The 45,732-nt window shown below is 70.1% G+C and carries 57 protein-coding genes and 1 pseudogene; 43 read left to right on the top strand and 15 right to left on the bottom strand.

Annotation, left to right across the window (positions count from 1 at the left end; all coding sequences use genetic code 11):
* Positions 1-23: 23 nt before the first annotated feature.
* The gene (locus HUX53_RS25965; protein WP_303623181.1) at positions 24-833 is read left to right on the top strand and encodes a hypothetical protein; all 810 of its coding nucleotides are present in this window, start codon (positions 24-26) and stop codon (positions 831-833) included.
* Here the strand turns inward: HUX53_RS25965 and HUX53_RS40185 are convergent.
* Positions 830-967: a hypothetical protein gene (locus tag HUX53_RS40185; RefSeq protein WP_217919896.1), complete on the bottom strand. Its 138-nt coding sequence runs from the start codon at positions 965-967 to the stop codon at positions 830-832. The genes HUX53_RS25965 and HUX53_RS40185 overlap by 4 nt on opposite strands.
* On the opposite strand from HUX53_RS40185, the gene HUX53_RS25960 reads away from it, so the two are divergent.
* From HUX53_RS25960 to HUX53_RS25935, 6 genes are read left to right on the top strand one after another with little or no spacing between them, the layout of a single operon-like run.
* On the top strand, positions 936-2,588 hold the full coding sequence (locus HUX53_RS25960; protein WP_217919895.1) for an ATP-binding cassette domain-containing protein: 1,653 nt from the start codon (positions 936-938) through the stop codon (positions 2,586-2,588). The genes HUX53_RS40185 and HUX53_RS25960 overlap by 32 nt on opposite strands.
* 39 nt (positions 2,589-2,627) lie before the next feature.
* On the top strand, positions 2,628-3,203 hold the full coding sequence (locus tag HUX53_RS25955) for a 2Fe-2S iron-sulfur cluster-binding protein (RefSeq protein WP_176405842.1): 576 nt from the start codon (positions 2,628-2,630) through the stop codon (positions 3,201-3,203).
* Positions 3,200-4,174, top strand: coding sequence for a xanthine dehydrogenase family protein subunit M (locus tag HUX53_RS25950; RefSeq protein WP_176405836.1), 975 nt, complete (start codon positions 3,200-3,202; stop codon positions 4,172-4,174). The genes HUX53_RS25955 and HUX53_RS25950 overlap by 4 nt, the downstream gene beginning before the upstream one ends.
* The gene (locus tag HUX53_RS25945; RefSeq protein ID WP_176405835.1) at positions 4,171-6,228 is read left to right on the top strand and encodes a xanthine dehydrogenase family protein molybdopterin-binding subunit; all 2,058 of its coding nucleotides are present in this window, start codon (positions 4,171-4,173) and stop codon (positions 6,226-6,228) included. Before HUX53_RS25950 ends, HUX53_RS25945 begins: the two co-directional genes overlap by 4 nt.
* 44 nt (positions 6,229-6,272) lie before the next feature.
* Positions 6,273-7,481 (top strand): transposase, encoded by a 1,209-nt coding sequence (locus HUX53_RS25940; RefSeq protein WP_309237431.1) that lies wholly within the window; start codon positions 6,273-6,275, stop codon positions 7,479-7,481.
* A gap of 19 nt (positions 7,482-7,500) precedes the next feature.
* Positions 7,501-7,977: an L-lactate permease gene (locus tag HUX53_RS25935; RefSeq protein WP_217919905.1), complete on the top strand. Its 477-nt coding sequence runs from the start codon at positions 7,501-7,503 to the stop codon at positions 7,975-7,977.
* Positions 7,978-7,981: 4 nt separating this feature from the next.
* Here HUX53_RS25935 and HUX53_RS25930 read toward each other — a convergent pair whose 3' ends face one another.
* Positions 7,982-8,227 (bottom strand): DUF2630 family protein, encoded by a 246-nt coding sequence (locus HUX53_RS25930; protein WP_176405834.1) that lies wholly within the window; start codon positions 8,225-8,227, stop codon positions 7,982-7,984.
* 106 nt (positions 8,228-8,333) lie between these two features.
* Between HUX53_RS25930 and HUX53_RS25925 the strand changes: the two genes are divergently transcribed.
* The 6 genes and pseudogenes from HUX53_RS25925 (at position 8,334) to HUX53_RS41560 (ending at position 11,837) form a co-directional block, all read left to right on the top strand.
* The gene (locus HUX53_RS25925; RefSeq protein ID WP_176405833.1) at positions 8,334-8,747 is read left to right on the top strand and encodes an STAS domain-containing protein; all 414 of its coding nucleotides are present in this window, start codon (positions 8,334-8,336) and stop codon (positions 8,745-8,747) included.
* 162 nt (positions 8,748-8,909) lie between these two features.
* A complete protein-coding gene (locus HUX53_RS25920; RefSeq protein WP_176405832.1) occupies positions 8,910-9,734 on the top strand; it encodes an acetate uptake transporter family protein in 825 nt (274 codons plus the stop codon).
* A gap of 78 nt (positions 9,735-9,812) precedes the next feature.
* Entirely contained in the window at positions 9,813-10,025 is a 213-nt protein-coding gene (locus tag HUX53_RS25915; RefSeq protein ID WP_176405831.1) for a hypothetical protein, read from the top strand.
* A gap of 256 nt (positions 10,026-10,281) precedes the next feature.
* A pseudogene (locus HUX53_RS41565) lies at positions 10,282-10,419 on the top strand (FAD-dependent oxidoreductase); the annotation flags it as partial.
* A 124-nt stretch (positions 10,420-10,543) separates the two neighbouring features.
* Positions 10,544-11,695, top strand: coding sequence for an RNA-guided endonuclease TnpB family protein (locus HUX53_RS25905; RefSeq protein ID WP_176405830.1), 1,152 nt, complete (start codon positions 10,544-10,546; stop codon positions 11,693-11,695).
* 13 nt (positions 11,696-11,708) lie between these two features.
* On the top strand, positions 11,709-11,837 hold the full coding sequence (locus HUX53_RS41560) for a hypothetical protein (RefSeq protein WP_255205632.1): 129 nt from the start codon (positions 11,709-11,711) through the stop codon (positions 11,835-11,837).
* 2 nt (positions 11,838-11,839) lie between these two features.
* On the opposite strand, the gene HUX53_RS25900 is transcribed toward HUX53_RS41560, so the two are convergent.
* Positions 11,840-13,045 carry a helix-turn-helix domain-containing protein gene (locus HUX53_RS25900; protein WP_309237430.1) on the bottom strand — a complete coding sequence of 402 codons (1,206 nt, stop codon included), beginning with the start codon at positions 13,043-13,045 and terminating at the stop codon, positions 11,840-11,842.
* A gap of 96 nt (positions 13,046-13,141) precedes the next feature.
* Here HUX53_RS25900 and HUX53_RS25895 point away from each other — a divergent pair, with 96 nt between their 5' ends.
* The 3 genes from HUX53_RS25895 (at position 13,142) to HUX53_RS25885 (ending at position 15,756) form a co-directional block, all read left to right on the top strand.
* Positions 13,142-13,987 (top strand): SGNH/GDSL hydrolase family protein, encoded by an 846-nt coding sequence (locus HUX53_RS25895; protein WP_255205631.1) that lies wholly within the window; start codon positions 13,142-13,144, stop codon positions 13,985-13,987.
* A 9-nt stretch (positions 13,988-13,996) separates the two neighbouring features.
* Positions 13,997-14,794 carry a maleylpyruvate isomerase family mycothiol-dependent enzyme gene (locus HUX53_RS25890; protein WP_176405828.1) on the top strand — a complete coding sequence of 266 codons (798 nt, stop codon included), beginning with the start codon at positions 13,997-13,999 and terminating at the stop codon, positions 14,792-14,794.
* 107 nt (positions 14,795-14,901) lie between these two features.
* Positions 14,902-15,756, top strand: a complete 855-nt coding sequence (locus HUX53_RS25885) for an MHYT domain-containing protein (protein ID WP_176405827.1) — start codon at positions 14,902-14,904, stop codon at positions 15,754-15,756.
* Positions 15,757-15,778: 22 nt separating this feature from the next.
* Here the strand turns inward: HUX53_RS25885 and HUX53_RS25880 are convergent, their stop codons facing one another.
* Together HUX53_RS25880 and HUX53_RS25875 are read right to left on the bottom strand one after the other, a co-directional pair.
* A complete protein-coding gene (locus HUX53_RS25880; protein ID WP_176405826.1) occupies positions 15,779-16,270 on the bottom strand; it encodes a nuclear transport factor 2 family protein in 492 nt (163 codons plus the stop codon).
* Positions 16,267-17,142, bottom strand: coding sequence for a TIGR03619 family F420-dependent LLM class oxidoreductase (locus HUX53_RS25875; RefSeq protein ID WP_176405825.1), 876 nt, complete (start codon positions 17,140-17,142; stop codon positions 16,267-16,269). Before HUX53_RS25875 ends, HUX53_RS25880 begins: the two co-directional genes overlap by 4 nt.
* A gap of 178 nt (positions 17,143-17,320) precedes the next feature.
* Between HUX53_RS25875 and HUX53_RS25870 the strand changes: the two genes are divergently transcribed.
* Complete coding sequence (locus HUX53_RS25870) at positions 17,321-18,241, top strand: IclR family transcriptional regulator (protein WP_255205630.1); 921 nt, start codon at positions 17,321-17,323, stop codon at positions 18,239-18,241.
* A 26-nt stretch (positions 18,242-18,267) separates the two neighbouring features.
* Here HUX53_RS25870 and HUX53_RS25865 read toward each other — a convergent pair whose 3' ends face one another.
* Positions 18,268-18,867 carry a flavin reductase family protein gene (locus tag HUX53_RS25865; protein ID WP_176405824.1) on the bottom strand — a complete coding sequence of 200 codons (600 nt, stop codon included), beginning with the start codon at positions 18,865-18,867 and terminating at the stop codon, positions 18,268-18,270.
* Positions 18,868-19,193: 326 nt separating this feature from the next.
* Between HUX53_RS25865 and HUX53_RS25860 the strand changes: the two genes are divergently transcribed.
* From HUX53_RS25860 to HUX53_RS25845, 4 genes are read left to right on the top strand one after another with little or no spacing between them, the layout of a single operon-like run.
* Positions 19,194-20,063: an alpha/beta fold hydrolase gene (locus HUX53_RS25860; RefSeq protein WP_176405823.1), complete on the top strand. Its 870-nt coding sequence runs from the start codon at positions 19,194-19,196 to the stop codon at positions 20,061-20,063.
* Positions 20,060-21,733 (top strand): FAD-binding protein, encoded by a 1,674-nt coding sequence (locus HUX53_RS25855; protein WP_176405822.1) that lies wholly within the window; start codon positions 20,060-20,062, stop codon positions 21,731-21,733. Before HUX53_RS25860 ends, HUX53_RS25855 begins: the two co-directional genes overlap by 4 nt.
* Complete coding sequence (locus HUX53_RS25850) at positions 21,730-22,743, top strand: ferredoxin--NADP reductase (protein ID WP_176405821.1); 1,014 nt, start codon at positions 21,730-21,732, stop codon at positions 22,741-22,743. Before HUX53_RS25855 ends, HUX53_RS25850 begins: the two co-directional genes overlap by 4 nt.
* Positions 22,744-22,765: 22 nt before the next feature.
* Positions 22,766-23,950, top strand: a complete 1,185-nt coding sequence (locus HUX53_RS25845) for an acyl-CoA dehydrogenase family protein (RefSeq protein WP_176405820.1) — start codon at positions 22,766-22,768, stop codon at positions 23,948-23,950.
* 72 nt (positions 23,951-24,022) lie between these two features.
* Here HUX53_RS25845 and HUX53_RS25840 read toward each other — a convergent pair whose 3' ends face one another.
* Complete coding sequence (locus HUX53_RS25840; RefSeq protein ID WP_176405819.1) at positions 24,023-24,859, bottom strand: SDR family oxidoreductase; 837 nt, start codon at positions 24,857-24,859, stop codon at positions 24,023-24,025.
* Positions 24,860-25,002: 143 nt separating this feature from the next.
* Here HUX53_RS25840 and HUX53_RS25835 point away from each other — a divergent pair, with 143 nt between their 5' ends.
* Genes HUX53_RS25835 through HUX53_RS25815 form a run of 6 tightly spaced genes read left to right on the top strand, consistent with a single transcriptional unit; the run spans position 25,003 to position 31,123 of the window.
* On the top strand, positions 25,003-25,914 hold the full coding sequence (locus HUX53_RS25835) for a VOC family protein (protein ID WP_176405818.1): 912 nt from the start codon (positions 25,003-25,005) through the stop codon (positions 25,912-25,914).
* Positions 25,915-25,919: 5 nt separating this feature from the next.
* Positions 25,920-27,401, top strand: a complete 1,482-nt coding sequence (locus tag HUX53_RS25830; RefSeq protein ID WP_176405817.1) for an FAD-dependent oxidoreductase — start codon at positions 25,920-25,922, stop codon at positions 27,399-27,401.
* Entirely contained in the window at positions 27,398-28,279 is an 882-nt protein-coding gene (locus HUX53_RS25825; protein ID WP_176405816.1) for an LLM class F420-dependent oxidoreductase, read from the top strand. Before HUX53_RS25830 ends, HUX53_RS25825 begins: the two co-directional genes overlap by 4 nt.
* Positions 28,280-28,290: 11 nt before the next feature.
* The gene (locus tag HUX53_RS40180) at positions 28,291-28,740 is read left to right on the top strand and encodes a nuclear transport factor 2 family protein (RefSeq protein ID WP_217919894.1); all 450 of its coding nucleotides are present in this window, start codon (positions 28,291-28,293) and stop codon (positions 28,738-28,740) included.
* Positions 28,733-29,539 carry an SDR family NAD(P)-dependent oxidoreductase gene (locus HUX53_RS25820; protein WP_217919893.1) on the top strand — a complete coding sequence of 269 codons (807 nt, stop codon included), beginning with the start codon at positions 28,733-28,735 and terminating at the stop codon, positions 29,537-29,539. The genes HUX53_RS40180 and HUX53_RS25820 overlap by 8 nt, the downstream gene beginning before the upstream one ends.
* Before the next feature lie 9 nt (positions 29,540-29,548).
* Positions 29,549-31,123 carry an AMP-binding protein gene (locus tag HUX53_RS25815; RefSeq protein ID WP_176405814.1) on the top strand — a complete coding sequence of 525 codons (1,575 nt, stop codon included), beginning with the start codon at positions 29,549-29,551 and terminating at the stop codon, positions 31,121-31,123.
* A 75-nt stretch (positions 31,124-31,198) separates the two neighbouring features.
* Here HUX53_RS25815 and HUX53_RS25810 read toward each other — a convergent pair whose 3' ends face one another.
* The 3 genes from HUX53_RS25810 to HUX53_RS25800 are packed head-to-tail and all read right to left on the bottom strand — an operon-like array spanning position 31,199 to position 32,240.
* Entirely contained in the window at positions 31,199-31,573 is a 375-nt protein-coding gene (locus HUX53_RS25810; RefSeq protein ID WP_176405813.1) for a hypothetical protein, read from the bottom strand.
* Positions 31,570-31,980: an ATP-binding protein gene (locus HUX53_RS25805; RefSeq protein WP_176405812.1), complete on the bottom strand. Its 411-nt coding sequence runs from the start codon at positions 31,978-31,980 to the stop codon at positions 31,570-31,572. Before HUX53_RS25805 ends, HUX53_RS25810 begins: the two co-directional genes overlap by 4 nt.
* Positions 31,977-32,240, bottom strand: a complete 264-nt coding sequence (locus HUX53_RS25800; protein ID WP_176405811.1) for a hypothetical protein — start codon at positions 32,238-32,240, stop codon at positions 31,977-31,979. The genes HUX53_RS25805 and HUX53_RS25800 overlap by 4 nt, the downstream gene beginning before the upstream one ends.
* Before the next feature lie 252 nt (positions 32,241-32,492).
* On the opposite strand from HUX53_RS25800, the gene HUX53_RS25795 reads away from it, so the two are divergent.
* The 6 genes from HUX53_RS25795 to HUX53_RS25770 all read left to right on the top strand — a co-directional run bounded on the left by HUX53_RS25795 (position 32,493) and on the right by HUX53_RS25770 (position 34,906).
* On the top strand, positions 32,493-33,401 hold the full coding sequence (locus HUX53_RS25795) for a helix-turn-helix transcriptional regulator (RefSeq protein ID WP_176405810.1): 909 nt from the start codon (positions 32,493-32,495) through the stop codon (positions 33,399-33,401).
* Positions 33,402-33,407: 6 nt separating this feature from the next.
* Complete coding sequence (locus HUX53_RS25790; protein WP_309237429.1) at positions 33,408-33,620, top strand: DUF397 domain-containing protein; 213 nt, start codon at positions 33,408-33,410, stop codon at positions 33,618-33,620.
* Positions 33,621-33,640: 20 nt separating this feature from the next.
* Positions 33,641-33,853 carry a DUF397 domain-containing protein gene (locus HUX53_RS25785; protein WP_176405809.1) on the top strand — a complete coding sequence of 71 codons (213 nt, stop codon included), beginning with the start codon at positions 33,641-33,643 and terminating at the stop codon, positions 33,851-33,853.
* A 21-nt stretch (positions 33,854-33,874) separates the two neighbouring features.
* Positions 33,875-34,084 carry a DUF397 domain-containing protein gene (locus HUX53_RS25780; protein ID WP_176405838.1) on the top strand — a complete coding sequence of 70 codons (210 nt, stop codon included), beginning with the start codon at positions 33,875-33,877 and terminating at the stop codon, positions 34,082-34,084.
* Positions 34,085-34,105: 21 nt separating this feature from the next.
* Positions 34,106-34,222 (top strand): DUF397 domain-containing protein, encoded by a 117-nt coding sequence (locus tag HUX53_RS41555; RefSeq protein ID WP_255205629.1) that lies wholly within the window; start codon positions 34,106-34,108, stop codon positions 34,220-34,222.
* Between the two features lie 213 nt (positions 34,223-34,435).
* The gene (locus HUX53_RS25770) at positions 34,436-34,906 is read left to right on the top strand and encodes a hypothetical protein (protein ID WP_176405808.1); all 471 of its coding nucleotides are present in this window, start codon (positions 34,436-34,438) and stop codon (positions 34,904-34,906) included.
* Between the two features lie 16 nt (positions 34,907-34,922).
* On the opposite strand, the gene HUX53_RS25765 is transcribed toward HUX53_RS25770, so the two are convergent.
* Positions 34,923-35,465, bottom strand: a complete 543-nt coding sequence (locus tag HUX53_RS25765) for a hypothetical protein (protein WP_176405807.1) — start codon at positions 35,463-35,465, stop codon at positions 34,923-34,925.
* Positions 35,466-35,676: 211 nt separating this feature from the next.
* On the opposite strand from HUX53_RS25765, the gene HUX53_RS25760 reads away from it, so the two are divergent.
* The 3 genes from HUX53_RS25760 to HUX53_RS25750 all read left to right on the top strand — a co-directional run bounded on the left by HUX53_RS25760 (position 35,677) and on the right by HUX53_RS25750 (position 37,728).
* On the top strand, positions 35,677-35,832 hold the full coding sequence (locus HUX53_RS25760; protein WP_176405806.1) for a hypothetical protein: 156 nt from the start codon (positions 35,677-35,679) through the stop codon (positions 35,830-35,832).
* A gap of 12 nt (positions 35,833-35,844) precedes the next feature.
* A complete protein-coding gene (locus tag HUX53_RS25755; RefSeq protein ID WP_176405805.1) occupies positions 35,845-36,648 on the top strand; it encodes a phosphotransferase in 804 nt (267 codons plus the stop codon).
* 276 nt (positions 36,649-36,924) lie between these two features.
* Positions 36,925-37,728 carry a phosphotransferase gene (locus tag HUX53_RS25750; RefSeq protein ID WP_176405804.1) on the top strand — a complete coding sequence of 268 codons (804 nt, stop codon included), beginning with the start codon at positions 36,925-36,927 and terminating at the stop codon, positions 37,726-37,728.
* Positions 37,729-37,767: 39 nt separating this feature from the next.
* On the opposite strand, the gene HUX53_RS25745 is transcribed toward HUX53_RS25750, so the two are convergent.
* Positions 37,768-37,938, bottom strand: coding sequence for a hypothetical protein (locus HUX53_RS25745; protein WP_176405803.1), 171 nt, complete (start codon positions 37,936-37,938; stop codon positions 37,768-37,770).
* Positions 37,939-37,969: 31 nt separating this feature from the next.
* Between HUX53_RS25745 and HUX53_RS25740 the strand changes: the two genes are divergently transcribed.
* On the top strand, positions 37,970-38,518 hold the full coding sequence (locus HUX53_RS25740) for a GNAT family N-acetyltransferase (protein WP_176405802.1): 549 nt from the start codon (positions 37,970-37,972) through the stop codon (positions 38,516-38,518).
* Between the two features lie 8 nt (positions 38,519-38,526).
* Here HUX53_RS25740 and HUX53_RS25735 read toward each other — a convergent pair whose 3' ends face one another.
* The 3 genes from HUX53_RS25735 to HUX53_RS25725 form a co-directional block, all read right to left on the bottom strand.
* A complete protein-coding gene (locus tag HUX53_RS25735) occupies positions 38,527-39,168 on the bottom strand; it encodes a hypothetical protein (protein WP_176405801.1) in 642 nt (213 codons plus the stop codon).
* A 246-nt stretch (positions 39,169-39,414) separates the two neighbouring features.
* A complete protein-coding gene (locus tag HUX53_RS25730) occupies positions 39,415-40,581 on the bottom strand; it encodes a hypothetical protein (protein ID WP_176405800.1) in 1,167 nt (388 codons plus the stop codon).
* Positions 40,578-41,120, bottom strand: a complete 543-nt coding sequence (locus tag HUX53_RS25725) for a DUF4365 domain-containing protein (protein WP_176405799.1) — start codon at positions 41,118-41,120, stop codon at positions 40,578-40,580. The genes HUX53_RS25730 and HUX53_RS25725 overlap by 4 nt, the downstream gene beginning before the upstream one ends.
* Before the next feature lie 250 nt (positions 41,121-41,370).
* Between HUX53_RS25725 and HUX53_RS25720 the strand changes: the two genes are divergently transcribed.
* The 6 genes from HUX53_RS25720 to HUX53_RS25695 all read left to right on the top strand — a co-directional run bounded on the left by HUX53_RS25720 (position 41,371) and on the right by HUX53_RS25695 (position 45,602).
* Complete coding sequence (locus HUX53_RS25720) at positions 41,371-41,700, top strand: hypothetical protein (RefSeq protein WP_176405798.1); 330 nt, start codon at positions 41,371-41,373, stop codon at positions 41,698-41,700.
* A complete protein-coding gene (locus HUX53_RS25715) occupies positions 41,690-42,271 on the top strand; it encodes a carboxymuconolactone decarboxylase family protein (RefSeq protein WP_176405797.1) in 582 nt (193 codons plus the stop codon). Before HUX53_RS25720 ends, HUX53_RS25715 begins: the two co-directional genes overlap by 11 nt.
* Before the next feature lie 85 nt (positions 42,272-42,356).
* Positions 42,357-43,076, top strand: a complete 720-nt coding sequence (locus tag HUX53_RS25710; RefSeq protein WP_176405796.1) for an ABC transporter ATP-binding protein — start codon at positions 42,357-42,359, stop codon at positions 43,074-43,076.
* A complete protein-coding gene (locus HUX53_RS25705; RefSeq protein WP_176405795.1) occupies positions 43,073-43,792 on the top strand; it encodes an ABC transporter permease in 720 nt (239 codons plus the stop codon). The genes HUX53_RS25710 and HUX53_RS25705 overlap by 4 nt, the downstream gene beginning before the upstream one ends.
* Positions 43,793-43,797: 5 nt before the next feature.
* Positions 43,798-44,910, top strand: coding sequence for a sensor histidine kinase (locus HUX53_RS42650; protein WP_217919891.1), 1,113 nt, complete (start codon positions 43,798-43,800; stop codon positions 44,908-44,910).
* The gene (locus tag HUX53_RS25695; RefSeq protein WP_176405793.1) at positions 44,907-45,602 is read left to right on the top strand and encodes a response regulator transcription factor; all 696 of its coding nucleotides are present in this window, start codon (positions 44,907-44,909) and stop codon (positions 45,600-45,602) included. Before HUX53_RS42650 ends, HUX53_RS25695 begins: the two co-directional genes overlap by 4 nt.
* Positions 45,603-45,732: the final 130 nt, after the last annotated feature.

Raw genomic sequence — 45,732 nt, 5'->3', positions numbered from 1 at the left:
GACTCGTAGAGGTTTATAAGAGACTGGCCCCGGCGCGCACCCGCCGCGACGGCCCGCCCGGCGGGGGCGGCCGGCTGATGATCATCGCGGCGGACCATCCGGCGCGCGGTGCGCTCGGGGTGGGCGGCGATCCGGTCGCGATGGCCGATCGCGCCGGGCTGCTCGACCGGCTCTGCGCCGCGCTCGGACGCCCCGGCGTGGACGGCGTGCTCGGCACCCCCGACGTCCTCGAAGACCTGCTGCTGCTCGGCGTGCTGGACGACCGGCTCGCGATCGGGTCGATGAACCGCGGCGGCCTCGCCGGGACGTCGTTCGAGATCGACGACCGGTTCACCGCCTACGACGCCGGCGCGATCGCGGCGGCACGGCTGGACGGCGGCAAGATGCTGCTCCGCATCGACGACGCGGACCCGGCCACCGCAAGCACCCTCCAAGCCTGCGCGCAAGCGGTGACAGGCCTCGCCCGGCATGAGCTGATGGCGATGGTCGAGCCGTTCGTCGCGCACCGCATCGAGGGCCGCGTCCGGAACCTGCTGACGCCGGAGGCGATGATCCGCGCGGTGTCGGTCGCGTCCGGGCTGGGCGCCACGTCGGCGTACACGTGGCTGAAGCTGCCCGTCGTGCCGGAGATGGAGCGGGTCATGGCGGCGACCACGCTGCCTGCGCTGCTGCTCGGCGGCGAGGTCGCGGGCGAGACGGACGCGGTGCTGGACGGCTGGCGGCGCGCGCTGCGCATCCCGGGTGTGCAGGGTCTCGTCGCTGGCCGCGCACTCCTGTATCCACCGGACGGCGACGTGGGCGCCGCCGTGGACGCGGCAGTCGATCTCCTCTAGCCGAACCGGACGTTCCGCCCGCTCACGTGCAGCGAGACGCCGCCGGACGACACCGTCAGGCTGCGGAACGCCAGCCCCAGCGGCAGCCCCTTCACCGGGACGGTGAAGTCGAGCGCGCCGTCCAGTTCGGGCAAGGTCATCCTGGACGAGGTCGGCTTCCCCATCCCGGAACGGTCGCTCGTCGGCGTCATCGGCCCGTCCGGCGCCGGGAAATCGACGCTGCTCGGCGCCGTCACCGGAACCCGCCCGGCGACCGAGGGGACCGTCCGCTACGACGGCCGCGACCTGTACGCCGACTACGACGAGTTGCGGCACCGGATCGGGCTCGTCCCGCAGGAGGACATCCTGCACACGCAGCTCGCGACGCGGCAGGCGCTGCTGTTCGCGGCGGAGCTGCGCTTCCCCGGCGACACGCGGAAGAGCGAGCGCGAGGCGCGCGTCGACGAGGTCCTGGACGAGCTGGGCCTCACCCCGCACGCCCGCACCCGCATCGACCGCCTCTCCGGCGGGCAGCGCAAGCGGGTCAGCGTCGCGCTGGAACTGCTGACGAAACCGTCCCTCCTGTTCCTGGACGAGCCGACATCGGGCCTCGACCCCGGCCTGGACAAAACGGTCATGGAGATGCTCGGCGAGCTGGCCCACGACGGCCGGACGGTCATCGTCGTCACGCACAGCGTCGCGAACCTCGACACCTGCGACCGGCTGCTCGTCCTCGTCCCCGGCGGGCGGCTCGCCTACTACGGCCCGCCGGACGAGGGCTTCGCCCACTTCGGCAAGAAGACGTGGGCCGAGGTGTTCCAGGCGTTCGACCGCGAACCGGGCCGCGACTGGGCGGCCGAGTTCCGCGACTCGCCGCGCCACGCGCGCTATGTCGCGGGCGTCTCGAACGGGACGCCCCGCCCCGCCGCCGCCAAGGCGCCCGAGCCGCCGCCCCCAAGGCAGTCCCGGCTGGCGCAGCTCCGTACGCTGTGCCGGCGCTACCTCGCGGTGATCGCGTCCGACCGCAGCTACCTGGTGCTGCTCGGCGTGATGCCGCTGATCCTCGGCGGGCTGACCGCCGCGATCCCCGCCGCGAAGGGTTTCACCGGAGCGCCCGGCACCAACCCGGACGCCGCGTCCAAGCTGATGGTGATGGCGTTCGCCGCGTGCTTCGCCGGGACGGGCAACGCCGTCCGCGAGCTGGTCAAAGAGCGGACGATCTACAGCCGGGAGCGGGCAGCGGGACTGTCGGCGGGTGTCTACCTGATGTCGAAGCTGCTGGTCCTGGGCGTGATCACGGCGATGCAGGCGGTCGTCCTCGTGCTGATCGGCACGGTCGGTGTGAAGCTGCCGCCGCACGGCACGTTCACCGCCGTCCTGCCGGAGCTGATGCTCGCGATGGCGTTGCTCGGCGTCGCGTCGATGGCGCTGGGCCTGCTGGTGTCGGCGCTGGTCGGGACGTCGGAGAAGACGTTGCCGCTGCTGATCGTCCTCTCCATGGCGCAGCTGGTGCTGTCCGGCGCGCTGGTGCGGCTGAACGGCAAGCCCGGGCTGGAACAGCTCGCGTGGCTGTCGCCGTCCCGGTGGGGAATGGGCGCGGCGGGCGCGACCATCGACCTCGGCCGGATCACGCCGCCGGCCGGCGACCCCGACCCGCTGTGGAAGCCGACCGCGGCGACCTGGGGATTCGACATGGTGATCGCGGCCGTGCTGCTGGCCGTCTTCGTGGCCGCCGCCTGGTACCGCCTTTACCGGTTGCGTCCGCGCCGCCGCTGACTCACCCCGGCGATCCGGGGTAGGTGGCGCGGCATGGACATGCCTATCCACGCCGACATCACCCTGCACGTGAACGGCGAAGAGCACCGGCTGAACGTCGACACGCGGGCGTCCCTGCTGGACGTCCTGCGCGAGGATCTCGGCCTCACCGGATCGAAGAAGGGCTGCGACCACGGTCAGTGCGGTGCCTGCACGGTCGTGCTCAATGGGCGCCGCGCGAACGCGTGCCTCGCGCTGGCCGTCGCCCATGACGGCGCCACCGTCGTCACGGTCGAAGGGCTCGCGGACGACGGGCAGCTCAGCCCCGTCCAGCAGGCATTCATCGACAACGACGCCTTCCAGTGCGGGTACTGCACGCCCGGCCAGCTCTGCTCCGCCACCGCCGTCCTGGACGAGGCCGCACGCGGCTGGCCGAGTGCGGTCACCGCCGACATGGCGTCCGAACCCGCCCTGGACGACACCGAGATCCGCGAGCGGATGAGCGGCAACCTGTGCCGCTGCGGCGCCTACGTCGGCATCGTCGCCGCGCTGCGCGAGGCGGCCGGCGAGCCCAACGAGGCGGCGGCGGACCCGCGCGCGGCGGCGCGGCGGATCCAGGAAGGAGCGCGGGCATGAGGCCCTTCGCGTACGCGCGTGCGACGACGGCCGAGGACGCGATGGCCGAGCATCAGGACGGCGCCTACTACCTCGGCGGCGGCACGAACCTCGTGGATCTGATGCGGCTCGGGGTGGAAGAGCCCTCGAAGCTCGTCGACGTCACCCGCCTGCCCTACGACCACATAGAGCGAAACCCGGACGGGACGCTCCTCATCGGCGCCGCCGTCACCAACAGCGACCTCGCCGCCGACCGGACGGTCCGCGAGGAGTTCCCGATGCTGGCCAAGGCCGTCCTCTCGGCCGCGTCCGGCCAGCTCCGCAACCTCGCGACGACCGGCGGCAACCTGCTGCAGCGCACCCGCTGCCCCTACTTCCAGGACGCGTCCAAGCCCTGCAACAAGCGGAGCCCGGGAACCGGCTGCCCGGCGCGCGACGGCGAGCACACCAACCTCGCGATCCTCGGGCATTCGGACGCGTGCGTGGCGACCCACCCGTCCGACATGGCGGTGGCGCTCATGGCGCTCGGCGCCTCGGTCCGCGTGCTCGGCGCGGACGGGGAACGCACCATCCCGCTCGACGACTTCTACCGGCTGCCCGGCGACGAGCCGCAGCGCGACACCACGCTCGACCACGGCGACCTGATTACCGGCGTCGTGGTGCCGCCGCTGCGCATGCCGGCCACCTACCGCAAGGTGCGCGAGCGGGCGTCGTTCGCGTTCGCGCTCGTCTCGGTGGCGGCCGCGCTGGACGTGCGCGGCAGCACGATCCAGGACGTCCGGCTGGCGCTCGGCGGCGTCGCCCCCAAGCCGTGGCGGGCCCGGAACGCCGAAGACGTCCTGCGCGGCGCCGCAATGACCGGGGATGCGTTCGCCCGTGCCGCCGACGCCGAACTCGCGGCCGCCGAGCCGCTGCGCGACAACGGCTACAAGGTGCCGCTCGCGCGCAACCTCATCGTGCAGACGCTGACCGAGCTGGGGGAGAGGTCATGACGAACCGGCTGGAGAGCCGCGAAAAGGTCACCGGCGCGGCCCGGTACGCCTTCGAGTACCCGCTGCAGGACGCCGCCTACCTGTCGGCCGTCCAGGCGCACACCGGACGCGGCGAGATCGTGTCCGTCGACACCGAATCGGCGCGCCGGCTGCCGGGGGTGCTCGCCGTCCTGTCGTGCGAGAACGCGCCCCGGCTCGAAGAGCAGTCCAATGGGGAGCTGGCCGTCTTCCAGTCCCGGACGGTCTCCTACCGGGGCCAGGTCATCGCGGCCGTCGTCGCCGAGACGCTGGAGACGGCGCGGGAGGCGGCGCGGCTCGTCCACGTCGAGTACGCGCCCGAAGACCCGGACGTCCTGCTCCGCCGCGACCATCCCGGCCTCTACAAGCCCGAACAGGTCAACGCCGGGCTCGCCCCGGACACCGAGCTGGGGGACCCCGACCGCGCGTTCGACGGCGCGGCCGTGCGGGTGGACGTCACCTACACGACCCCGGCGGAGCACAACAACCCCATGGAGCCGCACACCACCACAGCCCACTGGAACGAGGACGGAACCCTCACGCTCTACGAATCCACCCAGGGGCCGTCCCCCCACCAGCAGGTGCTCGCCCAGATCTTCGGGCTGGACCGGGAGCAGGTGCGAGTCGTGTCGACGCACGTGGGCGGCGGGTTCGGGTCCAAGGGCACGCCCCGGCCGAACGCCGTCCTGGCGGCGATGGCCGCGCGGGAGGTGGGCCGGCCGGTCAAGTTCGCCGTGCCGCGCCGGCAGATGTTCGCGACCACCGGCTACCGGACGCCCACCATCCAGCGGATGCGGCTCGGCGCCGACCCCGACGGGCGGCTCACCGCGATCATGCACGACGTGGTCGAGCAGACCTCCACCGTCCAGGAGTTCGCCGAGCAGACCGCCGCGCCGACCCGGGTGATGTACCAGGCCGTGAACCGCCGCACGACGCACCGGGTCGTCCGGCTGGACGTCCCGACGCCGTCGTGGATGCGGGCGCCCGGCGAGACGCCCGGCATGTACGCGCTCGAATCGGCCATGGACGAGGTGGCCGTCGCCGCCGGCGTCGACCCCGTCGAGCTGCGCGTCCGCAACGACGCCGACCGGGAGCCCGAGAGCGGGCTGCCGTTCAGCTCCCGCAACCTCGTCGCGTGCCTGGAGGAGGGCGCCGACCGGTTCGGCTGGGAGGGCCGCGACCCGACGCCGGGCGTGCGGCGCGTCGGCCGCAAGCTGCTCGGGACGGGAGTCGCCGCCGCGACCTACCCGGCCCGCCGCAATCCCGGCCAGGCGACGGCGCGGGCGGAGCAGGACGGCACGTTCACGGTGCGGATCGCCGCGTCCGACATCGGCACCGGTGCCCGCACCGCGCTCGCGCTGATCGCCGCCGAGACGCTCAAGGCCGATCTCGGCCGGGTGCGGATGGAGGTCGGCGACAGCTCCTTCCCGACCGCGTCTGTCGCGGGCGGCTCCAGCGGGACGGCCAGCTGGGGCACCGCTGTCGTGCGGGCCTGCGAGACGCTGCTGGGCCGGCTGAACGGCGCCGTCCCGCCCGAGGGGATCGAGGCGTCGGCCGACACCACCGACGAGCTCAAGGCCGCGGAGGAGTACGCCAGGCACGGGTTCGGCGCCCACTTCGCCGAGGTCGAGGTCGACATGGACACCGGCGAGATCCGCGTCCCGCGCATGCTCGGCGTGTTCGCCGTCGGGCGGATCATCAACCCGGTCACGGCCCGCTCCCAGTTCATCGGCGGCATGACGATGGGCATCGGCATGGCGCTGATGGAGGAGAGCATCATGGACGCCGAGTTCGGCGACTACCTCAACCGCGACCTCGCCCAGTACCACGTCCCGTCCTGCGCCGACGTGCGCGACATCGACGCGATGTGGGTGGAGGAGTCCGACCCGCACCTGAACCCGATGGGCTCCAAGGGGATCGGCGAGATCGGCATCGTCGGCGCCGCCGCGGCCGTCGGCAACGCCGTCGCGCACGCGTGCGGGGTGCGCGTCCGCGACCTGCCCATCACCCCGGCCAAGCTCCTCCCGCACTTGTGATCTTGACCCGCACTGAGTGGCGAGTAATGATATGGTCACGGATTGTGAAGCTGGTGGTGCAGGTGAAGCTGCTGCCGAGGCCCGAGCAGGCGGCGGTGCTGACCGAAACCCTGCACGCCTGCAACCGTGTGGCCGCATGGGTATCGCAGGTGGCGTACGAGCGGAAGGTGTTCTCTCGCGCAGGCCTCCAGCGGCTTCTGTACACGCAGGTGAAGGCGCAAGGGCTGTCGGCGCAGCCAGCGCTGCATGTGATCCGCAAGGCGGCGGACGCCTACACCGCGCTGCGGGCGCAGATCGAGGCCGGGCGATCGGGGCGGGCGGGATCGGCCCTCCGCGCGAAGGCCGAGAGTAAACCGATCAGCTTTCGCCCCGACGCCGCACAGCCGTTTGATGATCGATCGCTTTCATGGCAGACGGACGCGCGCACCGTGTCGATCTGGACCACCCAGGGGCGTATGAAGAGCCTCGCCTTCACAGGCGAGCCGTCCCAGCTCAAAATGTTGGCCGAACACCGCAAGGGCGAGAGCGACTTAGTGCGCCGGAACGGCAAATGGTTTCTGGTCGCGACCTGCGAAGTGCTCGCGCAGCCGCTCAACACGCGCCCGCGCGACTGGATCGGGGTAGACCGCGGCCTCACGAACCTGGCCAGTACCTCTGATGGGGATAACCACCAGGGACGGGGCCTGCTGCGGTACCGGCGGCGCATGGCGCGGGTCCGCGCCGAATTGCAAACCAAGGGCACCAAATCCGCTAAGCGCAAGCTCAAGCGGCGAGCTCGACGCGAGCGTCGGCATGCCGCGCACATCAACCATAAGATCGCCAAGACAGTGGTGGCCGATGCCCAACGCACTGGACGCGGCATCGCCTTGGAGGAGCTCCAGGGCATCCGCGACCGGGTCCGGCTCAGGCGGCACCAGCGGGCCACACTGTCGTCATGGCCGTTCCACCAACTCGGTGAGCTCATCACCTACAAGGCACACCGTGCCGGCGTGCTTGTCCTGGAGGTGGATGCGGCCTACACCTCCCAGACATGTCCGCGCTGTGGGCATGTCTCTCGCAAGAACCGTCCCACCCGGGACGACTTCCGTTGTATGGTCTGCGGGCTCGCTGGCCCGGCCGACCATGTCGCCGCCGTGAACGTCGCGAGGCGTGCACGCACGGCGTGGGCGTTCGTCGGTACGCCTCATGCGGCCGTGTCACCGTCCCCTGGTCAGGGGCAGTCGCGAGCCGCAAACCCGCCTTCTGCTGGGTAGCCGACCTACCTGACCACCCCTGCGCGCCTACTGGACGACCCTCGTCCAGCTCAAGTGGGCGATCGTCACGGTCATGGCCGTCCTCGCCCTGGCGTTCGTGATGAACGCGTCCGGGCAGACGGTCACGCTCGGCACCTGGATGGCCGGGGCCGGCGGCGCGTTCGCCGTGCTGTCGCCGATCCTCGGCTGGCTCGGCACCGCCGTGACCGGGTCGGACACCTCGTCCAACTCGCTCTTCGGCGCGCTGCAGGTCACCGCCGCGAACAAGGCCGACCTCGACACCGTGCTGATGGCCGCCACGAACAGCTCCGGCGGCGTCCTCGGCAAGATGGTGTCGCCGCAGAACCTCGCCATCGCGGCCGCCGCAGTCGGCCTGGACGGCAAGGAGGGCGACATCTTCCGCCGGGTCGTCCTGTGGAGCCTGCTGTTCCTCGCCGGCATGTGCCTGCTGTCCGGGCTGCAGTCCACCGGAATCCTCGGGTGGATGGTGCCGTGAGCACCTACTGCCGGTAGTTCTCCACCTCGGCGGCGGGGCGGACCGCGGCCTCGTCCGGGTTCTGCCCCGCCGCCAGCCGCGCCCGGCGCTGGCGCAGCAGGTCCCAGCACTGGTCGAGCGCCACCTCCAGCCGGCGCAGCCGGTCCTGCGCCTCGGCGTCGCTCGTCTCGGCGCGCTCGTGCGCCTGCCGGAGGGTGTGCTCCTCCTCGATGAACTCGTTGATTCGGGCCAGAATCGCCTTCTCGTCCATGAAATCCGTCCGGTGGGGTCCATAGGATGTCGTCAGGTGAGAGCCTGGCACATACGGGTCCGTCCTGGACGGCGGCGCCCCGGCCGACGGCGAAGGTGCGCATGACATGACGATCTGGCGGATCAGCGGTGGAGAGGGCGCTCCCGGTTCCGGGGAGCGCGCGGCTCCCCGCTACGACATCGTCGAGCTCGACACCGCGCTGCTGCACATCGCCGCCGCGGCGGCCTCGCCGTGGCTCCGCATGTCCGGCGAGATCGACGTGTCCAACGCGCCGGCCGTCGCCGCAGCGCTGCACGCCGCGCAGGCCCGCCTCGCCGGGGACGTCCACGTCGACCTGGCCGCGCTCGCCTTCATGGACGTCGCCGGGCTGCGCGCCTTCTGCGTCGCGGCCCGCGAGATGCACGAGCACGGCCGCCTGATCGTGCTGCACACGGTCTCGCCGCACATCGACCGGCTCTTCCGGCTGATCGGCTGGCACACCACCCCCGGGCTGGCGATCCACTGCCGACCCCAGCGCTGACCTGGCCTTCCACCGTCATCGGAGCACCACGTGCGCGCCCCGGCGGGGCAAACGATCCCTCCGGAACCGGCTGTTCCCGCAGGATCCCGGTCATGACCTGTTTGACCCCCCAAACCACGGTTAGGAGGGATTTACAGCTCTCCGATTCCAGAGGGGGATCTCATGGCAAGGCGAAGAGAGCGTGCGGAATCGCCGATGTCCGGCGAGCGCGCCGCACCCGTGACGCCCGCCGAGGGCGCCGCCACCGCGGCGCCGGGCCGCGGCGCCAATGAGCCCGGCGAGCACGCGATATGGGAGGACCGGACGCGCGTCTTCCTGCAGCCCATCGCGGCACCGTCCATCCTCGGGCTGTTCGGATTCGCGGCCGCGACCATGATGGTCGGCGCCTGGCAGGCCGGCTGGTACGGCGACGCCACCACGCCGATGATCATCTGGCCCTTCGCGCTGTTCGCGGGCGGCCTCGCGCAGTTCCTGGCGGGCATGTGGGCCTACCGCGCCCGGGATGGCCTCGCCACCGCCATGCACGGCATCTGGGGCGCGTTCTGGCTCGCCTGGGGCCTGTTCTTCATGCTGATCAGCGTTGGGGCGGTGCCGCTCGCGTCGGCACCGGTCCTCGGCAGCGTACGGCAGGGCTTCGCGTTCTGGTTCGTGGCGCTGGCGGTGATCACCGGGATGGGCGCCCTCGCCGCGCTCGGCGAGAGCCTGATGCTGGCGCTGCTGCTGGGGTGCCTGGCCGTCGGCGCGGGGTTCACCTCCGCCGGCTTCTGGGCCGGGTCCACCTGGCCGCTGGACGTCGGCGGCTGGCTGTTCGTCGCGTCCGCGGTGCTCGCCCTCTACGTGGCCGGCGCGATGATGATGGAGAACAGCTTCGGACGGACCATCCTGCCCCTCTTCAAGACCCGCCGCGGCGGGAACGTCCCGGGCCGCCGGGCCGCCCGGCCGCTGGAGTACCCGCAGGGCCAGCCGGGGGTGAAGATCGGCCAGTGATCTCCGGCGTTTCGCCTTGACATTCCCGTTGCCTTATCCTGGGCCGGTCCACAGGGATCGGCCAGGAGGGGAGCGGGAATGTCATTGGCGGTTCGGGGGACGGCCCGGAAGACGTGGCGGCGCCTCGTCCAGACCTACACCGTGCTCTGCGCGCGGGACGACGGCGCGAAGCACGGCGTGAGCATTCCGGACGGGATCTGGGCGTGCGTGCGCTGCCACCAGCCGCACCTTGAGCTGTCCGCGCTCCACCACCACCTCCGCACCGAGCACCCCGGCGCGACCGCCGGCTGAGCCGGCCGCCCTACCGGGAGCCAGTGCGGAGTGACACCGGACGTGCGCGTCCGGTGTCTACTGCTGTTTCGGTTCGCACCAATGCCACCGTGGCCGGAGCCGGCGCGTCCCGGCTTATTGGCAGTGTGCTAATAGCGTGTTACAAGTAACTCACCACTTATTGGGTCGGGGGCCTGGCACCTGGAGGGTCGCCGTGACGACACGCAGAAGGTTCCTACGAGACGCGGGAGTGGTGGGCGCCGCCACCGCCGGGGCGATGGCCATGGGCTCGCTGCCCGCGCGGGCGGCGAGCGGCGGGCGGGTCGCCGTCCTCGGCGCCGGCGTGGCCGGCCTCACCGCCGCGCACGAGCTGATCGAGCGTGGCTTCGAGGTCGAGGTCTACGAGCGCACCGCCCTCGGCGGCAAGGCCCGCAGCATCTTCCCGCCGGGCACCGGGACGGGCGGCAGGCTCGACCTGCCGGGCGAGCACGAGTTAAACTCACCGTTACGTTCAGGACACGGAATGTTATTGTGTCGGGGTGAAGCTGGTGGTGCAGGTGAAGCTGCTCCCCGACGCCGCCGCACAGGTCGCGTTGTGGGAGACGCTGAAGCTGTGCAACCAGGCCGCCGGGCACGCCTCCCGCCGTGCCTTCGCCACCGGTACGAAGGGCAAGACCGCGCTGCAACGGCTGGTCTATGACGAGTTGAAGGCGATGGGCCTATCAGCCCAGCCAGCGATCCACTGCATCCGCAAAGCCGCTGGCGCCTACGCCGCCCTTGCCGAGAACCTGAGGGCGGGCAACTACGGGCCGGTCGGCTCGCGTCGCCGCGCCAGGGTGGAGGGTGCACCGGTCCGGTTCCGCAAGGACGCCGCGCAGCCGTTCGACGACCGGTCGCTGTCCTGGCAGATCCAGGAGCGCACCGTGAGCATCTGGACGGTCCACGGCAGGCTCAAGAGCATCCCTTTTGCCTGTTCCGCCGAGCAGGCGAAGCTGCTGGCCACGCACCGGCAGGGCGAGTCGGACCTGGTGTGGCGCGGCGGCTGCTTCTACCTCTACGCCACCTGCGACCTCCCCCCAGCCCCCGAATACGTCCCGGACGGGTTCATGGGGGTGGACCTGGGCATCGTCAACATCGCCACTACCTGCGACGGCACCGTCCACTCCGGCAAGCACATCAACCAGGTCCGCCACCGCAACCGCCGCCTCCGCAAACGTCTCCAGGCCAAGGGGACTAAGTCCGCCAAACGGCTACTGCGCCACCTGTCCGGCCGTGAGAGGCGTTTCGCGGCGGACACCAACCACCGCATCTCCAAGAGCATCGTGACCGAGGCTCAACGCACCACGCACGGCATCGCCCTGGAAGACCTGGGCGGCATCCGCGCGCGGGTCCGGCTACGCAAGCCCCAGCGGGTCACACTGCACACCTGGAGTTTCGCCCAGCTCGGCGCCTTCATCGCCTACAAGGCCGAACGCGCCGGTGTCCCGGTGGTCTTCGTGGACCCGCGCCACACCTCGCAGGAGTGCTCGGCGTGCGGCCACATCGACAAGAAGAACCGGCCCGACCAGGCCACCTTTAAATGCACGTCGTGCGGCTTCGCTGAGCACGCCGACGTCAACGCAGCCCGCAACATCGCCGCACGCGGCGCAGCCGGCTGGGCAGTGAGTCACGCTGCCGACGACGCGGCCTGACCCACCACATCCAGTGGCGGCCAAGAGCTGCAAGCTCGCCCCCTTCAGGGCCGAGAAGCTGACGGCCAACGACAAGCTCCGCTACGCGCTGCGGCTGCCGCACCAGTTCGACATCCTCGACACGCGCTGGCCGGGGAGGTGACGTCAGGGCAGGGCGCGGCGCGCGACCAGCGCCGCGTTGAGTAGCTGAAGGTCGCTCGGCCGGGCCGGATCGAGCCCGGTCAGCGCGCTGATGCGGCGGACGCGGTACGCCACCGTGTTCGGGTGGACGTGCAGTGCCGCGCCCGTCATCCGCCGATCCAGGTCACAGGCCATGTAGCGCTCCAGCGTGCGGAGCAGCTCGGGCTTGCGGTCGAGCGGCGCGAGCAGGGCCGCGAGCCCGGCGAGCGCGCCGCTCGGCCGGCTGAGCTGGTAGTCCAGCAGGACGTCCGCGAGCCGGTACAGGCCGGGCGGGCGGCCCGCCCGGCGGACCAGGTCCATGATCTCGGCGGTCTGCATGGCGGCGGCGGGGATCCCGGCGGGTCCGGTGATCTCCGCCGCCGCCGTGATCTGCGTGTCGGCGGCCTTCGCGGCCCGCGCCACCAGGTCGTGCAGGACCTCCCAGCCGGCGGAGAAGGGCAGCAGGGCCGTGCCGCCGGAGGCGTCCAGCACGGTGAGGGCGGGCTCGTCGGCCACCTCGTCCAGCACCGTCCGGACCCGCCTGATCTTGCGCCGGGCCGCGATCCGGGCGCGCTGGCCCGTGCCCGCCTCGTCCGGATGCGGGGCGAACGCCAGCGTCAGCACCGCGTACCGGGGCGCCGGGCGGTGCCCGGTCGTCTCCCCGGCCAGCAGCGCCGTCATCAGCGCGTGCCGGCCGCCGTGCTCCTGGCTGTCCAGGATCTGCCGCACCTCCAGGTAGGCCGCGCTGACCGCCGAGATCAGCAGCCGCTGGAAGTCCAGGAAGTAGCCGAGCGCCTCCTGGACGGCGGGCAGGTCGGCCGGCTCCGCGCCGGCGGTCAGCTCCTCCCACGCCATCGCCGCGCCGATCTGGTAGGCGGCCAGGATCGCGTCCAGCGGCACGCCCTCCTCGGCCCGCAGCGCCGCCGAGTCGCGCTGCCTGGCGAACTCGTCCGGGCGGGCGGGGCGGCGCCGCTCCAGGACGTCCGCGAACTGCCGGAGGCTGTGCTGGACGATGCCGGCGATGTCCCCGGCGACCTCCTCCTGCGGCAGCTCCGCGTAGACGGGCAGCTCGGCGAGCAGCCGCGCGACGACGCACCGGGTGAGGCGCGGGGCGCCGGCTCGCAGCCGCGGCGCCATCGGCCGCCCGCCCATGCACAGCCCCCGCACGCTGCCCGTGTTGTCGTGCGTCACAACCGCTCCCGCAAGAGTCTGTTTTCACGCCAATTGAACGGTCTGTCCAGATTCTGGACGATCACGGCGACATCGTCCATGACGCCGGGAGTTGGCATGAAGCGTCTGTTGCACGGCATGGTCGGCGCACTCGTCCTCGCGGGAACGGCCCTCGCCGCGACCCCCGCCCACGCGGCGACGGTCGAATACGTGGCCCTGGGCGACTCGATGGCCTCCGGACCCCTCATCCCCAACATCACCGGCCCGATCGGATGCGGACGCTCCACCCACAACTACGCGCACGAGCTCGCCGACGAGCTGAACGCCGACCTGACCGACGTCACCTGCAGCGGCGCCCGCACCAAGCACATGACGCAGCCGCAGAGCACCAGCGTCGCCGGCGTCGACACCGGCACCGTCCCGCCCCAGTTCAACGCCCTCAGCGCGTCCACCACCCTGGTCACCCTCACGATCGGCGGCAACGACGTCGGCCTCGTCGGCATCGCCGAAGACTGCATCAACCTCGACCCCACCGCCACCCCCTGCAAGGGCGAGTTCGAGGCCGAAGTGGCCCAGAAGACCCGCGACCTCGGCCCGAGCCTGAGCGCCGTTTTGGACGGCATCCGCGCCCGCTCCCCGAAGGCGCACATCGTCGTGACCGGATACGGCCTCTACATCAAGAAGAACGGCTGCTGGCCCTTCCAGCCCGTCCTGCCGACCGACGCCAACTTCCTCCAGGGCGCCGTCAACGCGATGAACGGCGTCATCCGCGACCAGGCCGCCGCCCACGGCGCCACCTACATCGACCTCGTCACCCCGTCCGCCGGCCACGACGCCTGCCAGTCGTCGTCCAGGCGCTGGGTCGAGGGCTACGTCCCCGTCAACCCGGCCGCCCCCCTGCACCCGAACGCCCGCGGCGAGGCCGCCTACGCCGACATCATCGGCAACGTGCTCGGAGCGTAGGCTCCGGGGATGAACGAGGAGATGCGCGCCAACACCGCCGCCTACGAGCAGACGGTCCGTTCGACCCTCGCGCTCGCGGCGACGCTCACCGACGACGACTGGGACCGTCCCACCGAATGCCCCGGCTGGACGGTCAAGGACCAGCTGTCCCACCTGGTCGGCATCGAGCGCGATCTCCTCGGCGACCCCTCACCCGACATCGACGTCCCCGAATTCGACCACATCCGCAACGACTTCGGCCGGACCCTGGAGGCGGCGGTGCACATGCGCCGCGCCGTCCCGGGCCCGGCCGTGGCCGCGGAACTCGCGGACGCCCTGGAGCGCCGCCTCGTCCAGCTCCCGACCCTGGACCCCGACCGCGTCGTCACGATGCCGGACGGCCGGGACGGCCCCTACTCCCGCCTGATGATGGTCCGCGCCATGGACTGCTGGACGCACGAGCAGGACGTCCGCCGCGCCGTGGGCCGTCCGGGCAACCTGGACGCCCCGGCGGCGCACTGCTTCTGGAACCTGTTCAGCGGAGCCCTCCCCCTGATAGTGGCCCGCCGAGCGAAGGCCGCCCCAGGCGAATCGGTCGCCCTCACCATCACCGGCCCGCCCGACTTCCAAGCGGCCGTCACGGTCGACGAGAACGGCCGCGGCGCCCTGTCGGCCCCGGGAGAACCGACCGCCGAACTCACCATGGACTGGGAGACCTACGTCCGCCTGACCGCCGGCCGCTGCACCCCCGAAGCGGCCACCGTCCGCGTCACCGGCGACCGCGCCCTGGCCGCCCGGACCCTCACCGCCATGGCCGTCACACCCTGACGAACTTCCGATCTGCTTCCCCGCTTACCGGAACCGCGGTCGAAACGTGCTGATCAGCATGACTATGATTCGGCGGTCATACTTTGGACCGTTCCGGGGGGAACTTCATGGCGGAAGTCCACCACTTCTCCTACGGGCTGCTGACGCCGGCGGCCGCGTACATCATGTCCTTCGTCGGCTCGCTGCTCGGGCTGATGTGCACGGCCCGGGCGCGCGCCGTCACCGGCCGGTCGCGGGCGTCCTGGCTGGGGCTCGCGGCGCTGGCCATCGGCGGCACCGGCATCTGGGTGATGCACTTCATCGCGATGCTCGGCTTCAGCGTCCCGCACGCCGAGATCCGCTACGACGTCCCGCTCACCCTGCTGAGCTGCCTCATCGCGATCGCCGTGGTCGCCGTGGGACTCTTCCTGGTCGGCTTCGCCGGCACCGGCACCCCGACGATCGTCATCGGCGGCCTGATCACCGGCGCGGGCGTGGCCAGCATGCACTACATGGGCATGGCCGCCATGAACATGGCCGCCGACCTGCGCTACCAGTCCGGCCTCGTGGTGCTGTCGGTGGCGATCGCCCTGGTGGCGGCCACCGCCGCGCTCTGGTTCGCGCTCAAGGTCCGCGGCATGTGGGCCACGGCCGGCGCGGCCCTGATCATGGGCGTCGCGGTGACCGGCATGCACTACACCGGCATGGCCGCCATGCGCGTCCACCTGCACACCCACGACGCGGTCCCCACGGGCGCCAAGGCCGTCGACTTCATCCTGCCCCTGGTCGGCGGTGTCGGCGCCGTGGCGACCATCCTCCTCATCATCATCGCGATGGCCCCGAACGAGGAGGAGATGCGCATCGAGGCCCAACTCCAGGAACGCCTGGAAGCCCGCCGCAACCAGCCCCCGCCCCGCGCCCCGGCGGCCCCCACCTCGAACCCGGCCGCCGGCGAATGGTTCGGCGGCGGCCCGGCCCGCTGACCGCCCGGAACGCCCGGCGCGGTCAGGCGTGGCGGGTGGCGGTGGGGAAGTGGGAGGCCAGGAGGTCGGGAGATTCTTCGCGGCCGTCCAGGACCCGGTTGGTGCGGTTCACCGCGCGCCAGCCGTTCTCGGTGCGGCGCAGGCGCCAGTGGTTGGCGGTGGCGCGGCGCAGCGTGAAGCCGTCCCTGTTGACGATCATGAGGGTGTAGCCGACGGCGGTGGCCTCGTCGCCGGTGACGGTGACGTGCGGAGGGCCGACGAAGTGGGCGCAGCCGCCGGCGATCCAGCGCTGGTGGTTGGCCGAGCGGACCATGGCGTCGATCTCGGCCTCGCCGGTCATCAGGATCTCGTCCACGTCGTAGACGCCGTCCGGCTCCCACAGGGCGGCGACGTCGGCGGCGCAGCCGCTGTCGACGAGGGGGCCGTAGGAGAGGATCAGCCGAGTGATCTCGCGTTCGTCCTCCAGGGCGCGGAGGCGCTCTTCGAGGGCGGCGAGGCGGGATTCGACGGTCACTGCTTCTCCTCGAAGGTCAGGCCGTAGGTGCCGGCCAGGTCGCGCAGGGCCGCCAGCTGTTCGCAGTAGTGCGTCGGGGACGTGGAGGCGAACTTCACGCCGGCGATCGTGGCTCCTGCGTCGCGGAGCTTGGTGAGGGCCGTGCCCGCGGCTTCGGGGTCCTTCAGAGGGTCCAGGGGGCGGGACGGGGCCAGCACCACGTCGAAGGCGGGCGGGACGTCGGCTTCCCGCAGCATCTCCGCCAGGGTCTTCAGCGGGAGGCCGAACGGGACCCAGCCGTCGGCGGTCAGGGCGCGGCGCAGGGAGCGGCCCGAGCGGCCGCCGATCCACAGCGGGACCTGCTCTTGGACGGCGTGCGGCTCCACGACCAGGCCCGAGAAGTCGTAGTGCGGGCCGTGGTGCTCGGGCAGGCGGCGGCCCAGGGCGGCGCGGAGGGCCGCGAGGGCGTCGTCCGCGCGGGCGCCGCGGCCCGCGAAGGGGGCGCCGAGCAGGTCGAACTCCTCCTCCAGGCTGCCGACGCCGAGGCCGAGCGTCAGGCGGCCGCCGCTGATCCGGTCGAGCGTCCCGTACCGCTTGGCGATGGCGAGCGGGTGGTGGTAGCCGAGCACGAGGACCTGCGTGGCGAGCCGGATGCGGGACGTCCGGGCGGCGAGGTAGCCGAAGGTGGCGAGCGGGTCCCAGTAGACGCCGCCGCGCTGCTCGGCCGCCGCGGCGGGGACGGCGACGTGCTCGCTGCAGGTGACGTGGTGGTAGCCGAGCCGGTCGGCCGTCTCGGCGATCGCCGCGACCTCCTCGATCCCCGCGTCCCGCTCCCAGGCGGCGTTGCCCGGCGGCGGCTGCGCCACCACCGGCGTGACGATACCGACACGCATCGTTGCTCCCCTCGTTGGCAGGAAAACGTTCTATCACGCTGCCCGGCGCGTCCCGGGCACCGGTTCACGCATCCTAGACTTCGCTGACCTGGACATACGGCCCCTCTTCACAGGAGACCAAGCGGTTGCTAGATTCCAGGTAACAAGAATTCATTTCAGTTGGGTCCTGGGAGGTGCGATGACCGAGGCGATGATGCACGGGGCAGCGACGCCGGAGTTCGCGGGGACGGCCGCGCGGCGGGAGTCGCCGCCGTCGATGATCGAGCGGATGACGCTGATCCTGGACGCGTTCAACGGGCCCACCGCCCGGCTGACGCTGGAGGACGTGGCGCGCCGCACCCGGCTGCCGCGCTCGACCGCGCACCGGATCCTCGACCAGCTGGTGAAGCAGCGCTGGCTCGCGCACCACTCGTTCGGCTACGGCCTCGGCCAGCGCGCCCTCGGCCTCGGCGGGCAGGACGGCGGGCACGGCAAGATCCGCGAGGCGGCGGCGCCGCTGCTGCACGAGCTGCAGGTCACCACCGGGCTCGTCGCGCACCTCGCCGTGCTGGACGGCGCCGAGGTCTTCTACCTGGACAAGCTCGGCGGGCGGCTCGCCGCGTCCGTGCCGTCGCGGGTCGGCGGGCGCGCCCCGGCGCACTGCACCGCGCTCGGCAAGGCGATGCTGGCGTGGCTGGAGCCGGAGCAGGTGGACGCGCTGTGCGGGGAGAACATCAGCCGGTTCACCAGCCGCACCATCGGCGAGCTGGGGACGCTGCACCAGGAGCTGCACCGCATCCGGCAGCGCCGCGGCCTGGCGTTCGAGCGCGGCGAGTCCTACCCCGGCATCGCCTGCGTGGCCGCCGCGATTCGCAGCGCCGAGGGGCCGGTCGCCGGCATCTCGCTGGTCGGCGACATCCGGACGCCGCTGGAGAACGTCGCGCCGCTGGTGGTCACCGCCGCCCGCGAGACCGCGCAGATCCTGTTCCCCGGCTCGGCGCCGGGCACCGGCGGCCCGCGCGGCCGGCGCGGCGTGCGCCGGAGCGGCGAGGAGTCGACGTGGTCGCCCGAGACGATGAACCGGCTGCTCGCCGTGGACGGACGCGGCGACTGGATGTGACGCCGCCCCCGGCCGGGGGCGGGGCGTCAGCCCCAGCCCCACCGGTCCCCGAGCCCCCACGGGTCCGGGGCGATCGGCGCGTCGGGCTCGCCGACGCCGAACCGGCTGCGGAAGAACACCATCGGACGCCGCCAGACGCCGTTCCGGTTGTCGTGCCGCTCCACGTCCAGGACCCGCCCGATCACCACCTCGTGGTCGCCGGCCTCGTGCACGTCGTGGACGACGGCGTGCACGGCGAGCAGGACGTCCGGCAGCACGGGCGCCCCCCAGGGGGAGACCGCCCAGTCCAGCTCCTCGAACTTCGTGCCCCGGCTGGAGCCGAAGCGCTCGCACAGCTCGCGCTGCTCCTCGCCGAGCACGTTGACGCAGAAATGCCCGGCCGCGCGGATCCGCGGCCACGACCGGCCGCGCTTGTCCGCGCAGAACAGGATCAGCGGCGGGTCCAGCGACACCGACGCGAACGACTGGCAGGCGAAGCCGACCGGCTCCCCGCCGTTGAGGGCGGTGATCACGGTGACCCCGGTGGCGAACTCCGCCATCGCCTTCCGGAACTCCGCCGGATCGGGGGCGGCGGCGTCGGACGGCGGGCTGCCGGTGTCTGCGGTGAGCGCTGGCTCGGCTGGCATCTGTTCACCTCGGGGCTCGGTGCGGGACGCGGTCCCTGTTCGACAACGAGTAGTTCAACAACAACATGTCCACCAACAATGCCCAATAAGCGGCACTGTCCAATGAGCGGGGTGGACGCGCTGCCGGTCAAGTGGCCGATGTGCCTGAAACGTAGGCATGGCCCGGACGGGCGGCGCGCACCGATCCCGTTGAGTGGAAGCGCGCGGCGAACGGGCCCCGGAAAGCCCGGCCGGGACGGGCGTCCCGCTGATCGGGATCCACCGGGTGACCTTGCCCCGACCAGAATTACGTTCACGTCAAGCCACCGTCGAAGGACTGGGAGATCATGCCTGCCGAGCTGACTTACGAGTCGACGCTGCGGGAGCTCGCCACCGACCAGGGCGTCCTGCGCTACCACGAGGCCGGCGAGGGCCCGCCGCTGCTGCTGCTGCACGGGTCCGGTCCCGGTGTGACGGGCTGGCGCAACTACCGCGGCAACCTCGCCCGGTTCGCCGAGCACTTCCGGTGCCTGGTCCTGGAGTTCCCCGGGTTCGGGGTCAGCGACCCGACCGAGGAGCACCCGATGATGGCCGCCGGCGGCGCCGTCATCCGCTTCCTGGACGGCCTCGGCCTGAGCCAGGTCGACGTCATCGGCAACTCGATGGGCGGCATCATCGCCACCCAGGTCGCGCTGAAGCACCCCGACCGCATCGGCCGCCTGGTCACGATCGGCGGCATCGGCCGGAACGTGTTCAGCCCGGCGCCCGGCGAGGGCATCAAGCTGCTGGCCGAGTTCACCGACGACCCGACCCGCGAGCGCCTGGTCCGGTGGCTGAACTCCATGGTCTACAACCCGAAGGTCGTGACGGAGGAGCTGATCGAGGGGCGCTGGCAGCAGGCCGTCGACCCCGACACGCTCGCCGCCGCCCGCCGCATGTACGGGACGAAGGCGATGGCCGCCCGCGCCAAGGCGATGGCCGCGTCCGACGAGCCGCCCTACTGGGCGATGCTGCACAAGCTCAAGGCCAAGACCCTCATCACGTGGGGACGCGACGACCGGGTCAGCCCCGTCGACATGGCGCTGATCCCGATGCGGACGATCCCCGACGTCCAGGTCAACATCTTCCCGAACTGCGGGCACTGGGTGATGATCGAGCAGAAGGCCGCCTGGGAGAGCGCGGTTCTCGCCTTCCTGACCACCAAGGAGCAGGCATGAGCGCCGCCCAGGAGTGGGACCACGAGTACGACCTCGTCATCGTCGGCAGCGGCGGCGGCGGGATGACCGCGGCGCTGGCCGCGCACGACGCCGGCCTGTCCGCGCTGATCGTGGAGAAGGGCAAGAAGTTCGGCGGCTCCACCGCGCTGTCCGGCGGCGGCATCTGGATCCCGAACAACCCGACGCTGAAGGCGCGCGGCCACGACGACAGCCGCGAGTCCATCCGCCGCTACCTGGACCTGCTCACCGAGGGACGCGTCCCCGCCGCGCGGCTCGACGCCTACGTCGACAACGGCCCCGCGACGATGGAGCTGATCGGCAGGAGCAAGTGGGTGAAGTTCTTCTGGACGAAGGGCTACGCCGACTACCACCCCGAGCTTGAGGGCGGCCGGCCGCTCGGCCGCTCCATCGAGGCCGTCCCGTTCGACACCCGCAAGCTCGGCGACGACGAGCAGTACCAGCGGCCGAACAACATGAAGGGCCCGCTGGGCCTGTGGATCACCGCGAAGGACTACCACGACCTCGCGATGGCCAAGCGCACCTGGGCCGGACGGCGCGCGTCGCTGGTCGCGGCGTGGCGCGTCTCGTCCAACATGATCCGCCGCCGGCACATGTCGACCGGCGGCCGGGCCCTCGTCGCCCGGCTGCGGATGGCGCTGAAGGACGCCGGGATCCCGCTCTGGCTGAAGACCGCGATGACCGAGCTGGTCACCGATGAGGACGGCCGCGTCGTCGGCGTCGTCGCCGCCCAGCGCGACGGCGGCACGCTGCGGATCCGCGCCCGCAAGGGCGTCCTGCTCGCGACGGGCGGTTTCGACCACAACCAGGAGATGCGCGACAAGTACCTGCCCAAGGGAGGGCAGGAGGACTTCGCGATGGGCGCCCGCGAGAACACCGGCGACGGCATCCGCGCCGGCGAGGGCCTCGGCGCCGCGCTGGACCTGATGGACGACGCCTGGTGGATGCCCTCCGTCCGGCACCCGGCCGGGGCGGTGATCCCGCTGGTGTCCGAGCGCGCCATCCCGCGCCAGGTCATCGTCTCCCAGGACGGGAAGCGGTTCACCAACGAGGCCGCGCCCTACGTCAACTTCGTCCACGACCAGCTCGAAGGCGGCCACGTCCCGGCCTGGTTCGTGATGGACGCCAAGTCCCGCGCCCGCTACCCGTTCGCGCAGATCCTGCCCGGCGCGCCGATCCCGAAGGCGTTCTACGACGCGGGCATCGTGTTCAAGGCCGACTCGCTGGAGGAGCTGGCCGGGAAGATCGACGTCCCGGCGGCGGCGCTGGCCGAGACCGTCCGGACGTTCAACGGGTACGCCCGCGCGGGCAAGGACCCCGAGTTCGGCCGCGGCGACTCCGCCTACGACCGCTACTACGGCGACCCGAACCTGAAGAACCCGAACCTCGACCCGCTGGAGACGGCGCCGTACTACGCGTTCCGGCTGGAGGTCGGCGACCTCGGCACCAAGGGCGGCCTCGTGTCGGACGAGCACGCCCGCGTCCTCCGCGAGGACGGCACGGTCATCGACGGCCTGTACGTGACGGGCAACTCCTCGTCCTCGGTGATGGGCAACGAGTACGCCGGGCCGGGCGCGACGATCGGCCCCTCCATGGTGTTCGGATACATCGCGGCGCGGCACGCCGCTGGAAAGGCCCCGGAACGGTCATGACGGCATTGAAGGCGCGGGTGGTGGAGGTCGTCCACGAGACGGCCGACGCGCACTCCCTCGTCCTCGAACCCGCCGAGGGCGACCGCGACCGGTTCACCTACCGGCCCGGGCAGTTCCTCACCGTGCGGGTGCCGGCCGGGGACGGCTGGGCGGCCCGCTGCTACTCGCTGTGCAGCTCGCCGCTCACCGACGACCGGCTGAAGGTCACGGTCAAGCGGGTCGCGGACGGCCTCGGATCCAACTGGATCTGCGACAACGTCACGGCCGGCGACGTGCTGGAGGTGCTGCGCCCGGCGGGCACGTTCACGCCGTCCTCGCTGGACGACGACCTGCTGCTCGTCGCCGGCGGCAGCGGCATCACCCCGGTGATGTCGATCCTCAAGTCGTGCCTGGCGGGCGGGAGCGGCAAAGTGGCGCTGCTCTACGCGAACCGGGACGAGAAGTCGGTGATCTTCGCGGCGGAGCTGCGGGCGCTCACCGAAGAGCACCCCGACCGGCTCACGGTCGTCCACGTCCTGGAGTCGGTGCAGGGGCTGCCGACGCCCGCCGTCCTGCGGTCCCTGGCCGCCCCCTACACCGGGCGGGAGGCGTTCGTGTGCGGGCCGGAGGTCTTCATGGACCTCGCCACGGACACCTTCACCGGCCTCGGCATGCGCGTCCACGTCGAGCGCTTCTTCTCGCTGGAGGGCGACCCGTTCGAGGAGCCGGCGGAGGCCGCCGAGGACACCGGCGACGCCGGCGAGGTCGAGGTCGAGATGGACGGCGAGACGCGGACCGTCCCGTGGCCGAAGTCGGAGAAGCTCCTCGACGCGCTGCTGCGCGCCGGCGTCGACGCCCCGTTCTCCTGCCGGGAGGGCAACTGCTCGGCCTGCGCCTGCATCGCGCTGGAGGGCGAGGTCACCCTGGACGCCAACACGGTCCTCGACGAGCAGGATCTCGCCGACGGCCTCATCCTCGCCTGTCAGGCGAGGCCGGTCACCGACCGGCTGAAGATCACCTACGACGGCTGAAACACATCACGGGAGACAGGCGATGGCGAACCGCGTGCTTGACACGATCATGGAGAGGGCGGAGCAGATCCGCGAGCTCGGGCCGTCCAACGAGGCCCTCGGCCGGCTGGACGACAAGGCCGCGTCCATCCTGCGGGAGACCGGCGCGATCCGGCTGCTGCAGCCGAAGGAGCACGGCGGCCTGGAGGTCCACCCCCGCGAGTTCGCCGAGACGGTGATGGGGATCGCCTCCCTGGACGGCTCCACCGGCTGGATCGCCGGCATCGTCGGCGTCCACCCGTGGGAGATGGCCTACGCCGACCCGAAGGTCCGCGAGGAGGTCTGGGGCGAGGACCCCGACACCTGGATCGCCTCCCCGTACGCGCCGATGGGCATCGCCCGCCCGGTCGACGGCGGCTACATCTTCAACGGCCGCTGGCAGTTCTCCTCCGGCACCGACCACTGCGACTGGATCTTCCTCGGCGGGATGCTCGGCGACGACGACGGCAAGATGGTGATGCCGCCGCAGTCGCTGCACCTCATCCTGCCCCGCTCCGACTACGAGATCGTCCAGGACTCGTGGGACGTCGCCGGGCTCAAGGGCACCGGCAGCAAGGACATCATCGTCAAGGACGCCTTCGTCCCGACGTACCGGACGCTGGAGTACTCCAAGGTCGTGGACGGCACCGCGCCCCGCGAGGCCGGGCTGACCAACCCGTCCTACCTGATGCCGTTCTCCTGCGTGTTCCCGCTCGGCATCACCTCCGCGGTGATCGGCATCGCCGAGGGCGCGCTGTACCACCACCTCGCCTACCAGCGGAACCGCGTCCAGATCACCGGCACCAAGATCAAGGACGACCCGTACGTGCTGTACGCGATCAGCGAGGCCGCCGAGGAGATCAAGGCGTCCCGGACGGCGCTGCTCGACAACTGCTCGCGCATGTACGACATGGTCGCGTCCGGGCACGTCCCGACGTTCGCCGAGCGCGCCGCCGGCCGCCGCACCCAGGTGCGCGCCGCGTGGCGGGCGGCACAGGCGATGAACGAGATCGTCGTCCGGTCGGGCGGCAACGCGATGCGCAACGACAACCCGATCCAGCGCTTCTGGCGCGACGCCCACGTGGGGCTGGCGCACGCGATCCACGTGCCGGGCTCGGTCTACCACGTGTCGGCCCTGACGGACCTGGACATCGAGCCCCCGCAGGGCCCGATGCGCTCCATGATCTAACCCCCACCCCCTTCCGTTGACTTGCGGCGTGTTGTTGTTATGGGCGCATCCATAACAACAACACGCCGCAACTCAACGGAGGAGGGCGAGGTCTGCGACTAGTTTGGGCGTCCAGATGACGCGGCCTAGCCAGTGCTGCGCGTCTGGGCTCGTGGCTAGCCAGACCACCGCTGCCGCCGGGGCCTGCTCGGGGGTCGCCTCGAAGCCCTTCTCCTTGAGGGAGTCGAGGCCGCCGCGGGCCGCGCCCGCGTCCGTGACGACGAAGCCGGGATCGAGGTTGAACGCCCGGATCCCGTTCCTGAGGTATTCGGCGTTGATCGCGCCGGCGAGCCGTCCGAACGCGGCCTTGGACGCCGAGTACGCGACGCCCCAGCCGCCTTCGCCGGGCGGTCCGGGCGGATCGCTGGTGGCCGACCCCGAGCACAGGTTCACGATCGTCCCGCCGCCCTGGTCGAGCATCGCCGGGAGGACGGCCTGGAGCAGGACGATCTGGTTGAGGTAGTTGCCGGTGGCCAGCTGCTGCGCGACGTCGACGTCCAGGTCGAGGAACCGCTCGTGGGTGCCCGCGATGTGCGCGACCGCGTTGTTGACCAGGACGTCCACGCGTCCCCAGGCGTCCAGCACGGTTTGCGCGGCGGCCTGCACGCTCGTCCGGTCGAGCAGATCCATCTGGACGGGCAGGGCGCGGACGCCGAGCGCCTCGATCTCCGCCGTCGTCCGCGCCAGGCTCCCGGGGACGGGGATCGCCGCCGCCGTGCCGTGCCGTGGCGGGATCCGGCCCTCGCCCTCCTCGACTGTCCGCGCGGTGAACGCGACGTCGTGCCCGGCGGCGGCGAGCGCGAGCGCCGTCCGCCGGCCGATTCCCCGGCTCGCCCCGGTCACCAGCGCGACCGGCCTCGTTGCTGTCATGCCGCAATCCTCACCGGTCGTCCGGCCGGGGCCGCCGCGCGACTCTCACTGAGCGGGAAGCTCCGGGCGGCCGACCACGCGGTTTGGCAGGTTGAGCATGGACCGCCGCTGCGCGGGCCGCGATATCGAAGGGATCCAGGACAGTGACGCAGATCCGAGGGCTGGGTTATCTCAAGGTCCAGACCCAGCACATCGACCGCTGGCGGGAGTTCGCCCTCGAAGGGCTCGGATTCGCCGAGGGCAGCGGCCCGAACCCCGACGGCCTGTACCTGCGCATGGACGAGCGCCGGTCACGCCTCCAGCTGCTGCCCGGCGACTCCGACAAGGTGCTGGCCGTGGGCTGGGAGGTGCGCGACCAGTACGCGCTGGCCGCCGTCCGCGAGGCCGTCGAGAAGTCCGGGACGGCCGTCACGGCGCTGACCGCCAAGGAGGCCGCCGAGCGCGACGCCGAGGAGGTCATCGCGTTCACCGACCCGGGCGGCACGCCCGTCGAGGTGTTCTTCGGCCCGGTGCTCGACCACAGCCCGCTCCGCACCGGCTTCGCGCAGAAGTTCGTGACCGGCGCGATGGGCATGGGCCACGTCGTGCTGCCCACCCCGAACTTCGCCGAGACCGTCACGTTCTACAACGAGGTGCTCGGGTTCCTGCCGCGCGGCGCGATGAAGGTCGGCGGCGGCGCGGTCCGGATCCGGTTCATGGGCGTGAACCAGCGCCACCACAGCGCCGCGATCTGCCCGGCCCCGCACGACGGCGCCCCGGGCCTCGTCCACCTGATGGTGGAGGTCGACACCCTCGACGCGGTCGGCATCGCGCTGGACGCGGTGAAGGAGAAGGGCTTCTCGATCTCGTCCACGCTGGGCCGGCACACCAACGACAAGATGGTGTCGTTCTACGTCCGGGCGCCCGGCGGCTGGGACATCGAGTACGGCTGCGAGGGCATGCTCGTGGACGAGACCCACTACACCGCCGAAGAGATCACCAAGGACAGCTACTGGGGCCACGACTGGTCGGGGTCCGAGCCGCTGGCGGCGTTCACCCCGCCGGCGAAGGGCTGACGCCGATGGCTTCGGCTTCGGCTTCGGTGGAGCCGGTCGCCGCCGCGGATGTGGAGTTCGACCACGAGTGCGACGTGCTCGTGGTCGGCTTCGGAGCCGCCGGCGCCGCAGCGGCGTACGAGGCCGCGGCGGCGGGCGCGGACGTGCTCGTCCTGGAACGGTCGAGCGGCCCCGGTGGGACGTCCGCGCAGTCGGGCGGGGAGCTTTACCTCGGCGGCGGCACGCAGGTGCAGAAGGCGTGCGGCTTCGAGGACACGCCGGACGACATGTTCGCCTTCCTCAAGGCGGCGCTCGGGCCGCACGCCAATGAGGAGAAGCTGCGGCTGTACTGCGACGGGAGCGTGGAGCACTTCGAGTGGTTCCGCGCGCGCGGCGTTCCGTTCAAGGAGACCCTGTTCGAGGCGCCGGGCTGGATGCCGTACACCGAGGACGGGCTGATGTGGCTGGGCGAGAACGCCTGGCCGTATAACGAGATCGCCCGTCCTGCGCCGCGCGGGCACCGTCCGGAGACGCCGATGTTCGCCGGCGGGATCCTGATGGAGAAGCTGATCGCGGCCGTCGCTGAGGCGGGTGCCGTCTCCCACCAGGACACCTATGCCACGAATCTTGTCGTGGACGGCGGCCGTGTCGTGGGCGTCGTCGCGCGGAAGTTCGCCGAGACGGTGACTTACCGGGCGCGAAAGGGCGTCATCCTCACTGCTGGCGGCTTTGTCGACAACGAGGAGATGCTCGCTGACCATGCCCCGGTGCTGCTCGGGCATGACAAGGTCAGCGACGGTACGAGCGACGGGTCCGGTATTCGGATGGCGACCGCGGCCGGTGCCGCGACCCGCCGGATGGCGACGGTAGAGATCGCGCTCACCGCCAACCCGGCCGTCATCTGCCGGGGCATGCTCGTGGACGGTCTTGGCCGCCGCTTCATCAACGAGGACGTCTACCCGGGGCTGTTCAGCCACCAGGCCGTCCAGCACCAGCCCGGTCCTTACTGGGCGATCATCGACGAGACCGGGCACGACGAGATCGCCGAAGCCGACATGTGGGGCGTCCGGCCTGCGCATGCAGCAGAGACGATTGCGGAGTTGGAGGAGTCGCTCGGGCTGCCGTCCGGTTCGCTGGAGGCGACCGTCGAGACCTACAACCGGTACGCGGAGCGGGGCGAGGACCCCTACTTCCACAAGGACGCCAAGTGGCTGCGTCCGCTGAAGGGGCCGTTCGCGGCGATCGACCCGCGCGAGGGGTTCTTCGGCGCGGGCAAGCACGGTGCCGGGACGGGCGCGGGCGGATTCACGCTCGGTGGTCTGGACACGACCGTGGACGGCGAGGTCCTCAATCACTCCGGTGAGCCGGTGCCTGGCCTGTATGCGGCGGGGCGCACGGCGTCCGGCATTCATGGCGAGGGCTACATCAGCGGGACGTCCCTGGGCGACGGCACGTTCTTCGGCCGTCGCGCTGGGCGGTCCGCCGCTTCTAGGAAGGTTTCTGAATGAAGTACGCCGTCCTGCTCCCCGTGGCTGCGGGCGTGACGGCTGATCCTTCGTGGATCGGCGAGTACGTCCAGCACGCCGAAGCCTGCGGCTTCGAGTCGGTCGGCGCGGTCGAGCACGCGGTGGTGGCGAGTTCCTACTCCAGCGTGTATCCGTACGACGCGTCGGGCCGCATGGAACTGGCCGACGACCTGGACATTCCTGATCCGCTGGATTTGCTCGCGTTTCTGGCGGGGCAGACGTCGCGGATCGGGCTCGCCACTGGCGTGCTCGTCCTGCCTAATCATCACCCGGTGGTGCTGGCCAAGCGGCTGGCGACGATCGATGCCCTGTCGGGCGGACGGCTGCGGCTGGTCGTCGGCATGGGCTGGATGCGCGAGGAGGTCGAGGCGTGCGGCGTCGACTTCGACTCGCGTGGGCGTCGCGGGAACGAGCAGCTGGAGGTGCTTCGGAAGCTGTGGGCTGACACGGCGCCTTCGGGGGCTTCGCACGACGGGGAGTTCTTCTCTTTCAAGGGTGCGATGAGCTACCCGAAGCCCGTCCAGAAGGGCGGCGTGCCCATCCATGTGGGCGGGCACACGAAGGCCGCCGCTCGGCGCGCCGGCCGGTACGGGGACGGGCTGCAGCCGCTGGGTGTGGCGGGGGACGAGCTTCGTTCGCTGGTCGCGCTGATGCGGGAGGAAGCCGAGAAGAACGACCGCGACCCGGACGCGCTGGAGCTGACGCTCGGCCATTCGCTGTCGGTCGTCACGCCGGAGAAGGCGGAGAAGCTCGCCGGATTGGGGGCGGGCCGCCTCGTCCTGCGCGGTGCGCCGACCAAGGACCTGAACGAGGCGAAGGACGAGCTGTCGGCCTGCGCCGAGCGCCTGGGCCTCTCATGACGCTGGGAGTCGTGGACCAGATCGCCCTCGGCGATCTGGTCGCCCGGTACGCGCTGCACGCTGACCGGCGCGAAATCGACGCGATGTCGGACCTGTTCACCGAGGACGCCGTCCTTGTCCTGCCGGACGCTCCCGAGGAACTCGACCCGGTGCGCGTCTTCACGGGGCGCTCGGAGATCGCCGCCACGCTGTCGGTGCTGGACCAGATCCCGGTGACGTTCCACGCGCTCGCGGGGCAGGTGTTCGGTGTGGGGCCGGAGCCCGGCACGGCCACCGGGGAGATCGCCTGCGTCGCCCACCACATGACCTCTCGCGATGACGGCAAGGTGTCCGACCTCGTCTGGCACTGCCGGTACACCGACACCTACCGGCTGGACGGCCAGACGTGGCGGATCGCCCGGCGCGAGCAGCGCATCGACTCGATCGAGACCCGTCCCGTCCGGAGGTGGCGCGGTGAGTGAGAACGCTCGGGTCAGTGTCGTCACGGGCGGCGCGCTCGGCATCGGCGGGGCGATCTCCCGCCGCCTGGCCGCCGGCGGCGACCTGGTGATCCTGAACGACATCGACGCGGACGCCGCCGCCCGAACGTCGGCTGGCATCGAGGCGGCCGGCGGCCGGTGCGTCACTGTCATCGGCGACATCGTCGAGGACGAGACGGTCGAGCGGGTCGTGGCGGCGGTTCCCGGCCGGGTGGACGTGCTGGTGAACAACGTGGGCGACTTCCGCCCGGCGGCGCCGTCCTTTCAGGACAGCACGCCCGACCAGTGGCAGCGGCTCTACGAGCTGAACCTGCTGCACGTCTTCAAGCTGACCCACGCGCTGCTGCCCATGATGATCGAGCAGCGGTCGGGGAGCATCGTCAACAACTCGACGGTCGAGGCGTTCCGGGGTATTCCGGGACATCCGGTGTACTCGGCGTTCAACGCTGGCGTATCGGCTTTTACCCGGAGCCTTGCCGTGGCGGTCGGACGGCATGGGGTGCGCGTGAACGCTATCGCCCCAGACCTGGCCAACACCGAGCAAACGCCGGTCGAGTGGATGCGGCGCGGCTACGACGAGGGCCTGGAACACACCTGGGTTCCGTTGGCCCGCTTCGGTGAGCCGGACGACTACGCGGCGGTCGTTGGGTTCCTGGCCTCGGACGACGCCCGTTTCGTCACCGGCCACACGATTCCGGTGGACGGCGGGACCCTGGCCGCGTCCGGCTGGTTCGTCCGCGCCGACGACCAGGGCTGGACGAACCGACCCCATCGCGCCTAGGGAGTGCCGATGCCCGCGCTGCAGGACGACCGCCCGGACCACGACGTCACGTTCGCCGAACTGGTCGCGGCCCGTGCGGACGACGACCGTCCGGCCCTGAACTTCGAGGACGCGTCGTGGACGTGGCGCGAGGTCGTTGCGGAGGCCCGCCGTCGCGCAGCCCTGGCTCGTTCGGCCGATGGCCATGTCGGTCTCTTCCTGGAGAACGGCTCGGAGCACCTGTTCTGGCTGCTGGGTCTGGCGCTGGCCGGTGTGCCGGTCGTCGAACTGAATCCGACCCGCCGGGGCGCTGAACTGGCGCGCGACATCGCCCACACCGACTGCACGCTGCTGGTCACCGAGACGAGCCGGACCCCGCTGCTGGACGGCCTGGTGGACGTCCCGACGCTGACGATCGACACTGCCGCCTACAGCGAACGTCTGGCTACGACGCCTTTGGCAGACGTCCAGCCTGTGTCCCCGAAGACGATCTTCTCGCTGGTCTTCACCTCGGGGACGACATCGGCCCCCAAGGCGGTGGTCTGCACGCAGGGCAGACTCGGGCGCATCGCCATCCAGCAACGCGACCGCCGGGGATTGACTGGCGACGATGTGTTCTACGTGGTCATGCCAATGTTCCACTCGAACGCGTTGATGGCGGGCATCGCTCCGGCCGTGGCGACAGGCGGTCGCATAGTCCTCCGCCGCAAGTTCTCGGCGTCCGGCTTCCTCCCGGACGTCCGCCGTCACGGCGTGACGTTCTTCAACTACGTCGGCAAGCCGCTGAACTACATCCTGGCCACCCCGGAGAAGTCGGACGACGCTGACAACACCCTCTGCATAGCATTCGGCAACGAGGCGAACGAGCGCGACATCGCCGAGTTCTCACGCCGCTTCGGCTGCACGGTCATCGACTCGTACGGCTCCAGCGAAGGCGAAATCCGCCTGAACCGCGTCCCAGGCACACCGCCGGGCTCCCTGGGCGTAGCGGAGCCGGGCACCCTGGTCATCAACCCGGACACCCTCCAGGAATGCCCGCCCGCCAAGTTCGACGCCCACGGCACGCTCCTCAATGCAGAGGAAGCGATCGGCGAGATCGTCGACACCAACGGGGCGGGCAAGTTCGAGGGCTACTACAACAACCCCGAAGCCACGGCGAAACGCGTCCGCAACGGCTGGACGTGGTCAGGCGACCTCGCCTACCGCGACGCCGACGGCTACTGGTACTTCGCAGGCCGCAACGACGACTGGCTGCGCGTGGACGGCGAGAACTTCGCCGCCGCCCCCGTAGAACGCCTCCTATCCCGCTACGACGGCTTCACAGAAGTAGCGGTCTACGCCGTCCCAGACGATGCCGTAGGCGACCAGGTAATGGCGGCCGTAGCCCTCGCCGAGGGCCGCCCCTTCGACCCGGCGTCCTTCACAGCCTTCCTGAAGGCCCAGCCCGACCTCGGGACGAAGTGGACGCCCCGCTACATCCGCGTAGTGGACGTCCTGCCTCGCACCCCGACGAACAAGGTCATCAAGCGCCCCCTACGCGAAGCGGCCTGCAACACCACAGACCCGATCTACGAGCACCGCAACGCCACCTACGAACTCCGGTAGACCGTTGGGGCGATGGACGTCGCTGAGGCTTGTCGCTCCGCACCCAGTGGGAGCGACACGCCTCAACGCGTCGAATCAGCCGGAAGCGGTCCCGTCGGCCTGGCGCTCGTACTCGTCCCAGAGGCCGAACGAGTCGATCACCACGTCCTCGAGTTGTTCGGCCGCCGCCTGGAACGCCTGAGCGCGTCCGGCGCACATGCCCGCGTCCCACACCCGCCCCTGCCGCGACCAGATGCGCGAGCGCGCGGACTCCATCTCCGCGAGCGCCCGCCAGGCCCGCGCCTCACTGGGCAACACCCCGACCACCTCACGCACGTCCGGCCCGCCACCAGCGAAGAGGAAGACCACCTCCGGGTGCGGCTCCGAGAGGATTGGCTGGACGGTCTCGGCGTCGTCCCGGACGCTCCGCCAGGCCGCCCAGACACCGCGCAGCATGCGCACGCCGCTCATCGGACGACCTCGAAGCACACGGTGTGGCGCCCGTCCTTCCCGCGCAGGGTGCCCCAGCAGTCAGCCAGCTCCCGCACCATGAGGAGCCCGCGCCCGGCCTCGTCCCACGCAGAACCCTGCACGGGGATCATGGGACGCCCGTCGGAGCCGCCATCGTCCTGGATCTCCACCCGCAGCCGCGCGGCAGACAAGAGCAAGGTCACCCACACCCCGCCGCCGGGCCGACCGCTGGCGCTGTGCCGGACGGCGTTGGTCGCGATCTCGCAGACCAGCAGATCCACATCGCCCAGCTCGAACGTCTGGCCGTACCGGACGAGCACCTGCCGCACCCGAGCCCGAACCTCCCGAACGTCCAGCACACCACCCGAGCACACCCGCTCGGTGTGCACCTCGTCCCAGACGATCACCGCGTTACCCCGGCGATCAGCTCGGCCGCCACCCGCACCGACCCGGCCGGCGTCCGGTGAGCGGCGTCCCACAGGTACGACCACCCGCCCCCGTCCTGGACGACGAGCACCGCCATCGACCGCCGCCGCGAAACCACCGGCACCGACAAGACCGGCTCGGACCGCCCATCGAGGTACAACACCGAGCCCCGCCCGAGGCCGCGCAGGCTCACCATCAGCCTGACCAGCAGCTCCAGCCGCTGAACTGTCTCCAGCGGCACTGACATCCACTCCCCACGCCCTCCGGAAGGCGAGCAGTTGGGTAGGTTCACCATGGGTCCGACTCCTTTGCAGTCGGGTCAAGGCCCCGGGGGCGGTGGTGCAAGCACTGCCCCCGGGGCCGCTCCGTTTCCTTGCTGATTGCCTGCGATCGGCCAGCTTCTTGTGGAACGCTCTGCAAATAATGCATCACCCAGGGTGTCTATGCAAGGGTTGCATTGGCACCGCTGCATTCGTGATCATTCGGGGTGTGGATGGAGCGAGTTGGACTCGCGTCCACACCCTGTCGTCGTTGGAAGGGAGCCACAGTGGGAGCACCGACGGTGCGTCTTCGGCGCCTCGCGGCTGAGCTTCGCCAGTTGCGTAAGTTCGCTGAACTCACTCGCGAGCAGGTGAACGAGCAGACCGGTATCAACGTGGTCACGCTCTACCGCATCGAGACCGCCCGCGTCCGTCCCCAAGCGCGGACTCTGACCAGCCTCTTGGACGTGTACCGAGTGGCCGAGCCCAAGCGCACCGAACTGAGGACGTTGCTCAAGCAGTCGGCGACTCGCGGCTGGCTGCACACCTTCGCCTCAGACCTCCCCGAGCGCTACGCCTCCTACATCGAGTTCGAGTCCGAAGCGCGCGAGGTGTTGAACTATGAGTGCCTGTTCATCCCCGGCCTCCTCCAGACCGAGCGCTACGCAAGAGCCGCCATCAGCGGCGGCGACCCCGAACTCACCCGCGAGGAGGTCGAGAGCCGAGTCGATGCAAGGATGCAGCGGCAAGGGGCTCTCACGAAGGAGGAGCCGCTGAAGCTGTGGGGCATCGTGGACGAAGCCGCCGTCCGCCGCGTCGTGGGCGGCCCTGAGGTTATGCGAGAGCAACTGGACTACCTGCTAACCGTCACTGAACTCCCGACCGTTCAGTTTCAGGTTCTCCCGTTCGACGCAGGCGCCCACCCCGGGATGACCGGTTCATTCGTCGTCATGGGCTTCGCTGAGGTGGTGGGGCCGGACATCGTGTACATCGACAGTCAGGCAGGGGATCTCTTCTTGGAAGAGGAAGCCGACATTGCACGGTATAACCTGACATTCACGCATCTTCGCGCTGGAGCGCTCAGTCCGAGCGCATCTGCCTCGCTGATCGCTGCGGCGACGAAGGACCTGGATTCACGGTAGGGGAGCATGATGATGACCACCCCGCATGATCAATCACGTGCACGGTGGCGGAAGAGTGGCCGAAGTAGCGCCAACGGCCAATGTGTTGAGGTAGCCGACCTTGCAGCGGAGATCGGCGTGCGCGACAGCAAGGCTCCAGACGCCGGGCACCTCACGTTCACCCCTCAAGTTTGGGCCGCCTTCATGACTCAGGCGAAGGCTGGGTACTACGACTGGTAACGGATCAGGACGTGGTGGTCATGAGCAAGGACAAGGGGAACGTCTCTGCCGGCAAGTGGCGCAAGAGCCCGCGAAGCAACGGTGCCGGCGGCAACTGCGTCGAGGTGGCCGTCCTGGACGCAAGCATCGGTGTGCGGGATAGCAAGGCTCCGCACACTGGACACCTGACTTTCGTCCCGGGCGCCTGGTCCGCCTTCATGACCGACGTGAAGGCTGGGCGCCACGACACGTAGCGACTCAGAACGTGGACGGTCATAAACCAAGACAAGGCGAACACCCCTCACGCCGCCTGGCGCAAGAGTAGTCACAGCAGTGGCAACGGTGAGTGCGTCGAGGTCGCCGACCTAACACCGAGCATCGGCGTACGGGACAGCAGGGCTCCGGCCACCGGACACCTCACATTCACATCCCCAATCTGGGCCGCCTTCCTGGCTCACGCGAAGTCCGGCTACTACGACCGGTAACAGCTCAGGATGTAGGTGGTCATGAACCATGGCAGAGCAAGCACGCTTCGCGATGTGTGGCGGAAGAGCAGCCGGAGCAGTGGCAACGGTCAGTGTGTCGAGGTCGCCGCTCTCGTAGTCGCCATCGGTGCGCGATAGCAAAGCGCCCGAAGCCGGGCATTTCACCTATGCTGCCGAAGCCAGGGCCGGGTTCATCGCCAGGACGAGGGCTGGACGCTACGGCAGGTGATCCGGCCAGCCCCGCGCGAGTGAAGGCGCTCGCCGCAGAATCCGGTTGGAGGGTGGCCGCGTCCTATCGACCTCGGGGTGCCTGCGTTCCGTCGCCTTCGAAAGCCGCGCGAGGATGGGGGCATGTATTGCCTTGAGGCGGTCGTGGCCACCGGACCCGTGCTCCGCGAACTGGCCGCCGGTGTTCCCGAGGCGCGTGTCGTTCTCCTCGGCCAACATCTCTCGCTCCTGCCGATGACCGACGCTCTGTTCGACGCGGTCACGGTCGCCGGAGCACCCGAACTCGATGGGTTCTGGAAGGCGCCCGCAGGTCTCGGTCGCCTGCTGGCCGCATGCTCGGCGATAGGACCGGCGGCCTACATCGAGGCTGACTACTTCGGCGGGACGGGGACGCAGTCCGCGCAGGTGTGGGACGGGGGGAAGGTGGTCCTCGGCCCCCTGCACAAGGGCGAGCGGGAATCGTCCGCGGCCGGCGGCAGCCCGATCTCCCAAGCACTCCGGCGGCTCGGGGCCGTCAAGGGCGATCACGTCGACGAGTTCGACGCCGTTGGCCTCGGCCGTCACCGCCGCACCGACGACTGGCTATCGCCATGAGTCGAGTGTCCGTCTGTCAGCGATGGATCGATGCGGGGTCGAACGCCGTCTCAGGCCCGCGCTGACGTGACTTGCGGTGGACGGCGAGGTCGCGGGCCAGGTGCGCACGTCGCAGACCGTGCGAGCGCAGGTAGCGGACGTCCTCGCCCGTGTCGTACATGAGCTGGACGTGGAAGTAGTTCACATACTCCAGCACCGCGAACAGCCCGAAGCCCAACCCCGGCCAGCTGCCCGCCCCCGGAACGGCGACCACCCACCCGACGAGGGCCAACACCCCGACCGCGAGAAGCGGGGCGACGGTGACACGGGTGACCGCGAAGACCCCGGCCCCGGGCAGAGACACGCCAGGGCCCGAAATCTGCCGGAGCTTGGCCAGCCAGTACCCAGCCCCCACCACAAGCAGGACCGCGAACATCGTGAAGCCCACCATGTTCGCCGCCGTCATCGGCAAACCGACGACGCCGAACCAGACCGCGGCCTGCAATGGGACGTTGAACAACTCCAGCCAAGCCAACGACCGCAGCCGCCGCCGAACCCAGGACCGGGAACGATGACGCATCGGGACGATGTTAACTCGGGCGCCAAAGCCACAGGTAGAGGCGACCCACCAACATCCGGAGCGGACGCGGTCGCGGCTGACAGGTGGTAAGCGTGGGTCGCCATGCCGGTGTGAGGCTGTCGTCTGGCGACCGGGCTGGCACGCCTTCCTCAAGCGGACCAAGCCGTACTTCGAGTTCGGGATGACGCATGCGGGTGCCTACCTTCACCACGTGCCGGTGGTGGACGCCGACATCCTGTCCGGGGCCGCACTCGAGCGGACCGTCCCGATTCTGCGTGCCACGGGCTACAACGTGGACATGGAATTCTGGGAGGCCGGCGCTGGCGCGGGCTGCTGTCCGCCGGAGTGCAGCACCATCGGCAACTGACGAGAGACACCGATGCACGACACATGGGCGCGGCTGCCGGACGAGATCCTGGACGCCATCACCGAGCGGACCGGCCAAGTCTGTACCGTCCGGGCAGCGTTCGGCGGCAGCAACACCGATCTGGCTGTCACTGTGACGGGCCCGGCCGGGCGGACGTTCGTCAAGGCTGCTCCGAAGGTGTCGCCGGATGAGGACAGCCCGCGGGTTCGTGCATTGCGCAGGGAAGCCGCGATCAATCCGTGTGTTCCCGAGTTCGCCCCCCGGCTTCTGTGGACAGCCGAAGCCGGGGGGTGGCTCGCGGTGGGCTTCGAGCACATTCGGGGCCGTCACGCCGACTACTCGCCAGGCAACCCCGACCTGCTGGCGCTGGCGGAGACCGTTCACCGGCTCCAAGCCGTCCCGTGCCCGGAGGTCGTCGTGATGCGCGTTGAGCGGCGTTGGGAAGCTCTTGCAAAGGATGTGTCTCCCATGGCGGGGGAGGCCCTTCTACATACTGACCTCAACCCGCACAACCTGCTCATTACCGCAGATGGCCAAGTTCGTGTGGTGGACTGGGCGTTCGCGTCGCGGGGAGCCGCCTGGGTGGAGATCGGTCAGGTTGTCCCGTGGCTGATCCGCGCGGGGCACAGCCCTGCGGAGGCCGAGTGGTGGGCGGAGCAGTTCCCGTCATGGGCGGACGCCGACCCGGCGGCGATCGACCTTCACGCGCGGCTGTCGGCCGAGCGGTGGGGTCGGTACAGCGACGCCCATCCCACCTCGCACGTGCCCGCCTATCTTGCGGTCGCGCGGAGATGGGCCGCCCACCGCCATGGCTGATCATCAGGTGCCACACCAAGGTCTCCCGCTATGCCCTAACGCCACCGGCCGGCGGGACTACTCTCCCCACGTGGCCAGCACACGGGGGCTTGACATGCGGCGATTGCACTCCGGCGTCGAGTGGGACGGCGTCGCCAAACTCGCGATGAATGCCGTCGGTCACCCAGCGAGCGCCATTGAAGTAGCTGCGGGCAAGGCGATATGAGCGTGCGGAAACGGCGGTGGGAGGACCTTCCGAGTGAGGTGCTGGCAGCCGTGGAGGACCGGTGTGGGACGGTGCTCAAGGTTGTGGCTGCGGAGCGGGGCATCATGCCAGGGGTGGCTGCGAGGCTTCACACGGCGGGTGGCAGCGTGTTTCTCAAGGGCGTTCCGGCCGACGATCCCGCCGCCCGCCTCTATCTGCGTGAGCGAGCGGCGAACCTTGCGCTCGCCCCGTCCGTCCCGGCCCCTCGGATGCTGTGGTGCGCTGACATCGGCGGTTGGCACCTGCTGGTGTTCGAGTACATCGATGGCGCGCGGAGTGCCGACCTGTCACCCGGGTCTCCAGATCTGCCCGGCGTGATCGACACCCTCGCACGACTTGGAGGGGCGGACGGCGCGCTGCCATGTGTGACGGTCAACCTCGACTTGCTTCAGAGGGCGGCCGCTGAGCTGTTGGGCATGAAGCCACGGGAGCCGTGGTGGGGGATGTACGCCGAGGCGTTCGAAGGGCTGTCGGTGGAATCGCTGAAGGGGGAGACGCTGCTGCACTATGACCTGCACAGCGGAAACCTCCTCGCCGCCGGCCAGGACGTTTACGTCATCGACTGGTCCTTCGCGTGCCGGGGGCAAGCGTGGATCGATGCTGCGTTGCTCGTCCCTCGCCTGGTCGAAGCTGGCCACAGCCCCGCGCAAGCCGAAGCGCTCGTCGCAGCACACCCCGGTTGGAACACGGCTCCGGCCGACGCGGTCACCGGCCTCGGCGCCTTGTGGACGATGTTCCGCGAGTACAAGGCCATGCACGGGCTAGCGGACACACGCGGCTTCCGGGCCGGGGCGGCGCAAGCGGGCCGAGCTTGGATCACTCACCGAACAAGGTGACGGAGTACCCCCACCGCCCTGGCTGCGGAGAGTGGTGACCTAGGGCTGAGCGACGTCGACCTGCGTCTTCCGGAGTTCTTCGAGGTGGTGGGCGGCGACGTAGGCGTCGAGTTCGGCACGGGCCCGGGCCTGACGCTCAGAGTCGGCGAGTTCGGGGTTGTGGCGGTGTGCTTCGGTCTTTATGTCCTGCCAGCTGCGTCCAACGCTCATTGTCCGGCCTCCTTGTCCTTAACGTTGGTGTATGCCCAAGACGTCATCACGGGTCGAACTATGCCCGCTCGCGCTCTCCGACGAGGACGAGTTTTGTTCGCTTGTGCAGGCGAGCACCGAACTCCACCGTCCATGGATGCGGCTGCCCGCGACTGCGGAGGAGTTCCGGGTTTGGATGCGACGCTTTGACGATGGCACCAACCTGGGCTTTCTGGTCCGTGTCCGGGAGACTGGTGCAGCCGCCGGTATGGTCAACATCAACTCGATCATCCGGGGCCGCTACCAGGGCGCGTCCCTCGGTTATGCGGCCTTCGCCCCGTTCGCTGGACGCGGGTACATGACCGAAGGGCTTGCCGTCGCCCTGCAGTACGCCTTCACCGAACTGCGGCTGCACCGGCTGGAAGCCAACATTCAGCCGGCGAACAAAGCATCTCTGGCGCTGGTGCAGCGGCTGGGTTTCCGTTACGAAGGGCTTTCGCCCGCTTATCTCTACATCGATGGGTGCTGGCAGGATCACGAACGCTGGGCCATCACCGCGCCGATTCCCTGGACGCCTGATCCGTCCCTTCCTCAGGCTTGAGGGGACGGTCAGTGGCGGACCTGGTGTTCCACACGGTTGTGGAGTTCCGGCGGGTATGCGGACCGCCACAGCGGTAGTCCGGGGAGGATACAACGTCGGACGTCCAGGTGCTCGTTGTTCACGAATTCTCGAAGCGTGGCCTCGTACCATTCCTGCGCCAAAACCCGCACGTCATCTGGTTCTACCTCGCTGTTTGCCTGCACGCTATCCAGCCGAAGCGGCAATGCCGACCAATACCATGCCCGCGCAGCGCCGGCTCGCTCCAAGTCGGTGCCCGTTTGCAGATAGTCCAGGAGTGCGGCGCGGACGCGCCGGCGGCCGAAAGCGTTCAGAGTCGGCTCGACGAACTGCCGGTTGAAACTCGGGTCGGGGTCGTGGACGGCCGCCTTGACGAGGACGTCGAAGGAGGCGTCGGGCAAGGTCAGGCCCTCTCGGCAGGCACCGCGGAGCGCCGACCGCGCCAGTTGTGCCCAGCGTCGCTCGTCACCTGGATCCGGCTCGGGTGCGACCGCGAGGTCGAGCACCCGGACAACGTCGGCCACACACCGAAGGAACGACGCCCGTCCGTCCTCGGTTCTTGATGGCAATGCCATGAATCCCCGCGCAGAACCGGATTCCTCTTCAGCGGCTTCGCTCTCGTCCACGCTCACAGTCGGCCTCCCATCCGAAATTGCGCCACGGCTACGATCACCGGCCGACCGGCACCACGCGATCAACGTCTCTAGCTTGCTGGACGCTCCGCACTGTGTCGAGGGACGGACACGGTCGGCCCGCCCCGGCGGTTACGACGCTGACCTATGGCGACGCAGCGAGATGCTGCGCCGGATGGTTAGCGTCCAGCCGCACGACCAGAGTTCCGCATCGGCTGTCGTCCTGGCATGGGTGTAATGCGGGCTTTAGGGTTCGTCGTCCAGGCCCGGTATGACGGCGAAAGAAGTCAGCCTCCGAAGAGAGCGTCTGGTACCCCTGATGTCCAAATCGCCGGTGGCGGTAACCTGCAGTCCGTTGCCGTGCGCTCTGAGCGCCTCATTGTAATCGGGTTCGCTCAAGTCGACTCGGTACCTGCGGGCTTCGCCGGAATCGTCGGCTACTCCCTGGATCACCGCTTCTCCGCGTCCAAAGCTGCCCTCACGGAACAGCCGGACGATCAGCCCGGTGACGGTTACTCCGGCTCTGGGCTGCTTGGTCCGTAGGTAATCGGCGCCTTCACCAAGGATTCGTTGCTGCCCCGGGGTGATTCGGAGGAGTGCGGGCTCTGCGGTCCCGCCGGTCACCGGTGACTTCGCGAACCGTATTTGGTAGATGCCGTGCTCCGGCCCGCCCAGGGAGCTCAGTGCCGCCAACTCCGTGGCGTTAGGGGTATCGGGGGTGAACTCTCCGAATGTGGATATCGGCCGAGTTCCCTCGCTGACCTCCATCGCCAACTGCTGGGCCTTCCGGGCGGTCGCCAGCATCCGGTTCGTCACCTTCCGCCCGAAGGGCTGGGGCGGTACCTCGACCAGAGCGTCCTGGCCCGGTGGAGTCAGGTCATCCAATTCGTCCGAGTATATGTCTGCCAATGGCAGGGCCAGTGAAAGTATGAAGCTTCCCGGTTGAGTGGACAGCCTTGCTTGCGCTGCGTATGCCTCCGCGCGCTGTGGTCGCCGCGGAGGGAGGACCAGTGAACTGTAGTCCAGTGCAGCCGCAGAAGCCACAACGAAATTCTTCAGCGCAGAAATTGCGGAGTATGCCAGAAGGAGTGGCGCTTCGCCCGACGGGGCGTCCGGAGTCAGGCGGACGGCGACATTATCGGCTCCGCCGAAGTTGATGTCGTCCACTATCTCTTCTGGCAGGCGTTGCTCAACGAAGGAGAGTGCCTTAAGAGCCTCATCTACCCGTTCGGTGTAGTCGCGGACACGCTGAGTCGCCGGCAGTACAACACGGATTAGGTCATGTGAACCGGTGCGTCGTGGACGCCACATGGTGGTCTGCCCGTCGGCGTCCTCTAGCGTCCAGCCGGAATCGGTGAGGTAATGCGTCAGTTCTGTGAGATCCGGGACGCTGGCAGAACTTTCGTGGCTCATGGCCGCCCCCAGGCATCGATGGGGGGAACGGGCGTCGATCGCCGAACTCCGTGTGTTTTGAGCATTCTGTGCAGCCCTGGCCGATCCAGGGTATTTGCAAGGGGAAGGTGTATTGCCTGGCTTGTCCCATTCCTTGAAGGCTCCATGCCCTCAAGAGAGATCCATGACCCGCGGCCACAGAGCAGCGTTCCCTCGCTATGAAGGCGCACGTTCTCACCTTCCCCGAAAACGCCGATTACGGCAAGAACCCTACCAACGGCGTGGTCGATGCGCCGGAGCGCATCGTATGTCTCAAGGTCCAGGTCATAACGGAAGTCGCCAGACGTCAGCTGCCGCAGCTCGATGGTTGTTTTGACCTGGACGTTCACCGTGGGGTAGTAGGTCCCCAGCTCGGTTCCTGGATACACCAGCTGCACGTCCGCCTTCTGGAGATCCACCGTGGTCGGCCGGCCGTGGAGGAGACCACACCCGGCGGCGACCGCCTCTAGCCAGGCTTCGCCGAAGTCGCCTTGCAGTGTGTTCTGGTCCTGGTCCCGCACGAGTGATGATTGTGCCGTATCAAGTAGCGGAGTGTGGTGTTTCTGCCACTCTGGGTTGTGGGCGGTGACGTAGGCGACGGCCGACTGGTTCGGTCGAGCGGTTTGTGGGCGTGACTCTCACGAAGGTATCCGCCTGACCTGTGGGTACGTCGGGGTGGCTGGGGTTCTTCGGGGGTGTGTCGTGTTTGGGGGTGTGGCAATCGTCTTGTCGGTGAGGGCGATTGTCGGCCGTAGAGGGGGCGAGGGTGCCGTGTCGGACGTGGACAGGAAGCGTGTGGCGCACCGGGAGTTGGTGGATCGGGTGCTCCAGGGGGAGGGGCGGGCGTCTGTGGAGCAGCGGGCGCGGGCCTTTGGTAATGAGGGGCTCTCCTCGCCGTTGGACGTGCTGATCGGCAAGGTGGTCGGCGGGGCGGCGCAGGTTACTGAGACGGATCTGGCGGCGGTGAAGGCTGCCGGGTACAGCGAGGACCAAGTCTTCGAGCTGGTGGTGTGTGCTGCTGTGGGGCAGTCCGACCGGTTGTATGCGGCTGGGCTGGCGGCTCTGGCGGAGGCGAAGGAGGGGACGGATCATGCGTCTTGACATCCTCAACCGCGGTTACGACCGGAAGAGCAAGGTGCTGTTCGCGGTCATCAGGCTGTTCTCCGGGCATCCGGTGCCGGACGCCGCCAGGCTGGTCTTCTACCGGCCCGATTTCTACGGTGCACGGGCCAAGGAGTTCACTCACGAGGCGATGCGTGGGGCGTCCGACTGGTCGGTGGCGGACCGGGAGTTGATGGCGGCCTACGTGTCCAAGGTGAATGAGTCCGCGTTCTGTATCGGCGCGCATACCGCGACTGCGAGCAGGGCTTATCAGGACGGGTCGCGTGTTGCGGCGGTGTTGGACGATCTGGAATCGGCGCCCATTGAGGAGCCACTGCGGGCGACGCTGCGGATGCTCGGCAAGCTGACCCGGGACGGGACGGTCGGCGCCAGCGATATGCGGGACGTGTTGGCCGCCGGGGTCTCGGATCGGCAGGTTCGGGACGCGTTGGCGGTTTGTGCTGCCTTCAACGTCACCGACCGGCTCGCAGACGCTTTCGGGTTCGAACTGCTGAGCCCTGAAGGGTTCGACGCGGGCGCCAAGTACTTGCTGAAGCGCGGTTACCGGTAGGTCGCGGGAGTCATGCTGCGGTCGGAGATCGGGTTTCGACTGTGGGTGGATGCCTGGGAGAACCGGGCGGCCGAGGCTTGGCGGCATGACTTCACAGATGGAGGTCAGCCCGGCGATCAGGGTCGAAGGGCTGACGAAACGGTATGGGCGTCGCACGGTGGTCGATGATCTGACGTTCACGGTCAGGCCGGGGGCGGTGACGGGCTTTTTCGGTCCGAACGGTGCGGGGAAGACGACGGCGTTGAAGGCGGTCGTGGGGCTGGCGCGGCCGTCGGCGGGGGCGGTGGCGGTGCTGGGGGCGCCGGTGGGCTCGATGGTGCTGGACGCGCGCCGGATCGGCGTCCACATTGAGCCGTGCGGTGCGCACCCCGGGAGGTCGGCTCGTGCGCATCTGCGGGCGCTGGCGCTGGCGGCGGGGCTGCCGCGGCGGCGCGTCGAGGAGGTGCTGGAGGTCGCCGAGTTGACGGGGGCGGCGGGGCGCCGGGTCGGCGCCTTCTCGCTGGGGATGCGGCAGCGGCTCGGGCTCGCCGCCGCGCTGCTCGGCGATCCGGAGATCCTGGTGCTGGACGAGCCGGCCAACGGCCTGGATCCGCAGGGGATCCGCTGGCTCCGGACGATGCTGCGGGACCGGGCGGCGAAGGGCGGCACCGTGCTGCTGTCCAGCCACCTGCTCGCGGAGGCCGCGCAGACGGTCGACGACGTGGTCGTCATCGACCGTGGCAGGCTGGTGCACGAGGGACCGATCAGTGAGGTGGAGTCGCTGGAGGACGTGTTCCTCGAGCTCACCGGAGGGTTGGAGCGATGATCGGCCTGCTTCGCGGGGAACTGCTCAAGTCCGTGACGACCCGTGCCGTGTGGGGGTTCGCGGCCGGCGGGATGGCGTTCGCCGTCCTGAACGCGGTGCTCGTCGCCAAGGCGTCGGGGACGCTCGACGAGGTGCCGGAGAAGAAGGAGGCGCTGTCGGCGCTCCCGGTCCTGTTGCTGCTGTGGGGGCTGGTCGGCGCGGCGGGCGAGTACCGCCACCGGACCGCCGCGCCCACGGCGCTCGTCGCCCGGCGCGGTCGCGGTACCGTCCTCGCGGTGCGGATCGTGGCGTATGTGTTGACCGGGCTCGGGCTGGCGGTGCTGATCAACGCGGTCGCGGTCGGCGTGGCGCTGCCGCTGCTGGCGGACCAGCCCGGCCCGGACCTGACGTCCGGCCAGGTGGCAGGGGTCGTGGCGGGCAACGTCGGGGCGCTCGTGCTGGCGACGGTGCTGGGCGCGGCGCTCGGTGCGCTGATCCGCAGCCCGGTCGTCGGCGCGGTGGTCCTGCTGATCCTGGCCCTGGTGGTGCAGCCCCTGGTGAGCGGGGCGTGGGAACGGGAGGCGAACCTGTCGCCGTTCGGCGCGGCGGGGATCATGACGGGCGGGACCCACAACACGACGCTCACGGTCGCGGAGGCCGGCGCGGTGTTCGCGGTCTGGACGGTGCTCGCGGTGCTGGTCGCGGTCGCGTGCGAACGACGGCGCGACCTGGCGTGAACGTCGTGGGGAAGATCCGGGCGGTGCGCGGCCTGCAGGCCGCGCACCGCCCGGTGCTGTTCGACATCGCGCTCGCCGTGGCGGTGACCATCGTCGAAGTGGGGCTGCTGTTCAACGACGGCACGCAGGCCGTGCCGCTGCCGATCGCGGTGACCGTCCTCACCGGCGCGGTGCTCTTGGCACGCCGCCGGTTCGGGGTGTTGGTGATCGCGGTGACGGTCGCGTCGGCGGCCGTCCTGGCGGCGGCCGGGTACTCGCCCGGAGGCGCGCCGGTCGTCGTCGCGCTGTGGTCGCTCGCCGAGACACGTGACCGGCGCGTCTCGCTCGCGGTGCTGGCACCGGTGGTCGTGTTCCTGCTCGCCGACAGCATCAGCAGCCCGCCGGTGCCGATCGGGGCGTGGATGCTGGGCGCCTACATGCAGACGCGCCGCCGCTACGTCCGGGCGGTGGAGGAACGGGCCGCCACCCTCGAACGGGAACGGGAGCAGCTCGACCTGATCGCGGCGCAGCGCGAGCGGGAGTCGATCGCCCGCGAACTGCACGACATCGTCGCCCATTCGGTGACGGTGATGCTGATCGGGGTCCGCGGCGCCCGCGACGTCCTGGAGACCGAACCGCAGGTGGCCGCGCGGACGCTGGAGCGGGTGGAGACCAGCGCCGAGGAGAGCCTGGCCGAGCTGCGCCGGATCCTCGTCCTGCTGCGCGGGGAGCATGCGGCGGAGACACGGCCGCAACCCTCACTGGCGGACCTGGACGAACTGGTCGCGGGATACCGCGCGGCGGGGCTGCCGGTCCGGCTGGAGACCGCCGGGGAACCGCTCGACCTGCCGAGCGGGGTGGAGCTGTCCGCCTACCGGATCATCGGGGAGGCGTTGACCAACGCGCTGAAACACGCCGGGGCGACACTGGTCACGGTGCGGCTGGACTACGGCGGAGCGGACCTGGAGGTGCGGGTGCACGACGACGGGACGGGAACCGGCGAGCCCGGCAACGGCGGGCACGGCCTGGTGGGGATGCGGGAGCGGGTCGCGGTGCTCGGCGGTGAGCTGGAGACGGGCCGGGCCCCCGGCGGCGGCTTCCGGGTCGCGGCACGGCTGCCGATCGGGGAGCCCGCGTGACGATCCGGGTGCTGATCGTCGACGACCAGGAACTCATCCGGATCGGTTTCCGGCTGTTCCTGCAGACCCGCGAAGAACTGGAGGTCGTCGGCGAGGCAGCGGACGGCCACGAGGCCATCGCGCGGGCGGCGGAACTGCGGCCCGACGTCGTCCTGATGGACGTCCGGATGCCGCGGATGGACGGCGTCGAGGCCACCGCCCACCTCACCGCCACCGACCGCCACCCAATGGACGAGCTCCGCCCGCCTCGCGTGTTGATCCTCACCACCTACGACCTCGACGAATACGTGTTCGGTGCGCTGCGTGCCGGGGCGTCGGGGTTCCTGCTGAAGGACGCGCCCCGCGAGCGGCTCCTGGAGGCGATCCACGTCGTCCACCAGGGCGAGGCGCTGCTGTCCCCGTCGATCACCCGCCGCCTCATCGAGGACTACGCCGGCCGCACCGACCCGGTCCGGCCGTCCCCCGACCTGCTGGCCGCGCTGACCCCGCGTGAGCGCGAGATGCTCCTGCTCGTGGCCCAGGGCCTGTCGAACCAGGAGATCGCGGCGCGGCTCGTCGTCACCGAGGCCACCGTCAAGAGCCACGTCGGCAGCGTGTTCGCCAAGCTCCACCTCCGCGACCGCGTCCAGGCCGTCGTGCTGGCCTACGAGCACGGCCTCGTCGTCCCGGGCCGCCGCCCCGACCCTCGGTGAACGATCCGCCGGTGCCGGGGCACTGCAGACACCTGCCCCGGTCGCATGAAAAAGTGCCTTTTTGATCATCGGGTCGGGGTGCGGGGAGGGCGTGCGGGGTGTCCAGCGAGAAGTTGAAGCCGCTCCAGGC

This window comes from Actinomadura sp. BRA 177 (assembly GCF_013372625.1).
Taxonomy (GTDB): domain Bacteria; phylum Actinomycetota; class Actinomycetes; order Streptosporangiales; family Streptosporangiaceae; genus Spirillospora.
Note: the sequence above shows the minus strand (reverse complement) of the source record. Positions and strands in the feature narration are given on the sequence as shown.

Excerpts from the sequence above, each read along its gene's own strand:
- HUX53_RS41555 (WP_255205629.1), top strand. The coding sequence starts at position 34,106 with ATGAACCATGGCAGAGCAAGCACGCTTCGCGATGTGTGGCGGAAGAGC.
- HUX53_RS25810 (WP_176405813.1), bottom strand. The coding sequence starts at position 31,573 with ATGAGCGGCGTGCGCATGCTGCGCGGTGTCTGGGCGGCCTGGCGGAGC.
- HUX53_RS25885 (WP_176405827.1), top strand. The coding sequence starts at position 14,902 with ATGGCGGAAGTCCACCACTTCTCCTACGGGCTGCTGACGCCGGCGGCC.
- HUX53_RS25770 (WP_176405808.1), top strand. The coding sequence starts at position 34,436 with ATGTATTGCCTTGAGGCGGTCGTGGCCACCGGACCCGTGCTCCGCGAA.
- HUX53_RS25860 (WP_176405823.1), top strand. The coding sequence starts at position 19,194 with ATGCCTGCCGAGCTGACTTACGAGTCGACGCTGCGGGAGCTCGCCACC.
- HUX53_RS25785 (WP_176405809.1), top strand. The coding sequence starts at position 33,641 with ATGAGCAAGGACAAGGGGAACGTCTCTGCCGGCAAGTGGCGCAAGAGC.
- HUX53_RS25730 (WP_176405800.1), bottom strand. The coding sequence starts at position 40,581 with ATGAGCCACGAAAGTTCTGCCAGCGTCCCGGATCTCACAGAACTGACG.
- HUX53_RS25815 (WP_176405814.1), top strand. The coding sequence starts at position 29,549 with ATGCCCGCGCTGCAGGACGACCGCCCGGACCACGACGTCACGTTCGCC.
- HUX53_RS25870 (WP_255205630.1), top strand. The coding sequence starts at position 17,321 with ATGACCGAGGCGATGATGCACGGGGCAGCGACGCCGGAGTTCGCGGGG.
- HUX53_RS25795 (WP_176405810.1), top strand. The coding sequence starts at position 32,493 with ATGGAGCGAGTTGGACTCGCGTCCACACCCTGTCGTCGTTGGAAGGGA.
- HUX53_RS25950 (WP_176405836.1), top strand. The coding sequence starts at position 3,200 with ATGAGGCCCTTCGCGTACGCGCGTGCGACGACGGCCGAGGACGCGATG.
- HUX53_RS25830 (WP_176405817.1), top strand. The coding sequence starts at position 25,920 with ATGGCTTCGGCTTCGGCTTCGGTGGAGCCGGTCGCCGCCGCGGATGTG.
- HUX53_RS25825 (WP_176405816.1), top strand. The coding sequence starts at position 27,398 with ATGAAGTACGCCGTCCTGCTCCCCGTGGCTGCGGGCGTGACGGCTGAT.
- HUX53_RS25745 (WP_176405803.1), bottom strand. The coding sequence starts at position 37,938 with ATGAGCGTTGGACGCAGCTGGCAGGACATAAAGACCGAAGCACACCGC.
- HUX53_RS25790 (WP_309237429.1), top strand. The coding sequence starts at position 33,408 with ATGATGATGACCACCCCGCATGATCAATCACGTGCACGGTGGCGGAAG.
- HUX53_RS25845 (WP_176405820.1), top strand. The coding sequence starts at position 22,766 with ATGGCGAACCGCGTGCTTGACACGATCATGGAGAGGGCGGAGCAGATC.
- HUX53_RS25710 (WP_176405796.1), top strand. The coding sequence starts at position 42,357 with ATGACTTCACAGATGGAGGTCAGCCCGGCGATCAGGGTCGAAGGGCTG.
- HUX53_RS25890 (WP_176405828.1), top strand. The coding sequence starts at position 13,997 with ATGAACGAGGAGATGCGCGCCAACACCGCCGCCTACGAGCAGACGGTC.
- HUX53_RS25840 (WP_176405819.1), bottom strand. The coding sequence starts at position 24,859 with ATGACAGCAACGAGGCCGGTCGCGCTGGTGACCGGGGCGAGCCGGGGA.
- HUX53_RS25850 (WP_176405821.1), top strand. The coding sequence starts at position 21,730 with ATGACGGCATTGAAGGCGCGGGTGGTGGAGGTCGTCCACGAGACGGCC.
- HUX53_RS25740 (WP_176405802.1), top strand. The coding sequence starts at position 37,970 with ATGCCCAAGACGTCATCACGGGTCGAACTATGCCCGCTCGCGCTCTCC.
- HUX53_RS25875 (WP_176405825.1), bottom strand. The coding sequence starts at position 17,142 with ATGCGTGTCGGTATCGTCACGCCGGTGGTGGCGCAGCCGCCGCCGGGC.
- HUX53_RS25895 (WP_255205631.1), top strand. The coding sequence starts at position 13,142 with ATGAAGCGTCTGTTGCACGGCATGGTCGGCGCACTCGTCCTCGCGGGA.
- HUX53_RS25855 (WP_176405822.1), top strand. The coding sequence starts at position 20,060 with ATGAGCGCCGCCCAGGAGTGGGACCACGAGTACGACCTCGTCATCGTC.
- HUX53_RS25705 (WP_176405795.1), top strand. The coding sequence starts at position 43,073 with ATGATCGGCCTGCTTCGCGGGGAACTGCTCAAGTCCGTGACGACCCGT.
- HUX53_RS25915 (WP_176405831.1), top strand. The coding sequence starts at position 9,813 with ATGTCATTGGCGGTTCGGGGGACGGCCCGGAAGACGTGGCGGCGCCTC.
- HUX53_RS25920 (WP_176405832.1), top strand. The coding sequence starts at position 8,910 with ATGGCAAGGCGAAGAGAGCGTGCGGAATCGCCGATGTCCGGCGAGCGC.
- HUX53_RS25865 (WP_176405824.1), bottom strand. The coding sequence starts at position 18,867 with ATGCCAGCCGAGCCAGCGCTCACCGCAGACACCGGCAGCCCGCCGTCC.
- HUX53_RS25955 (WP_176405842.1), top strand. The coding sequence starts at position 2,628 with ATGCCTATCCACGCCGACATCACCCTGCACGTGAACGGCGAAGAGCAC.
- HUX53_RS25945 (WP_176405835.1), top strand. The coding sequence starts at position 4,171 with ATGACGAACCGGCTGGAGAGCCGCGAAAAGGTCACCGGCGCGGCCCGG.
- HUX53_RS25755 (WP_176405805.1), top strand. The coding sequence starts at position 35,845 with ATGCACGACACATGGGCGCGGCTGCCGGACGAGATCCTGGACGCCATC.
- HUX53_RS25715 (WP_176405797.1), top strand. The coding sequence starts at position 41,690 with ATGCGTCTTGACATCCTCAACCGCGGTTACGACCGGAAGAGCAAGGTG.
- HUX53_RS25765 (WP_176405807.1), bottom strand. The coding sequence starts at position 35,465 with ATGCGTCATCGTTCCCGGTCCTGGGTTCGGCGGCGGCTGCGGTCGTTG.
- HUX53_RS25925 (WP_176405833.1), top strand. The coding sequence starts at position 8,334 with ATGACGATCTGGCGGATCAGCGGTGGAGAGGGCGCTCCCGGTTCCGGG.
- HUX53_RS25930 (WP_176405834.1), bottom strand. The coding sequence starts at position 8,227 with ATGGACGAGAAGGCGATTCTGGCCCGAATCAACGAGTTCATCGAGGAG.